This is a genomic window from Actinophytocola sp. KF-1 (assembly GCF_054661535.1).
This window is the reverse complement of sequence record NZ_BAAFVK010000008.1, coordinates 280537-336999: the sequence shown is the minus strand read 5'-3', so window position 1 is coordinate 336999 and position 56463 is coordinate 280537. Positions and strand designations below refer to the sequence as shown.

51 protein-coding genes and 1 pseudogene (2 of these 52 cut by a window edge) are annotated in these 56463 nt (G+C 72.6%); 24 read left to right on the top strand and 28 right to left on the bottom strand.

Annotated elements, in window-relative coordinates; all coding sequences use genetic code 11:
• Window positions 1-351: the 3' portion of a hypothetical protein gene (locus ACYQ77_RS25525; protein ID WP_459715520.1), read on the top strand. The gene continues 90 nt to the left of window position 1, outside the view; the window shows 351 of its 441 coding nt (coding positions 91-441); its start codon lies off the left edge, out of view; it ends in the stop codon at window positions 349-351.
• On the top strand, window positions 341-1573 hold the full coding sequence (locus tag ACYQ77_RS25520) for an NAD(P)/FAD-dependent oxidoreductase (protein ID WP_459715519.1): 1233 nt from the start codon (window positions 341-343) through the stop codon (window positions 1571-1573). Before ACYQ77_RS25525 ends, ACYQ77_RS25520 begins: the two co-directional genes overlap by 11 nt.
• Before the next feature lie 63 nt (window positions 1574-1636).
• Here ACYQ77_RS25520 and ACYQ77_RS25515 read toward each other — a convergent pair whose 3' ends face one another.
• A complete protein-coding gene (locus tag ACYQ77_RS25515) occupies window positions 1637-2581 on the bottom strand; it encodes an ATP-dependent DNA ligase (RefSeq protein WP_459715516.1) in 945 nt (314 codons plus the stop codon).
• Between the two features lie 295 nt (window positions 2582-2876).
• A complete protein-coding gene (locus tag ACYQ77_RS25510) occupies window positions 2877-3776 on the bottom strand; it encodes an SDR family NAD(P)-dependent oxidoreductase (RefSeq protein ID WP_459715514.1) in 900 nt (299 codons plus the stop codon).
• Between the two features lie 102 nt (window positions 3777-3878).
• On the opposite strand from ACYQ77_RS25510, the gene ACYQ77_RS25505 reads away from it, so the two are divergent.
• The 3 genes and pseudogenes from ACYQ77_RS25505 to ACYQ77_RS25495 form a co-directional block, all read left to right on the top strand.
• Window positions 3879-4541 (top strand): TetR family transcriptional regulator, encoded by a 663-nt coding sequence (locus ACYQ77_RS25505; protein ID WP_459715512.1) that lies wholly within the window; start codon window positions 3879-3881, stop codon window positions 4539-4541.
• A 753-nt stretch (window positions 4542-5294) separates the two neighbouring features.
• On the top strand, window positions 5295-6284 hold the full coding sequence (locus tag ACYQ77_RS25500; protein WP_459715511.1) for a Gfo/Idh/MocA family protein: 990 nt from the start codon (window positions 5295-5297) through the stop codon (window positions 6282-6284).
• Window positions 6271-7107: pseudogene (locus tag ACYQ77_RS25495) on the top strand (zinc-binding dehydrogenase); the annotation flags it as partial. The gene ACYQ77_RS25500 and the pseudogene ACYQ77_RS25495, both read left to right, overlap by 14 nt.
• A 210-nt stretch (window positions 7108-7317) precedes the next feature.
• Here ACYQ77_RS25495 and ACYQ77_RS25490 read toward each other — a convergent pair.
• Both ACYQ77_RS25490 and ACYQ77_RS25485 read right to left on the bottom strand, forming a co-directional pair.
• On the bottom strand, window positions 7318-8508 hold the full coding sequence (locus ACYQ77_RS25490) for a glycosyltransferase (protein ID WP_459715508.1): 1191 nt from the start codon (window positions 8506-8508) through the stop codon (window positions 7318-7320).
• A gap of 10 nt (window positions 8509-8518) precedes the next feature.
• Entirely contained in the window at window positions 8519-9514 is a 996-nt protein-coding gene (locus ACYQ77_RS25485) for a glucosyl-3-phosphoglycerate synthase (protein ID WP_459715506.1), read from the bottom strand.
• Between the two features lie 638 nt (window positions 9515-10152).
• Here ACYQ77_RS25485 and ACYQ77_RS25480 point away from each other — a divergent pair.
• Both ACYQ77_RS25480 and ACYQ77_RS25475 read left to right on the top strand, forming a co-directional pair.
• Complete coding sequence (locus ACYQ77_RS25480) at window positions 10153-11655, top strand: non-reducing end alpha-L-arabinofuranosidase family hydrolase (protein WP_459715504.1); 1503 nt, start codon at window positions 10153-10155, stop codon at window positions 11653-11655.
• A gap of 136 nt (window positions 11656-11791) precedes the next feature.
• Window positions 11792-12748, top strand: a complete 957-nt coding sequence (locus ACYQ77_RS25475) for an LLM class flavin-dependent oxidoreductase (protein WP_459715502.1) — start codon at window positions 11792-11794, stop codon at window positions 12746-12748.
• Here the strand turns inward: ACYQ77_RS25475 and ACYQ77_RS25470 are convergent.
• Together ACYQ77_RS25470 and ACYQ77_RS25465 are read right to left on the bottom strand one after the other, a co-directional pair.
• Window positions 12745-13728 carry an aldo/keto reductase gene (locus tag ACYQ77_RS25470; RefSeq protein ID WP_459715500.1) on the bottom strand — a complete coding sequence of 328 codons (984 nt, stop codon included), beginning with the start codon at window positions 13726-13728 and terminating at the stop codon, window positions 12745-12747. The genes ACYQ77_RS25475 and ACYQ77_RS25470 overlap by 4 nt on opposite strands.
• Window positions 13729-13828: 100 nt before the next feature.
• Entirely contained in the window at window positions 13829-15037 is a 1209-nt protein-coding gene (locus tag ACYQ77_RS25465) for a hypothetical protein (RefSeq protein WP_459715497.1), read from the bottom strand.
• Between the two features lie 150 nt (window positions 15038-15187).
• Between ACYQ77_RS25465 and ACYQ77_RS25460 the strand changes: the two genes are divergently transcribed.
• From ACYQ77_RS25460 to ACYQ77_RS25425, 8 genes are all read left to right on the top strand, one after another.
• Window positions 15188-16711, top strand: a complete 1524-nt coding sequence (locus ACYQ77_RS25460) for a serine/threonine-protein kinase (RefSeq protein WP_459715496.1) — start codon at window positions 15188-15190, stop codon at window positions 16709-16711.
• A 38-nt stretch (window positions 16712-16749) separates the two neighbouring features.
• A complete protein-coding gene (locus ACYQ77_RS25455; protein WP_459715494.1) occupies window positions 16750-17022 on the top strand; it encodes a hypothetical protein in 273 nt (90 codons plus the stop codon).
• 31 nt (window positions 17023-17053) lie between these two features.
• Window positions 17054-18517, top strand: a complete 1464-nt coding sequence (locus tag ACYQ77_RS25450) for a protein adenylyltransferase SelO (RefSeq protein ID WP_459715492.1) — start codon at window positions 17054-17056, stop codon at window positions 18515-18517.
• A gap of 151 nt (window positions 18518-18668) precedes the next feature.
• The gene (locus ACYQ77_RS25445) at window positions 18669-18827 is read left to right on the top strand and encodes a hypothetical protein (protein ID WP_459715491.1); all 159 of its coding nucleotides are present in this window, start codon (window positions 18669-18671) and stop codon (window positions 18825-18827) included.
• Between the two features lie 66 nt (window positions 18828-18893).
• Complete coding sequence (locus tag ACYQ77_RS25440) at window positions 18894-19415, top strand: MauE/DoxX family redox-associated membrane protein (protein ID WP_459715489.1); 522 nt, start codon at window positions 18894-18896, stop codon at window positions 19413-19415.
• On the top strand, window positions 19412-19939 hold the full coding sequence (locus ACYQ77_RS25435) for a TlpA family protein disulfide reductase (RefSeq protein ID WP_459715488.1): 528 nt from the start codon (window positions 19412-19414) through the stop codon (window positions 19937-19939). The genes ACYQ77_RS25440 and ACYQ77_RS25435 overlap by 4 nt, the downstream gene beginning before the upstream one ends.
• Complete coding sequence (locus ACYQ77_RS25430) at window positions 19936-21762, top strand: ABC transporter ATP-binding protein (protein ID WP_459715487.1); 1827 nt, start codon at window positions 19936-19938, stop codon at window positions 21760-21762. The genes ACYQ77_RS25435 and ACYQ77_RS25430 overlap by 4 nt, the downstream gene beginning before the upstream one ends.
• On the top strand, window positions 21759-22124 hold the full coding sequence (locus ACYQ77_RS25425; RefSeq protein WP_459715485.1) for a S26 family signal peptidase: 366 nt from the start codon (window positions 21759-21761) through the stop codon (window positions 22122-22124). Before ACYQ77_RS25430 ends, ACYQ77_RS25425 begins: the two co-directional genes overlap by 4 nt.
• Here ACYQ77_RS25425 and ACYQ77_RS25420 read toward each other — a convergent pair.
• Entirely contained in the window at window positions 22064-22492 is a 429-nt protein-coding gene (locus tag ACYQ77_RS25420; protein WP_459715483.1) for a helix-turn-helix domain-containing protein, read from the bottom strand. The two genes, ACYQ77_RS25425 and ACYQ77_RS25420, sit on opposite strands and share 61 nt — an antisense overlap.
• A 414-nt stretch (window positions 22493-22906) precedes the next feature.
• Between ACYQ77_RS25420 and ACYQ77_RS25415 the strand changes: the two genes are divergently transcribed.
• The 3 genes from ACYQ77_RS25415 to ACYQ77_RS25405 all read left to right on the top strand — a co-directional run bounded on the left by ACYQ77_RS25415 (window position 22907) and on the right by ACYQ77_RS25405 (window position 24323).
• Window positions 22907-23404: an ATP-binding protein gene (locus ACYQ77_RS25415; protein ID WP_459715481.1), complete on the top strand. Its 498-nt coding sequence runs from the start codon at window positions 22907-22909 to the stop codon at window positions 23402-23404.
• A gap of 11 nt (window positions 23405-23415) precedes the next feature.
• Complete coding sequence (locus ACYQ77_RS25410) at window positions 23416-23796, top strand: anti-sigma factor antagonist (RefSeq protein WP_459715479.1); 381 nt, start codon at window positions 23416-23418, stop codon at window positions 23794-23796.
• 164 nt (window positions 23797-23960) lie between these two features.
• Window positions 23961-24323: an STAS domain-containing protein gene (locus ACYQ77_RS25405; protein ID WP_459715477.1), complete on the top strand. Its 363-nt coding sequence runs from the start codon at window positions 23961-23963 to the stop codon at window positions 24321-24323.
• Window positions 24324-24348: 25 nt separating this feature from the next.
• Here the strand turns inward: ACYQ77_RS25405 and ACYQ77_RS25400 are convergent, their stop codons facing one another.
• From ACYQ77_RS25400 to ACYQ77_RS25390, 3 genes are all read right to left on the bottom strand, one after another.
• On the bottom strand, window positions 24349-24777 hold the full coding sequence (locus ACYQ77_RS25400; protein WP_459715475.1) for an ATP-binding protein: 429 nt from the start codon (window positions 24775-24777) through the stop codon (window positions 24349-24351).
• 130 nt (window positions 24778-24907) lie between these two features.
• Window positions 24908-25165 (bottom strand): hypothetical protein, encoded by a 258-nt coding sequence (locus tag ACYQ77_RS25395; RefSeq protein ID WP_459715473.1) that lies wholly within the window; start codon window positions 25163-25165, stop codon window positions 24908-24910.
• Window positions 25166-25205: 40 nt separating this feature from the next.
• Window positions 25206-26354, bottom strand: coding sequence for an amidohydrolase (locus ACYQ77_RS25390; protein WP_459715471.1), 1149 nt, complete (start codon window positions 26352-26354; stop codon window positions 25206-25208).
• Window positions 26355-26436: 82 nt separating this feature from the next.
• Here ACYQ77_RS25390 and ACYQ77_RS25385 point away from each other — a divergent pair, with 82 nt between their 5' ends.
• The 3 genes from ACYQ77_RS25385 (at window position 26437) to ACYQ77_RS25375 (ending at window position 28619) form a co-directional block, all read left to right on the top strand.
• Window positions 26437-26796 carry a VOC family protein gene (locus tag ACYQ77_RS25385; protein WP_459715469.1) on the top strand — a complete coding sequence of 120 codons (360 nt, stop codon included), beginning with the start codon at window positions 26437-26439 and terminating at the stop codon, window positions 26794-26796.
• Window positions 26797-26851: 55 nt separating this feature from the next.
• A complete protein-coding gene (locus ACYQ77_RS25380) occupies window positions 26852-27430 on the top strand; it encodes a hypothetical protein (RefSeq protein ID WP_459715467.1) in 579 nt (192 codons plus the stop codon).
• 97 nt (window positions 27431-27527) lie between these two features.
• A complete protein-coding gene (locus ACYQ77_RS25375) occupies window positions 27528-28619 on the top strand; it encodes a hypothetical protein (protein ID WP_459715465.1) in 1092 nt (363 codons plus the stop codon).
• Here ACYQ77_RS25375 and ACYQ77_RS25370 read toward each other — a convergent pair.
• The 3 genes from ACYQ77_RS25370 to ACYQ77_RS25360 are packed head-to-tail and all read right to left on the bottom strand — an operon-like array spanning window position 28591 to window position 31182.
• Window positions 28591-29631 (bottom strand): ABC transporter ATP-binding protein, encoded by a 1041-nt coding sequence (locus ACYQ77_RS25370; protein WP_459715463.1) that lies wholly within the window; start codon window positions 29629-29631, stop codon window positions 28591-28593. The genes ACYQ77_RS25375 and ACYQ77_RS25370 overlap by 29 nt on opposite strands.
• Entirely contained in the window at window positions 29628-30329 is a 702-nt protein-coding gene (locus ACYQ77_RS25365) for an ABC transporter permease (RefSeq protein WP_459715461.1), read from the bottom strand. Before ACYQ77_RS25365 ends, ACYQ77_RS25370 begins: the two co-directional genes overlap by 4 nt.
• A gap of 4 nt (window positions 30330-30333) precedes the next feature.
• Complete coding sequence (locus tag ACYQ77_RS25360) at window positions 30334-31182, bottom strand: ABC transporter substrate-binding protein (protein WP_459715458.1); 849 nt, start codon at window positions 31180-31182, stop codon at window positions 30334-30336.
• A 55-nt stretch (window positions 31183-31237) separates the two neighbouring features.
• Between ACYQ77_RS25360 and ACYQ77_RS25355 the strand changes: the two genes are divergently transcribed.
• Complete coding sequence (locus ACYQ77_RS25355) at window positions 31238-32158, top strand: substrate-binding domain-containing protein (protein ID WP_459715455.1); 921 nt, start codon at window positions 31238-31240, stop codon at window positions 32156-32158.
• A gap of 658 nt (window positions 32159-32816) precedes the next feature.
• Here the strand turns inward: ACYQ77_RS25355 and ACYQ77_RS25350 are convergent.
• From ACYQ77_RS25350 to mobA, 7 genes are all read right to left on the bottom strand, one after another.
• Window positions 32817-34715: a molybdopterin biosynthesis protein gene (locus ACYQ77_RS25350; protein ID WP_459715453.1), complete on the bottom strand. Its 1899-nt coding sequence runs from the start codon at window positions 34713-34715 to the stop codon at window positions 32817-32819.
• Window positions 34712-35932 carry a molybdopterin molybdotransferase MoeA gene (locus ACYQ77_RS25345; RefSeq protein WP_459715451.1) on the bottom strand — a complete coding sequence of 407 codons (1221 nt, stop codon included), beginning with the start codon at window positions 35930-35932 and terminating at the stop codon, window positions 34712-34714. The genes ACYQ77_RS25350 and ACYQ77_RS25345 overlap by 4 nt, the downstream gene beginning before the upstream one ends.
• Entirely contained in the window at window positions 35929-37668 is a 1740-nt protein-coding gene (locus ACYQ77_RS25340; protein WP_459715449.1) for an NAD(P)H-dependent oxidoreductase subunit E, read from the bottom strand. The genes ACYQ77_RS25345 and ACYQ77_RS25340 overlap by 4 nt, the downstream gene beginning before the upstream one ends.
• Window positions 37665-40595: a formate dehydrogenase subunit alpha gene (gene fdhF, locus ACYQ77_RS25335; RefSeq protein ID WP_459715447.1), complete on the bottom strand. Its 2931-nt coding sequence runs from the start codon at window positions 40593-40595 to the stop codon at window positions 37665-37667. The genes ACYQ77_RS25340 and fdhF overlap by 4 nt, the downstream gene beginning before the upstream one ends.
• Window positions 40596-40662: 67 nt before the next feature.
• Window positions 40663-41883: an RNA-guided endonuclease InsQ/TnpB family protein gene (locus ACYQ77_RS25330; RefSeq protein ID WP_459715445.1), complete on the bottom strand. Its 1221-nt coding sequence runs from the start codon at window positions 41881-41883 to the stop codon at window positions 40663-40665.
• A gap of 166 nt (window positions 41884-42049) precedes the next feature.
• On the bottom strand, window positions 42050-43846 hold the full coding sequence (locus tag ACYQ77_RS25325) for an aldehyde ferredoxin oxidoreductase family protein (protein ID WP_459715443.1): 1797 nt from the start codon (window positions 43844-43846) through the stop codon (window positions 42050-42052).
• 17 nt (window positions 43847-43863) lie between these two features.
• A complete protein-coding gene (mobA, locus tag ACYQ77_RS25320; protein ID WP_459715441.1) occupies window positions 43864-44709 on the bottom strand; it encodes a molybdenum cofactor guanylyltransferase in 846 nt (281 codons plus the stop codon).
• Between the two features lie 41 nt (window positions 44710-44750).
• Here mobA and ACYQ77_RS25315 point away from each other — a divergent pair, with 41 nt between their 5' ends.
• Entirely contained in the window at window positions 44751-45530 is a 780-nt protein-coding gene (locus ACYQ77_RS25315; protein ID WP_459715439.1) for a PIG-L deacetylase family protein, read from the top strand.
• Window positions 45531-45929: 399 nt separating this feature from the next.
• Here ACYQ77_RS25315 and ACYQ77_RS25310 read toward each other — a convergent pair whose 3' ends face one another.
• The 3 genes from ACYQ77_RS25310 to ACYQ77_RS25300 all read right to left on the bottom strand — a co-directional run bounded on the left by ACYQ77_RS25310 (window position 45930) and on the right by ACYQ77_RS25300 (window position 50839).
• The gene (locus ACYQ77_RS25310) at window positions 45930-47999 is read right to left on the bottom strand and encodes a spermine/spermidine synthase domain-containing protein (RefSeq protein WP_459715437.1); all 2070 of its coding nucleotides are present in this window, start codon (window positions 47997-47999) and stop codon (window positions 45930-45932) included.
• A gap of 88 nt (window positions 48000-48087) precedes the next feature.
• A complete protein-coding gene (locus ACYQ77_RS25305) occupies window positions 48088-49239 on the bottom strand; it encodes a M23 family metallopeptidase (RefSeq protein WP_459715435.1) in 1152 nt (383 codons plus the stop codon).
• A gap of 94 nt (window positions 49240-49333) precedes the next feature.
• Complete coding sequence (locus ACYQ77_RS25300; RefSeq protein ID WP_459715433.1) at window positions 49334-50839, bottom strand: helix-turn-helix domain-containing protein; 1506 nt, start codon at window positions 50837-50839, stop codon at window positions 49334-49336.
• 92 nt (window positions 50840-50931) lie between these two features.
• On the opposite strand from ACYQ77_RS25300, the gene ACYQ77_RS25295 reads away from it, so the two are divergent.
• On the top strand, window positions 50932-51945 hold the full coding sequence (locus ACYQ77_RS25295; protein WP_459715431.1) for a Gfo/Idh/MocA family protein: 1014 nt from the start codon (window positions 50932-50934) through the stop codon (window positions 51943-51945).
• Between the two features lie 3 nt (window positions 51946-51948).
• Here the strand turns inward: ACYQ77_RS25295 and ACYQ77_RS25290 are convergent, their stop codons facing one another.
• The 5 genes in view from ACYQ77_RS25290 to ACYQ77_RS25270 are tightly spaced (each overlapping or abutting the next) and all read right to left on the bottom strand, a layout consistent with a single transcriptional unit that may run on beyond the window.
• Window positions 51949-53856, bottom strand: a complete 1908-nt coding sequence (locus ACYQ77_RS25290) for a hypothetical protein (RefSeq protein ID WP_459715429.1) — start codon at window positions 53854-53856, stop codon at window positions 51949-51951.
• Window positions 53853-54116, bottom strand: a complete 264-nt coding sequence (locus ACYQ77_RS25285; protein ID WP_459715427.1) for a hypothetical protein — start codon at window positions 54114-54116, stop codon at window positions 53853-53855. Before ACYQ77_RS25285 ends, ACYQ77_RS25290 begins: the two co-directional genes overlap by 4 nt.
• The gene (locus ACYQ77_RS25280; protein ID WP_459715425.1) at window positions 54113-55114 is read right to left on the bottom strand and encodes a pyridoxal-phosphate dependent enzyme; all 1002 of its coding nucleotides are present in this window, start codon (window positions 55112-55114) and stop codon (window positions 54113-54115) included. The genes ACYQ77_RS25285 and ACYQ77_RS25280 overlap by 4 nt, the downstream gene beginning before the upstream one ends.
• Window positions 55035-56018, bottom strand: coding sequence for a GHMP family kinase ATP-binding protein (locus ACYQ77_RS25275; RefSeq protein WP_459715423.1), 984 nt, complete (start codon window positions 56016-56018; stop codon window positions 55035-55037). The genes ACYQ77_RS25280 and ACYQ77_RS25275 overlap by 80 nt, the downstream gene beginning before the upstream one ends.
• Window positions 56015-56463, bottom strand: partial view of a Rossmann-like domain-containing protein gene (locus ACYQ77_RS25270; protein WP_459715422.1) — the 3' portion only. It continues 358 nt past the right edge of the window; only the last 449 of its 807 coding nucleotides appear in the window; its start codon lies off the right edge, out of view; the stop codon is at window positions 56015-56017. The genes ACYQ77_RS25275 and ACYQ77_RS25270 overlap by 4 nt, the downstream gene beginning before the upstream one ends.

Sequence of the window (56463 nt, the reverse complement as noted above, 5' to 3'; positions counted from 1 at the left end):
TTCACCGTGGCGCCCGTGCTGTTCGGGCTGGACAAGTTCACCAACCTGCTCGTGGACTGGCCCGGCTACCTCGCGGGCTGGATCGACGACCTGGTCCCGGGCACCGCACAGCAGGCGATGTACGCCGTCGGCGTGGTCGAGATCGTGGCAGGGCTGGCGGTGGCGGTGGCACCACGGTTCGGTGGCCTCCTCGTGGCCGCCTGGCTGGCCGGGATCATCGTCAACCTGCTGACCATCCCCGACTTCTACGACGTCGCGCTGCGCGACTTCGGTCTGCTGGTCGCCGCGGTCGCGATGGCCCGCCTCGCGACGCGGTACACGCCTGCCCGGCGAGCGCACCATGAGCACTGACGAGACGTTCGTCATCGCCGGCGCGGGCCTCGCCGGCGCCAAGGCGGCGCAGGCCCTGCGGGAGGACGGCTTCGCCGGGCAGCTGCTGCTGCTCGGCGAGGAGCCGGAACGGCCGTACGAACGGCCGCCGCTGTCGAAGGGTTACCTGCTGGGCGACCAGGATCGCGCCGCGGTGTACGTGCACGACGACGAGTGGTACGCCAAGAACTCCGTGGACCTCCGGCTCGGTTGCCGGGTGACCGGCCTCGACCGCTCGGCGCACACGGTCGAACTGGCCGACGGGGAGCGCATCCACTACACGAAACTGTTGCTGGCCACGGGTTCCTCGCCGCGGCGGCTGCCCGTGCCGGGCGCCGACCTGCCCGGTGTGCACTACCTGCGCGGGCTCGCCGACTCCGACCGGCTCCGCGACGAACTCCGCGACGGCCGCAGGGTCGTCATCGCGGGCGCGGGCTGGATCGGGCTCGAGGTTGCCGCCGCCGCACGCACCCGCGGCTGCCTGGTCACGGTGGTCGAGCCCGCACCGACGCCGCTGCACGCCGTACTCGGACCGCGCATCGGCGAGTTCTTCGCCGGCCTGCACCGACGTCACGGGGTCGAGTTCCGCTTCGGCACCGGGGTCGGCCGGATCCTCGGCGCGGGCCAGGTGTCCACTGTGGTCACCGCAGATGGCGACGAGATCCCGGCCGACCTCGTGATCGTCGGGATCGGCGTGCGCCCGAACGTCGACCTGGCCGAGCGCGCCGGGCTCTCCGTCTGCCCGTCCCCGCCCGGGGGTGTCGCCGTCGACGCCGACATGAGAACCGATGATCCGGACATCTACGCGGCGGGCGACGTGGCCGCCGTGCCGAGTACCCGGTACGGCACGCGCCTGCGGGTGGAGCACTGGGCCAACGCCATCGCAGGCGGCCAGGCCGCGGCCCGGGCCATGCTCGGCCGCGATCGTCGTCACGACGGCACGGAGGAGGAGCTGCCGTACTTCTTCTCCGACCAGTACGACGCCGGGATGGAGTTCGCGGGCTGGCTCGCACCCGGGGGTCACCACGAGCTCGTGATCCGAGGCGACCTCGCGGAAGCCGCGTTCCACGCGTTCTGGCTCAACGACGGCCAGGTGGTGGCCGGCATGCACGTCAACCGCTGGGACGAGGGCATCGGCGTCGTCCAGGACCTGATCCGGGCACGCCACCCGGTCGACCCGGCCCGGCTTGCGGTCGAGGCGTGACGACGTGGTCGGGGGCCGGCCGCAGCCACCGCAGACCTCGGACGTCACGCCGCTCGGCCACGTTCACCGCGTGAGGCCCGGTCGGGCGAGGTCGGCGGCGGTGAGGTCGGTGCGGAAGCGGTGGATGCGCGGCCGCAGTCTGGCCGTGAACGTCGTCACCGTGGCCTCGGCTTCCGCCTCGACGACGAGGGTGGGGTGCACGGGCACGTATTCGCTGCCTTCGTGCCCGAGCACGGTGGTCGGCAGCCGCCTGCGTGGCTCGCCGGTCGGGGTGACCAGGCCGGCGGCCTCGTCGCGGAACGCCGGCGCCAACGGCAGGGACAGCCCGATCGGCAACAACTCGCCGTCGGCGTCGGGGCGCGCGAGCAGCAGCGCCTCCGGCCGGGTGAGCGGCCCCGCGACCCCGATGACCACGGCGTCGACCACGACCTTCTGCCGCACCTTCACCCAGTCACCGTTCCGCCCGGCCCGGTAACGGCTGTCGAGCTTCTTCGCGACCACGCCCTCGATCCCGACCCGCGCCGACTCCGCCCTCATCCACCGCCGCGTCGCGGCACGGTCCCGGGTGGACGGTGTCAGCTGCAGCGGCGGACTGACCCCGGCGAACACCTCCTCCAGCCGCACCCGCCGCGACGCGAACGGCATCGCACGCAGGTCCTCGTCACCGACAGCGAGCACGTCGAACCCGATGAAGTACACCTCCACACCCACCGCGGCACGAGCACGCGGCATCACCGCCAGCGACCCGAAATCCAGCCGCCCGTCCCGCAGCGCCACCAGCTCCCCATCCACCACCACGTCACCCAGCGCACGCGCCGCTGCCGCGATCCCGGGGAACCGGGCCGCCAGGTCGTTGTTCCGGCGCGACTGCACCACACCCGCCGCGGCGTGCACGACCGCCCGCCACCCGTCGAACTTCGGCTCGTACGCCCAGCCCGGACCCGGCCCGGGGAGCTCACGGGCATCCCGGGCCAGCACCAGCCCCACCGGCGGCACCAGCACCCCCACCACTACCGCCCCGCAGCACCAGACCAAGGGCCCGGCCACTCGATCCGCAACGCCCAGAACCCGTCACCCCGCGGCACCCACTCACCGACCCGGATCGAGTGCCCGTCATCGTCCTCGACCTCGACGAACCGAGGACCCTCGTGCGACGGAGGCCCGTCGAAAACGATGTTGATCGCACTTGGCTGCTTGGTCATGGCCGACCACCCGCTCACTGTCTCAACCAGACAGTGTGCGACCGGACGGCGAATCGCGCACCACCACCGCCGGCCACGACCGCCGCCCGCGCCGGCGCGCCTCAGACGGGGAACTTCACGCCCGTCAGGTCCTCGGAGACCGCCCACAGGCGTTGCTGGAGCGCCACGTCGTAGGACTGGGGGCTCGAGGTGACCAGCCGGGGGTGCCCGCGGGACTCGCCGAGACCGTCGGGACCGTAGTACTGCCCACCGAGCACGGCGGGGTCGGTGGCGGCCCGCAGGGTCGGCAGCGCGCCCATCGCCGCCTTCTGGGTGATCAGCGGCGCGAACGCGGTGAGGAGCGCCCGCGCGACCACCGGGGAGTTGCGTGCCAGCTCGGTGTCGGACACGCCGGGGTGCGCGGCCACCGCGGCGGTGGCGCCGTGCGCCGCGAGCCGGCGCTGCAGTTCGTAGGTGAACATGAGGTTGGCGAGCTTGGCCTGCCCGTAGGCGCCGACCCGGCTGTACGACCGCTCCCACTGCAGGTCGTCGAAGTGGATCGCGGCCCGGATGCGGTGGCCGACGCTGCTGACGGTCACCACGCGGGAACCCGGCACGGGCAGGAGCAGGTCCAGCAGCAGCCCGGTGAAGGCGAAGTGCCCCAGGTGGTTGGTGCCGAACTGCATCTCGAAGCCGTCCCGGGTGGTCTGCTTCGGGGTGTACATCACGCCCGCGTTGTTGATCAGCAGGTCGATGCGGGCGTGGTCGGCACGCAGGGCGTCCGCCGCGGCGCGGACGGATGCCAGTGACGCCAGGTCCAGCTCTCGCACGGTGACGTCGCCGCCGATGCGGGCAGCGGCCTGCCTGCCCTTCTCGACGTTCCGCACGGCCAGCACCACCGAGGCGCCGCGTGCCGCGAGCACCCGCGCGGTCTCGACACCCAGGCCGGTGTTGGCGCCGGTCACGACCGCCACCCGGCCCGTCTGGTCCGGCACGTCCTGCTCGGTCCACTTCGCACCCATGGTCACCCTCCTAAAGAACCGCTGGTCTCTTATCCCCGCCGACGTTAAGAGACCAGCGGTCTGTTGTCAAGAGACCGGCGGTCTGTAAGCTAGGCTGGCGCCATGACGTTCCAACGGGCGCGCAGTGCGGAACAGCGGGAGATCCGGCGCCGGGCGATCCTGGACACGGCGGCGGCGATGGTCGCCGAGATGCCGGTGGGCGAGGTGACCCTCAACGAGCTGAGCAGGCGCGTCGGCCTCGCCAAGTCGAACGTGCTGCGTTACTTCGAGTCGCGCGAAGCGGTGCTGCTCGAGCTGCTCGACGACTTCCTGCGCACCTGGCTGGCGGAACTGGCCGACGAACTGGCCGACGTCGACCCCCGCCGGCCCGCCGCCGAGCGGGCGGAACGACTGGCCGACACGCTCAGCCGGTCACTGGCCGACCGCAGAGCGCTGTGCGAACTCTTCGGCGCGCAGGGCGGCGTCCTGGAACACAACGTCTCCCTCGACGTCGTCATGCACCACAAGCGCGCCACCCTCGACAGCCTGCGGAACATGGTCGAACTCGTCCACCGGTACCTGCCGGAACTCGGCGACAACACCCGGACGGTCTGCCTGCTGACCATGATCATGGCCGGCGCGTTGTCGGGGTACTGCCCGCCACCGGCCGGCGTCCTCGCCGCCTACGAGGCCGACCCCGCGCTGGCGGAGCTCCCCACCGACCTGCACGAGTCCCTGCGGCTCGCCGTCATCACGTCGATCGTGGGCGCGCTGCCGAGGAGCTGAACCAATACCGGTCCGGCTATTTCGACAAGCGTGTCCGCTCGATCACACAATGACACCACCGGATTTCGGACATCATTAGTCCATGCGGGTGGATATTCTCCGCGCCGAGTGCGGTTCACCACCCTCCATGTTTTACTCGTTTGGCCCATCACGCGGCGACGTCCGGTTCAGGCACACGAATGAGGACGTCGGCGGAACGGTGGGCACCGGTCAGTTCGGTGCATGAGAAGATTGAAGGCGCGGGGAGCAACGGGAGTTACGCGCCGATATCTCTCCCCGAGTCGATCACCAGATCTGGCCACGGCCGGAGGCGGGTGAGACCGTGCGGAAACGGGGCTGCCGTCTCCCCGCCTCCGGCCACCCGGCATCCCGCGAAATACCACCCGGCGCCCGGTCGCGACGACCAGTGTCACGCCATTCATTCGACGTGGTCGCAGGCGGCTCTCCTCCCGCGCGCTCATCATTACGCGGCGGGCGACAACAAACTCGCACAGCCGGGAAATAGACGCGCCACAATCACCGGCGGGCGTCCGCGCGACGTCATTCCGAGCCCGGTAGGCGCGGGTCAGGGTGGGAGGCGCCCGCGCCTACCGAGGTATGCAAGGCACAACAACGTCTGACTTCCCATGAGCCTGTCGAAACCTGGATCCGCGGCCGGGTCGCCTCTGTCATGTTCGGCGTTCGCGGGCCGTCGGGTGTCACAGCGCCCGCGATCGCGTGCGTTGACGCGTGGCCACCGGGTATCCGGCGACCATGGGTGGTTGTCGGATCGGGTTCGTCGGCGCGGGCGGGGTGGCGGATCGGCACGCACGCACGCTGGCGGGGTTTCAGGACGTGTCGCTGGTGGCGGTGACGGACACGGACGGGTCGCGAGCCGGGGAGTTCGCCGCTCGGCACGGCATGACCGCGGTGGGCGACGTCCGTGGTGTGCTGGCGTGCGGAGTGGACGCGGTGTACGTGTGCGTGCCGCCCTTCGCGCACGGCGCCGTCGAGGAGGAGCTGGTGGCCGCGCGGGTGCCGATGTTCGTGGAGAAACCGGTCGGGGTGGACCTGGCGACACCCGAGCGGATCGCGGCGTCGGTCGCGGAGGCGGGGCTGCTCACGGCGGTCGGGCACCACTGGCGCTACTCGACGGCGGTGGAGCGGGCCAGGCAGGCGTTGCGGGACCGGCCCGCCCGGCTCGCGATCGGCGCCTGGTTGGACAAGGTGCCCCCGGTCGGCTGGTGGACGCGGCGCGCGAGCTCCGGTGGGCAGGTGGTCGAGCAGGCCATCCACGTGCTCGACCTGGCCCGGCTGCTGCTCGGGGAGGTGCGCGAGGTGCACGCCATGGCCGACGGTGTCCCGCCCGCGGTCGCGGACGCCGACGTCGACGGCGCGACGGTGGTCGCCCTGCGGTTCGCGAGCGGCGCGGTGGGCACGCTCGCCGCGACCTGTCTGCTCGGCTGGAAGCACCGGGCCGGTCTGGAGGTCTACGCCGACGGGCTGGCGATCTCCGTGGCCGAGGCCCTGGTCGAGTTCCGCGACCGCGACGGGAACGACGTGCGGCAGGTCGACCCGGACGCCGCCAAGACGGCCGCGGACCGCGCGTTCGTGCACGCCGTCCTCGGCCGCGACGACGGCGCCGGCATCCGGACGTCGTACGCCGACGCGCTCCGCACGCACCGGCTCGCGTGCGCGATCGCCTGGTCCGCCGTGCGCGGTGAACCCGTGCCCGTGGAGGAGGTCGTGGATGCCGGTCGATGAGCGGGTACTCGTCGTCGAGGCGCCCGGCCGGGTCGCCATCCGCACCGAGCAGCGGGACGGCGCACTGCCGGACGGCATGTTCGACGTGCGGACGCTCTACAGCGGACTGTCCGCGGGCACGGACCTGAGCTTCGTCAAGGGCACCCACCCGTGCTTCACCGCCACGTGGGACGGGGAGCTGGGGCTGTTCCGCCCCGGTCGCGAGAACGGCTACCCGGTCACTCGCTGGGGGTACATGCAGGTCGCCCGGATCGTCGCCAGCAACGCACCCGGCTTCGCCGAGGGCGCGCTCGTCGCGATGACCTACGGTCACCGCGGCGGCTACCGCGCCGATCCCCTGGTGGACCGGGTGGTGGCGCTGGCCGACGACATCGACCCGATCCTCGGCATCTATGTCGCGCACATGGGCCCGATCTGCGCCAACGGGTTGCTGCACGCCGCGGCCGATCTCCACGGCAGCGACGTCCGCTCGCTCGGCGACGGGGTGCGGGGCAGGCGGGTGGCGGTCGTCGGAGCCGGGGTGGTCGGGCTGCTCACCGCGTTGTTCGCCCGCCGCCACGGCGCCGAGGAGGTCGTGCTGGTCGACGAGACCCCGGAGCGGCGCTCGATCGCCGAGGCGCTCGGGTTCACCGCCGTCGATCCGGGTGCCGAGGACCCGGCCGTCTCGCTGAAGACGCGGTGGCGGCGCGGGCCGGGCGACCGCGGCGCGGACGTGGTGTTCCAGTGCCGCGGCCGTCCCGACGCGCTCGCGCTGGCGCTGCGCCTGCTGCGCCCGCAGGGAGCGGTGATCGACCTCGCGTTCTACCAGGACGGCGCGGCCGGGGTGCGGCTCGGCGAGGAGTTCCACCACAACGGCCTGACGATCCGCTGTGCCCAGATCGGCCGCGTGCCGCGGGGGCTCGCCCACCTGTGGGACCGCGAGCGGCTGTCCGCGGCGACGATCGCGTTGCTGCGCCAGGAAGGCGCGCTGATCGCCGAGCACGTCATCACGGACGTGGTCCCGGTCGAGGACGCCCCGTCCCTGCTCGCGGAACTAGCCGATCGACGCAGGCACGTGCTCCAGACCGTGTTCACCTTCGGCCCGTCCCAGCACGGTCCGGTACAGCCGCAGGTAGGCGCGAGCCATCACGGCGGGCGTGAACCGCGACTCGGCGGCACGGCGGCACGCGACCGGTGACAACGACGCCGACGACCGCATCGCCGCGGCGAGCGCGTCCTCGTCGCCGGGGCCGCCTTCCTCGTGGACGAGCAGTCCGGTGACACCGTCGTCGACCAGCTCGGGCAGGCAGCCTCGCGCGTACCCGACCACCGGTGTGCCGAGCGCCAACGACTCCACCACCGCGGTGCCGCCGGGTTCCTCCCACCGCAACGGGAACACCGTGGCGGTCGCCCGCGCCACCAACGGGTCCCGGTCGGCGGGCCGGAGCGAGCCGACCCAGCACACCCGTTGTCCGTCCACGTGCGACGCGACGTGGTCGCACCAGTAGCGCACGTCGGGGTTGCGGGGCGCGTCCGGATCGCTCGCCAGTGCGCCGGCCAGCTCGCGCGGGGTGCGGTACGGCCCGACCGGACCGGCCAGCACCACGTCGAGACCCGCGCGGTGCGCGAGCCGCGCCGCGACGTCCTGCCCCTTGCCCGGCGTGATCCGGCCCAGCACGACGAAGTACGGCGACTTGTCCACCTCGGACCAGGGCCGCTCGGCGAGTGGCGTCGCCAGGTGCACGTGCCCGAGGCTGTGCGCGCGCAGCGCGGCGGGCGCCCGCGCCAGCTGCGCGGCCGACACCCCGTTGACGAACATGCGGCCCGCCCCGTCGAACGCGCCGTACAGCGCCGGGTGCTTGGCCAGGTCCCAGTGCAACGTGTGCAGCACCGGCGGCGCGGCCGCACCCATCGCACCCAGCACGGCAGGCCCGACCGCCTCCAGGTGGTCGTGCACCACGTCGATGTCGTCGCGGTCGCGCAACTCCCGCACCACCCGGTGCATGTGCGCGGTCGCGCAGCCCATCACCTGGTTGTACGGCCGCAGCAACTGCCCGAACTGGGGCCGCTGGTGGACGTGCACCCGCTCGTCGGCCACGAGCCTGCTCTCCCCCACCGTCGCGAGCACGACCCGCACGCCGTGCCTGCGCAGCTCCGGGACCAACGTCGCGACCACGTTCTCGATCCCGCCGTAACCGTCGGGCGGGACCGGCAACCACGGCCCCGCGTTCATCAGCACCCGCATCACGGCCGCCTCACGACACCGGGCGCAGCGCCGACGCGACCGACGCCAGCGGTGGCCGCTCCGGGACCGCGATGTCGGTCACCACCGGGTGCCGTCCCCTGCCGTCACAACGGAACTGCAGGAACGGCAACGGCTCGGCCCCGTGCGGCAGGGCGCCCGGTAATCGGTGCCCGGTCCGCTCCAGGCGTGCCATGGCGGTCAGCATGATCTGCGTCGCCATCCGCCCCAGCGCCTCGTTGCTCTGGTGCCGGTGCTCGCGGTAGCCAAGGTCGACCTGGGCCAGCGCGTCCAGCCCGACGAGTTCCAGCAGGTCGATCAGCAAACCGATCTCCACGCCGTAGTGCGTCGCGAACGGCACCGCCTCCAGCACGGCGCGGCGCCCGGCGAACTCACCCGCGAGCGGCTGCGCGAACCCCGCCAGCCGCGGCCAGTACAGGTTCAGCAGCGGACGCGCGACCAGTTCGGTCACCCGTCCGCCACCGTCGGCCTCGACCCGTCCCGCGTCCACCAGCGCCCGGCGGTAACACCCCTTCACGTAGGCGATGTCCGGGTCGGTGAGCAACGGGCCCAGCAGCCCGGTCACGAAGCCGGGCGGGCAGCCGACCAGGTCCGCGTCGACGAACGCCACCACGTCACCCCGCGAACAGGCGAGCCCCTTCCACAGCGCCTCCCCCTTCCCGGACAGCGGTGGCAACTCGCCGAGCACGTCGTTCTGGTGCACGACACGCGCTCCCGCCGCCCCGGCCACCTCCGCCGTGCCGTCCGCCGAGCACGAGTCGACCACGATCAGTTCGTCGACCAGCGGCACCTGGCGCATCAACCGGTCACGCACCATCGACACGATCACACCGACCGTCCGCGCCTCGTCACGCGCGGGCAGCACCACGCTGACCGTCGTGTCCCCTTTGGCCTCGACCAGCACGTCGACCGGCCAGTCCCGCACGTCGCTGCTGTTGGTGCGCAACCAGCGCGCGACCTCGGTGGATAACGCCGCTTTCCCGCTCATGATGAAACGCCTCTGCTCGGAACAAACGAAAAGGTGTTCATTTGCTTCCCGCGCTGAACCGGTCCAAACGGGGTACGGGCACGATTCTTGGTCACGCAGCGTCGGCCGCCCGTCACCGGGACCACGTCCGCACCGAAGAACGATCGCGACGGCGCGTTCGACCGCAGCGACACCAGCGTCAGCACCACCCGCCGAGACAACCCGGCCGCCCCGACCCGGCGCGGCGCCGGCGAACCACCCCGGCGCGAAACTTTCGGTCGCCGCGCGCGCGGCGGTTACCTCTTGAAGGTTTGGAAACAATCTGGCAACCTACATGAAGCGGCGATGTCCGCCGTAACCTCCAATTCGATATTCCCGGCCACCCGTTCCGCGGACCTGAATGTTAACGCTAACATCGCTGCCGTCCCTGCTAACGCTGTCGCTCGCGGAAGGAGTTGTCCGAGGTCAGCACCACCGTCCAGAACGTGCTTGACGCGTCGCGGTCCGCACGATCAGCACCGTGCGCCACACCGCGGCGTGCACACCGGAGGACTGCGCGGTTGTGCTGGTTAACGCATGGCCGGCGAGCGCAATGGAAATGCCCTCGCCGCCCTGTTCTGGGAGCGCTCCATTTTTCGCGGCACCGAAGGAGAAACACCATGAGTTCGATGGGCCATGCCCCAACGACCCGAACGGGTCGCTTCCGTCGCGGCGGTCGAGCGCGCGCGTTGATCATCCTGCTCGCGGCGGTCCTCACGGCCGGCGGCGCGGTCGCGCTCAACACCAGCACGGCGTCGGCGGCGTCCGTCGACACGAGCGCGTGGTACGTGCTGATCAACCGCAACAGCGGCAAGGCCATGGACGTTTCCGGCGCGTCCACCGCCGACGGGGCGGTGATCCACCAGTGGTCCCGCCACGACGGGGCCAACCAGCAGTGGCAGTTCGTGGACTCCGGCGGCGGGTACTACCGGCTGAAGTCGAAGAACTCGGGCAAGGTTCTCGACGTCACCAACTGGTCGACCGCGGACGGCGGGCGGCTCCAGCAATGGCCGGACCTCAACGGGGCCAACCAGCAGTTCCGCCTCGCCGACTCCGACAGCGGCTTCGTCCGGCTGATCAACCGCAACAGCGGCAAGGCGGTGGAGGTCACCGGCGGGTCGACCGCGGACGGCGCGGCCGTCGTCCAGTACTCCGACTGGGGCGGGGCCAACCAGCAGTGGCAGCTCGTCCGCATGGGCGACAGCAACCCCGGTACGTGCTCCCTCCCGTCGACGTACCGCTGGTCGTCGACCGGCCCCCTCGCGAACCCGAGGCAGGGGTGGGTCTCGCTCAAGGACTTCACCCACGTCGTCCACAACGGCAAGCACCTGGTCTACGCGACGACGCACGACACGGGAACGAGCTGGGGCTCGATGAACTTCACCCCGTTCACGAACTGGTCCGACATGGGGTCGGCGAGCCAGAACGCGATGAACTCCGGCACCGTCGCACCCACGCTGTTCTACTTCGCGCCGAAGAACGTCTGGGTGCTCGCCTACCAGTGGGGCGGACCCGCGTTCAGCTACCGGACGTCGAGCGACCCCACCAACCCGAACGGCTGGTCGGCGCCGCAGACGCTCTTCACCGGGAGCATCACCGGCTCCGGCACGGGGCCGATCGACCAGACGCTCATCGGTGACGGCACGAACATGTACCTGTTCTTCGCCGGGGACAACGGCAAGATCTACCGCGCCAGCATGCCCATCGGGAACTTCCCGGGCAGCTTCGGCTCGTCCTACACGACGATCATGAGCGACTCGACGAACAACCTGTTCGAGGCGGTCGAGGTCTACAAGGTCAAGGACCAGAACCAGTACCTGATGATCGTCGAGGCGATCGGGAGCAACGGGCGCTACTTCCGCTCGTTCACCGCCAGCAGCCTCAGCGGTTCGTGGACCCCGCAGGCGGCGAGCGAGAGCAACCCGTTCGCGGGCAAGGCCAACAGCGGCGCCACGTGGACCAACGACATCAGCCACGGCGACCTGATCCGCACCAACCCCGACCAGACCAAGACCATCGACCCCTGCAACCTGCAGTTCCTGTACCAGGGACGCAACCCCAGTTCCGGCGGCGACTACGGCCTCCTCCCCTACCGGCCGGGCGTGCTGACCCTGCAGCGATGAAGCCCTGACGGAGCGACGCCGTCGGTGCTGCCGGATCCGGCGGCACCGACGGCGTCGTCATGTCGTCCGGCGCGGCGGAATAAGTGGACACCGCGACCGGTTAGCCCTGCCAAGTGCTCGAACGAGGAGGACGTGGATGGGCAGCAGGGTTGGGGTCGTCTTCGGCAGCTTGACGCCGCCGGAGCGGTTGACCGAGGGCGCGGCGCTCGCCGAACGGCTGGGGTTCGGGGAGCTGTGGTTCTCCGAGGACTGCTTCTTCACCGGCGGGCTGACCGGGTTGACGCAGTTGCTCGCGGCGACCACCACGGTGCCGGCGGGGCTCGGGCTGGCGAGCGTGATGACGCGGCACCCGGCGGTGCTGGCGATGGAGCTCGCCGGGCTGGCCAGGATGTACCCGGCGCGCAGCCGGGCGGCGATCGGTCTCGGGAACAGCCACTGGCTGCAGCAGATGGGGCTGCTGCCGGAGCGGCCGTTGACGGCGGTGACCGAGACCTTCGCGGTGCTGCGTGACCTGTTGAACGGCACCACCGTCGACCGCCGGACCACCACCCACGAGTTCGCCGGCATCCGGCTGGAGTTCCCGCCGGAACAGCCGCCGCCACTGTGGATCGGGGCGGTGAACGAGCGTGCGCTGAAGGCCGCCGGCGCGCTGGCCGACGGGGTGCTGCTGTCGGTCCTGGCCGGGCCGGCCTATGTGGCCTGGGCCCGCGAGCTCGTCGGCACGGCGCCGCTCACCGCCTTCGTGCTGGCGGCCGTGGACGACGACGAGCAGGTGGCGCGGGACGCGGTCCGCGAGGCCGTCGGCTTCTTCCTGCAGGCGGAGTCGCACACCGCGTTGGTCGGGCAGTCCCGGCACGGCGCCGAGATCCGCGAGCGCCTCGCCGCGGGCGGACCATTCGTCGTCGAGGACCGGTGGATCGACGAGTTCGCCGTGGCCGGGACCGCGGAACAGGTGCGGGCCAAACTCGACGGGTTGCTCGCGGCGGGCGCGGATTCCCTGGGGCTGTGGCTGTTCCCGCCCGAGCGGCTCACCGACCAGCTGCGGCGGATCGCGGCCGACGTCCTGCCCGCGCTCGCCGATCCGCGGCACTAGGCACCGGCGGCGTCGAGGCGTGCGCGTTGGCCGGTGGTCAGCTCGAGGTCGACGGCCGCGAGGCTCTCGTCGAGCTGGGCCACCGACGACGCGCCGACCAGTGGGATCACCGGCACCTCACCGCCGATGAGCCACGACAGGACGACCTGGTTGGGCGTCGCCCCGGTTTCCCTCGCCACCTCGCGGAGTGCGGCGAGCCGGGGCGGCGTGCCGGCGTGGTCGTGTTCGGGACCGAGGGGTTTGTCGGCACGGACGTAGGCACCCGACAGCAGCGGGCTGTACGCGACGAGCGTCAGCGCGGGCTCGTGGCGGACGTAGTCGAGGATGTCGCCCGCCGCGACGCCCAGCTGGCCGTCCTTCGAGTGACGGCTCGGCATGTCCGTGCGCTGCCGCAGGTACGTGTGGTGGTACTGGAGCACCTCGTAGCCGGGCAGCCCGGCCGACGCGGCCAGCCCGCGACACCGTTCCACCCGCCAGCTCCAGTGGTTGCTGACCCCCAGCAGGCCGACGCTGCCCTCGTTCACGAGGGCGCCGAACGCCTCGACGGTCTCCTCCAGCGGCACGCGCGGGTCCTGGCCGTGCGCGTAGAGCAGGTCCAGTGTGTCCACGCCGAGCCGTTCGCGGCTGCGGGCCGACGACTCGCGGATCACCGCCGCCGACAGGCCCTCGATGTTCGTCGTGAGCGTGGTGCTCGGCGCGAGCGGACGCCCGGCGAGCTTCGTCGCGATCACCACCTCCGAACCGACGCCGTTCGCGCGACGCCAGCGCCCGAGGAGGGACTCGCTCTCACCGCCCTGCGTTCCGTGCACCCAGTACGCGTAGTTGTTGGCGGTGTCGACGAACGTGCCACCGGCCTCGACGTACCGGTCGAGAATGGCGTACGAGGTGGCCTCGTCGGTGGCCGTGCCGAACAGCATGGCGCCCAGGCTCAACACGCTGACCTGCCGAGGGGAGCTCGTCCCCAGAGTGCGGTACTTCATGGCCGCGGAGTCTGGATGTTGGAGCGCGCTCCAGGTCAAGTCGTCAGAACCACGTGTGCTCCCCGATCCCGGGAGTCACCACCTTGGTGTGACCAGCTCGTCAAAGACCACCGTGACCAGGAGCGGAGGACTTTCCGCCCGGATCGATGGCAACGACGAAGTGGTTCTTCAACGCACGGTTCGCGCGTCGCGACTTTCGCGAGGCGGCCAAGTCACTACCGATGTCCGCGACCGCGGAGCCGATTCCGGTTGTGACGGCGGGAGCAAGGCGGTCCCAGCCGAACACGCCACCCGCGGCGGCGGCGCCGATCGCACCGAAGGTGAACGACTTGGAAACGCGTGCGAATATCGCGCTTTTCTCCTTCGCCGACTTGTTCAACGCCGCGAGATCGGCAGCGAGGCGGTGCCGAAAGGCCCTGCCCGGATCCCCGATACCATCCTGTTCCACCTCCTCGTACGTGGCGATCGCGGAGGAGAGCGAGCTGCGCCAGCTGGCGAAGGCTTCCTCGTTCGCCCTGATCGCGATGATGTCCCGGTCGGCGAGCTGATGAATCGACGGCAACTTCCACCGGTGGAGGCGGGTGAAAGTCCGCATGTCCCTTCCCGTGGCAACCGTCTTCGCCCCGGTCAGGCGCAGGTACTCGCGAAAGAACCGGATGTGCGTGTCGGACGGAAACCACATGTCGGACAACGTCCCGTACCTGTGTGCGGCGAGCAACGCGTCCTCGACGTCGGAAATCGCGTTCGACGCGGTATCCCAAGGGAACCTGGAATGCTTGCGATGCATCCTCTCCACCACCTCGTCCGCTTTCGACAGAAAGACGCTCGAGTCCGCCAGAGCGGGCCCGCCACGCCGGGTGAAACGCTCCTCCAGATCGAACACGAGTGGGACCATCACGTTCTCCGCGAGCAACTTCGCGTAAGACGAGTAGTAACCGAGCACATCACCGACACTGACCAGGTACGGCGCGTTCGACCCGGTGATCTCTCGCCAGAGTGCGTGCCCCAAGCGGTCCTCGAACCCCACGGAATGGCAGTACAGCAGCAGATGCCGGAACTCGCTGGGCTTCAAGGTGCCAGGCGGCTTGGGACCGATGAGCATCCCGTTGTCCGCCGCGGGCATGTACACATACGGGCGGACATGGGCTTCCGGCTTGTCCTGCACACCGCTCAGGTGGAACTCCGCGTAGGCTGCGTGCAGGTGCTCGACACGCGGTGTCGGCCGACCCTTGAGCCGGTCGGCGAGCTTGTCGCTCAGCTTCTCCCCGAAATGGTTGTGAATCACGTCTACCAGGCTGTTGACGGCCATGTCTCTTCCTCTGCGAGAGCCACGCGGTGGGCAATTCAGCATCGGCGCGACACGCCATCGTAGGCGAGACGCGGCTCGCCGACCGGCGTCTCGACGATCACGATCCGTGAACGTGAGTTTGGTTCGGGGACCACGGTGTAACCCGAACGTGTGCGCACTGACCAAGCCATGGGCAGTCACCGGGTCGTCGCGGGGCGCTACCGACTGGACGAGCGGCTCGGGAGTGGCGGCATGGGCGTCGTCTGGCGTGCGCACGACGTCCGGCTGCAGCGCACGGTGGCGGTGAAGGAAGTGCTGCTGCCGCCCGCGTTGGACGAGTCGCGGCTGGCGGAGATCAGGACGCGGACCATGCGCGAGGGGCGGATCGCGGCCAGGCTGGACCACCCGCAGCTCACCGCCGTGTACGACGTGCTCGAGGACGGTGGCCGGCCGTTCCTGGTGATGGAGTACCTGCCGTCGAAGAGCCTGTCCCGCGTGCTCGACGAGCGGGGTGCGCTGCCGTACCGGGAGGTCGCGCGGCTCGGGGCGCAGGCCGCGGCCGCGCTCGCCGCCGCGCACGCGGCCGGGGTCGTGCACCGCGACGTCAAACCGGCGAACCTGCTGGTGGGCGACGACGACACCGTCAAGATCACCGACTTCGGGGTGTCCCGGGTGGTCGAGGACGTCACGTGGACGACCACGGGCACGTTCGTCGGCACCCCCGCCTACCTGGCACCCGAGGTGGCGCAGGGCAAGGAGGTCACGTACGCCTCCGACGTCTACTCGCTCGGCGCCACCCTGTACACGGCGGTGGAGGGCACGCCGCCGACCGGCACGAGCAGCAACCCGATGCTGTTGCTGCACCGGATCGCCTCCGGGGACATCGTGCCGCCGAAACAGGCGGGCCCCCTCGGCGGCGTCCTCATGCGCCTCCTCAGCACCGATCCGGCGGACCGTCCCACGATGGCGCAGGCACACACCGCGCTGGCCGAGATCGCCGAGGACCGCGAGCCCACGGCGGTGCTCCCCGCGCCCGTGCCGGCGCCACCCCCGGCCGCACCCGCACCGCCGCCGCCCGCGCAGGGCGGGTCGCCCCGGCGTCGCCGCGCCGCGGCGATCCTCGCGCTGGCGGCGCTGTTCGTGGTGGTCGCCGTCGCGACGACGCTCCTCGTGCTCGACAGGGACGGCACGCCGCCGGACGACAAGGCGGGCGCGCCCGTGGCCGAGAAGACGACGACGACGTCCGCACGCGCGACCTCCGCGCGGCCCACGACCACCACGCGGGCACAGCCCACCGAGGAGACCGAGGAGCCGTCCGCGGCACCGCCCGCGCCGTCCTCGCCCGCGAACGAGCAGCCCCCGCCCGCCGCCGACCCGACGGCGTCCCCCGTGGCCGCGGTGACCGACTACTACGCGATCATGCCCGGCAACCCCGACGTCGGCTGGACGCGGCTGAGCTCGAAGTTCCAGCAGAGCCCGGCCAACGGCCGCGACTACTACAACTCGTACTGGAGCGGCATCACCGCCGTGCGCGCGTCGCAGGTGAGCGGCCAGGGCAGCACGGTCGAGGTGACGCTCGACATCGCCTTCAAGGACGGCCGCGACGCGCACGAACGCCACCGCTACGGGCTGGTCAACCAGAACGGCCGCTGGCTCATCGACACGGTCGACGTCCTCAGCAGCACGATCTCCTGACACGCGTGAAGGCGCGTCGCCAGGGGTACGTCTGCGGCATGAGCGAACCACTGGACCTGGGCGCGACGGACCTGGACGACGAGCGCGCCCGCGCGGAGCACGGACTCGACCGGCCCGAGGAGTTCGACCAGCGCACCGGTGTCGACGAGCGCGCGGAGACGCGGGCCACGCTGCTGCCCGAGGAGGAGGCGGCAGGCAGCGCCGACCCCGAGGCGCAGGCCCGGGAGGTGCTGCGGGACTCCGAGGTGCGCACCGAGGTCCCCGGAGCCGCGCCCGGCACCGTCGCCGAGCAGCGGCCGTCCGGACCGTGACCACCCGCCCGCGACACGTACGGTTGACGGTGTGAGCACCGCAGCGCCGTCCGCCGTCACCCTGAGCCACCACTTCGCCGACGCGCTCCCCGAGCTGGCCGTGCCGTGGCAGGCCGAGGAGGTTCCGGCGCCGCGGTTGCTGGTGCTCAACGAGCCGCTGGCGGTCGAGCTGGGCCTGGACCCCGACTGGCTGCGCAGCCCCGAGGGGGTGCGGCTGCTCGTCGGCAACCACGTCCCCGAGGGCGCGGCCCCGGTGGCGCAGGCCTACGCCGGGCACCAGTTCGGTCACTACTCACCGCGGCTGGGTGACGGCCGCGCGCTGCTGCTCGGCGAGCTCGGTCACGTCGACGGCCACCCGCGTGACCTGCACCTCAAGGGTTCCGGGCGCACCCCGTTCGCCCGCGGCGGCGACGGTCTCGCCGCGGTCGGCCCGATGCTGCGCGAGTTCGTCGTCAGCGAGGCGATGCACGCGCTCGGCATCCCCACGACCCGCGCCCTCGCCGTGGTGGCGACCGGGCGCCCGGTCCGCCGCGACACGCTGCTGCCGGGGGCGGTGCTGGCGCGGGTCGCGAGCAGCCACCTGCGCGTCGGCACCTTCCAGTACGCGCGGGCAGGCGGCGACCTCGACCTCCTGCGCCGCCTCGCCGACCACGCCATCGCGCGGCACCACCCGGCCGCCGCCGAGGCGGAACGCCCCCACCTGGCGCTGTTCGAGGCGGTGGTCGCCGCCCAGGCGTCGCTGGTGGCCCGGTGGATGCTCACCGGGTTCGTCCACGGGGTCATGAACACCGACAACATGACGATCTCGGGCGAGACCATCGACTACGGGCCCTGCGCGTTCATGGACGCGTTCGACCCCGCCACCGTCTACAGCTCCATCGACCGCGGCGGCCGCTACGCCTACGGCAACCAGCCACGCGTTGCGGAGTGGAACCTCGCACGGCTCGCCGAGGCCCTCCTCCCCCTGTTCGCCGACGACCAGGACGAGGCCATCGCACTGGCGACCGGGGCGCTCGACACGGTCCGCCCGCGCTACGACGCCGCCTGGTCCGCGGGCATGCACGCCAAGCTCGGCCTGCCCGGTGACCACGCCGACCGCGACGGCACGCTCGTCGCCGAGCTGGTCACCCTCCTCCAGGACAACCACGTCGACCACACGTCGTTCCACCGCCGCCTCGCCGGGGCCGCCCGCGGCGACACCGAGCCCGCGAGGGAACTGTTCCTCGACCTCGCCGCGATCGACGACTGGCTGGCCCGCTGGCGGTCGCTCGGCCCGGACGCCGACGCGATGGACCGCGTGAACCCGGTCCACATCCCCCGCAACCACCTCGTCGAGGAGGCGCTGGCCGCCGCGACGGCGGGCGACCTCGGCCCGCTCGAGCAGCTGCTGGCCGCGGTGACCGCCCCCTACGACGAACGCCCCGGCCGCGAGCGCTACGCGGCCCCGGCGCCCGTGGACTTCGGCGCCACGTACCAGACCTTCTGCGGAACCTGACCGAACCGACAGCCCCCCACAATCCGGACACCGGCTCCCGAGCGCGGTGGTGTCCGAGGTTGTCCGAGGTCGTCCGACTCCCCTTTCGTCCGCCGGGCTTTGCGGCGAGCGTTGCCTCGTCCTGCAAGTCGCTCGACGGAAGGGAATTCCCGTGAAGCGAGTTCTTCGCCGGGCCGGTGAACGGCTGGCCGCGCTGGTGGTGCCGAAGGTGGACGCCGGTGCGTGCGTGCCGGAGGCCGGCCAGTGCTGCACGCGGCGCAACTACCGGTTCAACTGCTACGGCGCGTGCAAGTACAGCCTCACCTGCTGAGTCGTGCGCCGGCGGGGGCACGAGCGCGCCCCCGCCGGCGCGGCCACCACCTGTCCGGGAGGTCCTGTGCTCGATCTCGTCGTCCGTGCGCTGCTGGTTGTCGTGTTCGCCGGGGCGGTCGCCGGGAAGCTGCGGTCGGTGCGCGCGTTCGCCGAGTTCGCCGGCTCGGTCGCGGTGCTGGCGCCGCGTGCGCTCCCCGCTCGCCCGGTGGCGGTGCTGGTGGTCGCCGCCGAGGCGCTGACCGCGGCGCTGCTCCTCGTGCCCGCCACCCGCCTCGCGGGGTATGCCCTGTCCGTCCTCATGCTCGCCGCGTTCGCCGCCGGCATCGCGCGCGTTGTCCACACAGGACAGCGGGTGCGCTGCCGCTGCTTCGGTGGCGGGGGTGGCGTGCTCGGGCCCGGTCACCTCGCGCGCAACGCGCTGCTCGTCGTGGCCGCCTGCGGAGCCGCGTTCGACAGCACCACCGTCACCGCACCGCGTGCGCTCGTCGCGCTGACCGCGGGCGCGGTGCTCGGCCTCGTCATCGTCCGGTGGGAGGACGTCACGTTCCTGACCCGCCGCTCCGCGCCCACCTGGAGGAACCGTTGACCGTGCTCACGACCGCCGTCGTCCTGCTCGCCGTGGTCACGGCGCTGCACCTGCTGCTGACGTTCGGCCTGGTGGCCAGGCTCCGCGAGCTCCAGCACGGGGCCGGCCTGCCCGCCAAGGACCCCGACCTGCCGCAACCGGGGCGGGTCGTGGCACCGTTCTCGGTCACCGACCTCGACGGCGCCGAGCTCACCGAGGCCGATCTCGCCGGACCGGTCCAGGTCGGGTTCTTCGCCGCCGGGTGCGCACCGTGCACGACACTGTCCGACTGGCTCGCCGCCGAACCGCCCGCGACGCGGTTCATCGCGCTGATCGACGGTGACCCGGCGGCGGACACCACGCAACGCCTGATCGAGAAGCTGTCCCGGCTGGGGCGCGTGGCGCTCATCGGTGTGGAGCACCCGGCGATCACCGCGTTCGCCGTCACGTCCTTCCCGACCCTGCTGCACCTCGAGTCCGGTGTCGTCACCGCGTCCGGTGCGCGGCGAAGCCACTTCACGAGCACACCGTCGCCGGTGGCATGACTCCCACCGGGCAACCCACCCACCGCGCGGCCGCCGTCGCGCTCGCACTGCCGTTCCGGGCGGCGCCGGTGGTGGCCACGGCGACGTTGCTGCTCACCGTCGTCGCCGGGACGGCCCCGGCGTGCGGCGCGTGGCTGACCATGCTGCTCGTCGACGAGCTCACCGCGGGCACCGCGAGCACGGGCCGCGCGGTGCTGCTGGCGCTCGCCGGGGCCGTGGCCGGCGGCCTCGCGATCGTGCTGCTGTACGTCGGGGGCCACCTCGGCGAGGTGTTGCAGCACCGCGTCACGCTCACCGTCGAGAGCACCTTGTTCCACCGCGTCTCGACGCTGCCGGGCATGCGCCACCTCGAGAACCCCGCCTTCCACGACCGGCTGCGGCTCGCCGAGCAGGCCGCGCAGGACGCCCCGGGCACGATCTCGCAGTTCGCGCAGGAGCTGATCCGGTCGGTCGTGCTGCTGACGAGCTTCGCCGGTGCGCTGTTCGTCGTGTGGCCGCCGATGGTCCTGCTGCTCGCCGCGTCGGTCGTCACCGCGGTGCTCGCGCGGCTCGCGACCGCGCGCCGGGAAACGGCCACGGAGGAGGCGTGGGTGGCGACCGACCGGCGGCGGCTGTTCTACCGCACGCTGCTCACGGACATCCGCGCGGCCAAGGAGATCCGCCTGTTCGGCCTCGGCCCGCTGCTGCACACGCGGATGGTCGACTCGCTCCGGCGGACCTCGCGCGCACGGCTCGTCGCGGCCCGCCGCGGCACGGCGGTGCAGAGCGTGCTGGCGCTGCTCGGCGCCGGGGTCACCGGCGTGGGCACCGTCGTGGTCGCGGCGGACGTGCGCCACGGCGGGTCCTCGGTGGGCGACCTCGTGCTGTTCCTCGGCGCGGTCGCGGGCGTGCAGACCGGGCTCTCCGGCGTGGTGCTCCAGCTGGGCGAGGCCAGCAGGGCGGTGCGGCTCTTCGGCCACTACCTCGACATCGTCCACACCGGCGACGACCTCACCGCGGGCACCACGCTCCCCGCCCGGGGCGCGACGATCGAGCTGCGGGACGTCTGGTTCCGCTACCGCGACGACGGGCCGTGGGTGCTGCGCGGGGTGGACCTGACCATCCCGGCGGGGGCGGCGGTCGGTGTCGTCGGCGTGAACGGGGCGGGGAAGAGCACGCTCGTGAAGCTGCTCTGCCGGTTCCACGACCCGGACCGGGGCACGATCACGTGGAACGGCACCGACCTGCGCGACCTCGACCTGGCCGCGCTGCGCGCCCGTGTCAGCGTCACCTTCCAGGACTTCATGACCTACGACCTCACCGCCGCCGAGAACGTGGGACTCGGCCGGGTCGACCGGATCGACGACCACGCGCGGATCGCGGCCGCCGCCCGGTCCGCGGGCATCGCGGACACGCTCGAGGCGCTGCCGGACGGCTACGACACGATGCTCTCCCGCACCCACGGTGACGACGACCACCCGGGGGTCGTGCTGTCGGGCGGGCAGTGGCAGCGCGTGGCGCTCGCGAGGTGCCTCATGCGCACCGACGCCGACCTGCTCGTGCTCGACGAGCCCACCGCGGGGCTCGACGCCGAGGGCGAGCACCGCGTGCACGCGACGCTGGCGCGGCACGCGGCGGGGCGCACCCGGCTGCTCGTGTCACACCGGATGTCGTCCCTGCGTGCCGCCGACCTCGTCGTCACGCTCGCGGGCGGGCGGATCGTCGAGCAGGGCAGTCACGACGAGCTGATGGACGCGGACGGTGAGTACGCGCGGCTGTTCCGCCTCCAGGCCGGTGGCTACCAGGACGCGCGGGTGACCGCGAGCGATGGGGGAACGACGTGACGCTGCTCGGCAGGTGGTGGACCCGGGTGACCGTGCGCGGGCACAGCATGGCGCCCACGCTGCACGACCGGCAGCGGTTGTTCGTGCGGCGGCTGCGCCGCCCACCACGACGCGGCGACGTCATCGTCTTCGCCGTGCCGCCGTCCGACCCGGCGGACCCGCCGTACCGGGTCAAACGAGTCGCCGCGATCGGCGGCGACCCGGTGCCCGGCTGGCTCGCGGACACCATGCCCGGCGTCGCGCGGGTGCCCGCCGGCCACGTCGTGGTCACCGGGGACAACCGGCGCTCGCAGGACTCCCGTCACCTCGGTCTCGTGGCCTGCGGCGACATCGTCGGCACCGTGCCGGTCTCGGTCACCTGAGTCAGCGCCCGCCACCGCACCAGCGCGCGAGCCACCTGGGCTTCGGGGATGTCGAGGAGTTCCAGCAGGTCCCGCAGGTCCGGCACCGGCGGGTGCACGGGCAGGCCGCGGCTGGCCGCGACCCAGCGTCTTCGCCAGGTGGCGGTGTCCCCGCCACAGGCCCGCACGATGGCGAGGACGGTTTCGAGACGCGGGAAGCGCCGACCGGTCAGGGCGTCGTTGAGGGTGCTCCGCGCGCAGCCGGTCCGGCACGCCAGCTGCCGGTAGGTCATGCCGACCAGCCGCCGCAGCTCATCGAGGTCCAGCGCCAGCCGCGCACGAACCCGGCCCGAGATCTCCCCGAACTGACAACTCCCCGCATCCGGCACAATGTGCCATTCTCACCCCGGCAGCGGCGACGCCCAAGGACGAATGCACACCGCAGCAAGCATTCTGCACAAACGCCTCGGAAATCCGGGGACGGTAATTCAGAAGCGCTGATCTTGTGGACGGCGCGACAGCCTTGTTTGCCTTGTGTGGGTTTCGCTGCTGGGTGGTCCCCGTCGTGGGCGGTGTCCTCGCCGGACGGGCGTCCTCGCCGGAGGGGCTGGTCTTCGGGATGGCAGCGGGTCCGGCACGGGGTTGGGTTGGCAAGGACTGGTGTCCGGGGTGGTGGGGCTTCGCCCGCTTCGCGGTGCCGGGCGCGCAGCGCCCGGCTCAGGTTTCCTTCCCGCGTACGCCGGGTATGTCGAAAGCTCGCACAGCCGGGTGCGACACGACGTTCACGACGTCAGGGGTGACCGATGCCAACGGAGGGCGCGCACAGCGACGATCCCGGGCTCAGCGGCGACAACTACATCAGCCGCACGTTGGACGGGGCGGCGACCAGCGAGGTGCGGCGACTGCTCCGCGACCTGCTGTCGGGTCACGGTGGCGTGATCGCCGACGACGCGGTCCTGGTGGCCGACGAGCTCGTCAGCAACGCACTCCAGCACGGCGGGGCGCCCCGGTCCTGCCGCATGTTCCTGACCGGCGACGGTGCGCGGTTGCGGATCGAGGTCGACGACTCCTCGCCGCGGGACCCGGAGATCCGGACCCCCGACCACACCGGCGGCCGCGGGCTGATCCTGGTGGACCGGCTCGCGTCCCGTTGGGGCTTCGACCGCCACGTCGACCACAAGACCGTGTGGGCCGAGCTCACCCTGAACACCCCGGGCAGCAGCGGGCACGCGCCCCACCTCAGCACCGCCCGGACCTGGTCCAGCCTCCGCACGCCCCATCAGCGCCCTGACAGGCGGTAACGTGCACAGCCGTGAGCGACAGCGTCGAGAGCGAAGCGGCCGGGCTGGAGATCGTCCACCGCGAGGTCGACGGCATCCTCGTCCTGACCGTCACGGGCGAGATCGACGTGGAGAACGCGCAGGCACTGTGCGCGGCGATCACCGCGGCCATCGACGAGCGGCGCGGTGAACCCTGCATCCTCGACCTGACCTCGGTCGCGTTCCTCGGCTCCGCCGGTCTCACCGCGCTGGTGCGGGCGACGAGCCACGCGCGCGAACGACGGGAGCCGCTGCGCATCGTCGTGGACTCCAACCGGCCCGTCATCAGGCCCATCCAGGTCACCGGCCTGGACGAGGTGCTGAGCCTCTACCACTCCGTCGAGGAAGCCACGCGCACCGGAACGCGACCGTGAGCACACCCGAGTTTCGCGGTCACCCGATCGGGGTACGAAGCCGCGATGCGAGCGAGACGATGTGACAAGCCCGCGGAAAGAACCGACCGGGGCCGCTCCCGTGACGAATCGCCGTACGCGTCCGCCAATTCCGGTGGAGAACCTTTCAGTCGGGAGGCCCTGGCGTGACCGAGTCCGATGAACCTGGGTTCCAGGTGAGCCACGAACAACACGACGACACGGTGATCGTGCGCGCCAGCGGAGAACTCGACGCCTTCTCGACCGACCGGCTGGTCAAGCACCTCGACGCCGCCGCGGAGGCCACGCCGCCGCCGTCGGCCGTGCTGGTGGACATGACCGGCATCACCTACCTCAGCTCGGCCGGCATCGCGACACTCATCCTCCACACCCAGCGCCACGCCGAACGCGGCAGGCGGCTGCGTGTCGTGGCGGACCACGCCGCCGTCCTGCGGACCATCACCCTGACCGGCGCGGACAACGCCATCGACATCGTCCCCACCCTGGAGGACGCCACCGAGACGGGCTGATCCGCCTCACCGGCCCGACCAGCGGTCAGGCGCTTGCCTCGCTCGGCACCGTCGTCCAGACCGTCTTGCAGCCGGTGCGTTCGTCGCCGTCGACGCCCCAGTCCGCCGACATGCGCCCGACGAGCACCAGCCCGTTGCCGCGGTGCGCGGCGACGCCGAAACGGGACGTGCCGGGTGTGAGCGGGGCGAGGTTGGAGTCCCGCACCTCGACCCGGACGAGCCCGGCCTCCTGCTCGCGCGACACCCGCATCCACTGCGGTCCGCCGCCGTGTTCGAGCGCGTTGGTCACGAGTTCGACGGCCACCACCAGGACGTCCGGGAAGTCACCCTCGTCGAGGTCGCTCAGGAACCGCCGGATCGACGTGCGTACCGCGGACACCGCCTCCGGACCAGCACCCGTCAGGTGCATGACCAGAGGCGGCGGTTGTCTGTCGTCCACTGCTGTGCCGCGCATGTGTTTCCTGTCGCCGGCCGTGCGTCATCGCCCGGGGTCACGTCGGCCTACCCGCTCCTTCAGCTCGGCAAACCTCACGATCGTGTGGTTGCCCGGCGCCGGACACACCCCGCGTGCGCGCACACGCCGGTCAGTCGTCGCGTCGGGAGCGTGCTTCCGCGCCCGTTTCGCCGACCGCGCCGACGTCGTCGTTGCCCGCCACGCGGCCGACGAACTCCTCGTTCTCGCCCGGGCCGGTCGTGGAGGAGTCGTCGCCGTGGTCGCGGCCGGGTTGGCCGCCGGTCGCGCGGGTGCGGGCCACCCCGTGGTCGTCGGGCACGTCGCCTTCCCGTTCCGGGCCCGTCCCGTTCGGCCGCCTGCCCAGCAGCGAGGCGATCCAGTCGCGCATCTGTGTCAGCATGACGCCCGGGTACCCGTCGATCGGGACGTCATGCCTCGTTTTGGCTGGTCGCGGCGAACTCCGCCCACGCCGTCGCACGCAGGGCCGGATCGGTCAGCAGGTCGAGGGCGGTGGCCGCCAGTGCGGTGGCGGCCGCGACCGTCACCGTCCTGGCGCGCGGGCTCGCGGCCGCCGCGGCGAACTCCGGGGTGTGGTCGGTCTGGTCCGGCGGCACGATCGCGACGAACGGGTGGATGGCCGGCGTCACCGCGCTGACGTTGCCGATGTCCGACGAGCCGAGGAACACCCCGGGCGCCGGTTCGGTGAGCGCGATGCCGGACGCCGCCAGGTGCTCGGCGAACCGGGCCGCGATCGTCGCGTTGTTGCGGAAGTGGTGGTACGGCTCGCGTTCCCGCGTGACCGTCGCCGTCGTGCCGGTCGCCGTCGCGATCGCGGTGGCCATCATCGTCACCTGGTCCACCAGGTCCGCCAGTGCCGCCGACGTCAGCGCACGCAGTCCGAACCGCCCCTCGGCGCGGTCCGGGACGATGTTCGTCGCCTCGCCGCCGTGGGTGATGATGCCCTGCACGTGGGACCCGGCGGGCAGCCTCGGGCGGACGGCGGCCACCGTGGTGAAGAGCTGGACCAGCGCGGCCAGCGCGTCGATGCCCTCGGTCGGGTTGCCCGTCGGGTGGGCGGTGCGGCCGTGGTAGGTCACCGTGAGCTCGACCTGCGCGGTCAGCGGCGCCCACATCCAGTCGTGCGCGCCGGGGTGGAACATCAGCGCCGCGTCGACGTCGTCGAACACGCCGTGCGCCACCTCGACGATCTTGCCGCCGCCGCCCTCCTCGGCCGGGGTGCCGACCACCAGCAGCGAACCGTCCGGGTCGGGCAGCGCGTCCCGCACGGCCAGCGCCGCGCCGAGCCCGGCAGCGGCGATCAGGTTGTGGCCGCACGCGTGCCCGAGGCCCGGCAGCGCATCGTACTCGAGCAACAGCGCCACCGTCGGCCTTCCGGCGCCGTGCCGCGCGGTGAACGCCGTCGGCATGCCGGCCACCCCGCGGGTCACCTCGAAGTCCGCCAGCTCCGCGCACAACCGGTCCGCCGCCCGGTGTTCCGCGAACGCCAGTTCCGGGTCGCCGTGCAGCGCGAGCGCCACCTCCCAGATCCGGTCGGCGTGCACGTCGAGTTCGCCCATCCCCGCCCCCTTCCGCCGCCATTCTGCCGCCCGCCGGGCCACCCCGCCGTTTCGCCGGAGTTCTCCGGGGAAACCGCCCCCCATGATCGGACAGCTGCAGACCGTAGTGCTCGACACCCGCGACCCGGCCAGGCTGGCGAGGTTCTACGCCGAACTTCTCGGCGCCGAGATCACCACGGAGGAACCGGACTGGGTGACCATTGTGGACAGTGCGGGGCGGAAGGTGTCGTTCCAGACCTCCCCCGAGCACCGGCCACCGGAGTTCCCCGACCCGGCGGGATCCCAGCAGCTGCACCTGGACGTGCGCGTCGCCGACCCGGAAGCGGCCGAGGCCAAGGTGCTCGCCCTCGGCGCCACCCGCGTGCGGGACGCGCACGAGGACAGCACCTTCCGGGTGTTCCGCGACCCGGACGGTCATCCGTTCTGCCTCGTCTGGGACTGATCGGCCCCGCCCGGCGCGACCGGGCCTGCTCGTACACTCCTCACGGGGTGGTGACGTGACGGAGCTGAGCAGGGCGGACGTGGTCGCCTGGGTCGCGGCGGTCTACCACACCCACGACGCCGAGCAGTGGGTGGAGGAAGGCCCGGCGGCTTTCCAGGTGCGCCTCGACGACGGGCGCGCGCTGCTGGTGCGCAAGCGGACCGGCGAGTACTGGGCGATGTCCGGTGCGACCGACCTGCACCGGGTGTCGAGCGACCGCCGGTTGCGCCGGGCGGTGAGCACGTCCTTCTTCGACACCGACAGCGCCACGGGTGTGGTCCACGACCCGGCGCACGACCTGTCCTGGGAGCAGGTGCACGCGTGGCTCGCCGCCCACCGCGGCGAGCGCGTCATCGGTCAGGTCATCGACCGGGGCTGGGCGTTCCTGGCGACCCAGGGCCCGATCCAGTACGGCGGCGTGACGGGCCACCCGGTGGCGACCTTCGTGGTGGTCAAGCGCACCGGCGAGGTGTGGGACCTGGCGGCGGGCCCGCAGGCGGAGGCCGCGTACCACGCCAGGACCGAGGCCGGGTTCCGCGCGCAGCTGGCCTACGTGACGGCGTACCGCGAGCCGATCGCGCGAATCCCGCGCTGACGACCGCACCCCGGGCGCGGCAACAAGGTGCCATCCCGGGACCGGTCCCGGCGTTCGCCGGTTGTACTGGCGGCCGGACCGCACGGGAGGTGCACGGGTGTCGAAGCGTTGGGCAGGGTTCGGTGTCGCGGTGGCGGGGGCGCTCGTCGTCGCGTGCGGGTCGTCGCCGTCCGGTCCGGACGCGCCGAAGCCGCCCAGGGTGTACGCGTACCAGACCATCCACTTCGGGCCGACGATCGTCGAGACGACCAGTGACCTCGTCGTCATGAACGGCACCGAGGAGATCGGCCGGGCGCAGCTCGGGCTCGGCACGGACCCGGCGTTCACCACCGACGGGCGGTACGCCTTCAGCCTGGCGGGCGACGGCGCGGTCAAGGCCGTCGCGGTGGCGACGGGCAAGGTCACGTCGGTGCCGTGCGATGGCTGCTTCGACCGCTACCTGGAGTGCCAGTGCCAGACGGTCGTGCCCTTCGGTGCGAGCACGATCGCCTGGCTCGACCGCGCGAACCGGTTGGTGCGGACCGATCTCGCGGCCGGATCGCCGGCCCCGGAGCCGACCGGGACCACGGCACCGGCCTGGCGGGACGACCTGGACAGGCAGTACGCGCCGCAGCTGCTCGCGGGCACGGCGGACACCGTGCTGGTCGGCTACTCGTATTCGATGTCGTCGACGCCGCGACCCCTGTACCTGGCCGGGCCGGCCGGCACGCCGCGCCTGCTCACGACGGGACGGCCGGGTCCTCTCGAGGCGGCGCAGTTCAGCCCGGACGGCGCCGAACTCGCGCTGTGGGACGCGCCGGAGGTGAACGAGTGCGCCACGGTGACACTGTTCGATCTCGCGGCGGGCACCGCCGAGACCACGCCGGTGGCGGCGGCGACCGCGCGGTGCGGCACCCGCGACGGGTTCGTCGGCGACCTGTGGTGGGACCACGACGGCACGCTGAACGTCTACTTCCAACCCGACGGCAGCGAGTCCCTCGTCGGGGCGACCCAGCGCAGTTTCACCGACGGCGCGTGGGCGGCCGCGGACGTCGACCGGGCCACTCAGTTGCACCGGCTGGCCGAGGACACCACCGCGGTGCTGAGCAACCCGCACGTCCGCGACAAGGACGTCCTCTACCTCGAGACCGCGGGCAAGCGGACCACGGTCGAACGCGAGGTCAGCCGCGTGGTGGCGCCGCCGCGCTGACCGGACCGTCCTCTTCGGACAGCATCGGTGCCGCGCACGCGCGCAGGTGCTCCCTGGCCGCGGCGACACGGATCGGGCTGCCCGGCGCCGTGCCGACGTCCTCGGTGGTCACGGCGGTGACGGTGGTGCCCGCGGTCGTGGTGACGTCGAGGCGGAACGCGCCGCCGAGCGGCACCACGCGGCGCAGGACACCCTCGACGACGATCGCGTCCGGTGGCGCCGGGGCGGCGTCGGCGAGGGGGCGGCAGCGCTCGGGCCGGGCGACGAGCGTCGTGTGGTGCCCGGTGAGCGCGGACGGCAGGTGGGTGGTGAACCCCAGCAGGGTCGCGCACTCCAGGTCGGCGGGCGCGTCGAAGACCTCGGCGGTGGCGCCGAGCTGCCGGATCTCGCCGCGCACGAGCAGGGCGGTGCGGCGTGCGAGCGCACGGGCTTCCTCGCGGTCGTGCGTGACGAGCACGACCGCGGCGTCCTGCTCGTCCAGCGCGGCGCGCAGGTCGGCGAGCAGGTCCGTGCGCGTGGTGGCGTCGAGGCCGCTGAACGGCTCGTCGAGCAGCAGCACGCGCGGCGCGACGGCGAGGGCACGGGCGATGGCGACCCGCTGCGCCTCGCCGCCGGAAAGCGTGTGGGCGTGGCGGCCCGCGAGGTGCGCGACGCCGAGCGCGGCCAGCCACGGCTCGGCGCGACGACGGGCCTCGTGCCGCCGGATCCCGCGCAACCGCAGGCCCGCGGCCGCGTTGTCGAGCACCGACTTCCGTTGCAGCACCGGGCGTTGCAGCACCGCGGCGACGGCGAGGCGGAGCTGGGCGGTGGTGGCGACCGCACCGTCGAGCAGCACCGTTCCGGACCGGGACGCGGTGCCCAGGTGCGCGAGCGCGCGGAGGAACGTCGACTTGCCCGCGCCGTTGGGGCCGAGGACCGCGAGCGTCTCCCCCGCCGGGACGTCCAGCGCGGGCACGGACACCAGTTCGCGCCCGTGCGCGGTGACGCGCAGATCGCGGCAGCCGATGCTCACCGGTGCACCTGCCTGCGGTGTTGCGCGAGCGTGCCGACGAGGTTGACGGCGAACGCGAGCACGAGCAGCACGAGCCCGAACGCGATGGCCAGCGCGAACTGGCCGCGGCTGGTGGCCAGCACGGCGGCGGTGGTGAGCACCCGGGTCTCCCCCGCCAGGTTGCCGCCGACCATCTGGGCGGCCCCGACTTCGCTGACCACGGCGCCGAACCCGGCCATCGCCGCGGCCAGCAGCGGCAGCTTCGCCTCCGCGAGCAGTGCGCCGATCGCCCGCGTGCGGGTGGCGCCCAGCCCGCGCATCTGCGGCAGGAAGTCCGGGTCGACCTGCTGCAGCGCGGTGGCGGTCAGGGCGGTCACGATCGGCGCGGCGATCGCGGCCTGCGCGATGACCATGGCGGCCGGGGTGTAGAGCAGGCCGAACGCGCCGAGCGGTCCGGACCGCCACAACAGCACGGTGACGAACAAGCCGACGACGACCGGCGGCAGCCCCATGCCGGTGTTGGCGATCGCCAGCAGCACCCGGCGGCCGCGGAACCGGCCGAGCGCCAGGACGGTGCCGACGGGGGCGCCGACGACGAAGGCGATGGCGGTGGCGCTGAGGGACACCTCGAGGGTGAGCGCGGTGATCGCCCACGTGTCCTCGTCGCCGGTCAGCAGCAACCGCAGCGCTTCGAGGAGGCCGTCGCCGAGCACGTCCACGCCGTCAGTTCCCCAGCGCCGACTCGTCCTTGCCGGCGTCCGGCACGAACAGGGGCTCGGCGTCACCGAACTCGCCGATCATCCGCTGTGCGCGCGGGCCGGTGATCCAGTCGGCGAACGCCTTCGCCCCGTCCGGCTGGACCCGGTCGCCCGCCCGCTTCGTCATCTCGATGACGTGGTAGATGTTGAGCAGCGCCTTGTCGCCCTCGTTGAGCACCGCGAGGTCGAGGTTTCCCCGCTGGGACAGGTAGGTCGCCCGGTCGGTCAGCGTGTAGGCCGACGTCTCGCTCGCGACGCGCAACGTGGCGCCCATGCCCTGCCCGGTCGAGCGGTACCACTGTCCGGCCGGGACGATGCCGTTCGCCTCCCACAGCTGCTTCTCGCGTGCGTGGGTGCCGGAGTCGTCGCCGCGCGAGACGAACCCCGCCCGCGCGTCCGCGATCCGCCGCATCGCGTCGGCGGCCGGGACACCGCGGATCCCGGCGGGGTCGGCCTCGGGTCCGACGAGCACGAAGTCGTTGTGCATCACCAGGCGCCGCGCCCCGGCCGTGCCCTCGGCGACGAACTCCTCCTCGGCCTTCGGGGAGTGCACCAGCAGGACGTCGGCCTCACCGCGGCGGCCGAGCTCGATGGCCTGCCCGCTGCCGACGGCCACCGGTTTGACGTGCCAGCCGGTGTCGGCGGTGAAGGCGGGCAGCAGTTCGTCGAGCAGACCGGAGTCCTGCGTGCTCGTGGTGGTGGCGAGGATCAGCGACTTCTCGCCCGACGGCCCGGCCGCCTTACTCGGCCCGCCGCACGCCGTGAGCGACACGAGAACGGCGATGAGGGCGGCCGCACAACGAACTCGTCGCATCCACTGTCTCCTTCTGTAGCATCACAGACCGGTACAAGGATACCGAGGCGGAGTGATGACGCGTTACCTGGAAATCGCCACCGAGCTGGCCCGCCGGATCCGCGCGGGCGACCTGGCGGCGGGCGCCGAACTACCCGCGGTCCGCTCCTACGCGAACGAGCTGGGCACGACGTCGTCGACGGTCGTCCGCGCCTACCGGCACCTCGCCGACGCGGCCGTGATCACGGTGGCGGACCGGCGCCGGGCACGCGTGGCAGGCGACGGACCACTCGCCGCGGCGAGGCTCCTGGACGCCGACCGGGTGTTCCGGCTGGCAGCGAGCGACGACCCGGCGATGCAGATCCTGCTCGACCGCACCGCGCCCGCGGTGGTCCCGGTCGGGAGCCGCGGCAGTTTCCATGCGCTGCGTGCCCTGGCACGCGGCGACGCGGACGGCGCGGCCATCCACCTCCGCCACCACACCGGCGGCTACAACGGTCCGTTCGCGACGGCGTTGTTGCGGGGCAAGGACCCGCACCTGCTCCACCTGTGGCGTCGCGAGCAGGGCCTGCTGGTGCGCACGGACATCCGGTCGGTCGCCGACCTGTCCGGCAGGCTGGTCGCCAGGCGCGAGCCGGGTGCGGGCACCCGCGTGCTGCTGGAGCAACTCCTCATCGAGGCGGGCATCGCACCACACACCGTGCACGGCCCGGAACTCGACTCGCACCTGGAGACCGGCCTCGCCGTCGCCGCGGGAATCGCCGACGCGGCACTGGGATTGCGCGCGACCGCGACCGACCTCGGTCTCCACTTCGTGCCCCTGACCTGGGAGTCCTACGACATCGTGCTCAGCGGCGCGGCCCTGGGCGCGGCACAGCCCCTCCTGTCCGCGCTGCGAGACCGGGAAACCCGCACGGCCATGGCAACGCTCGACGGCTACGACCTCACGAACACCGGCACCCTCGAACGGCTGGACGAAGCGGCGGTGTCTGCCTGACCGACACCGCGGTGCCCTGACAGCGCCGTTCAGCCCACCACACAAGGATTGCTGCTGCCATCCCGGAGATCAGCCCGTCCGGCGAGGCCCCGGAGGGAAAACCACAACAAGGCCAACCACCAAGCCCGGACACGGACCGCCACATCGACACTGTCCTGAACGCGCCTTTCAGGACACAAAAGCCAGGCGGAGCACCCGGCCCACAACAGCCCCAAGCCGCACCGACGGGCAAGCGCAACCCCACCCACACAAGGACTGCCTGCCTGCCATCCCGTCGACCTGGCGAAGCCCGATCACACCGGGTCAAGGGGGCCCGAAACACGAACCAACCACATGCCCAAAGCCGCCGGGCCCCCTTGACGCGGTGTGATAGCCCTCCGGGAGGTCGACGGGATGGCAGGCAGACAACGGACACCAGTCCCTGCCAACCCAACCCCGTGCAAGACCCGCTGCCATCCCGGAGACCAGCCCGTCCGGCGAGGACCCCCCGGAGGGAAACCCACAACAAGGCCAACCCACAAGCCCAGGAAAGACCCATCCGAACGTAGAACGGGCCCTGCCCCCACACCGAACGCGGAGGCTCCCGTCAAAGTCGGGTTAACCCTGGCAGGAGCCGATCCCAGCGGGTCGGCACCGCCGCGCACTCCCCGGGCAACGGTCAGCGAATTCTCCTACCGGTCTCCACGCACGAGTAGCCGCCCAGCGCCTCCACCCGTGCCCGGAAATCCGCGCGGTCGAGCAGGGCCCACAGCGGAGCGAGCCGGTCGTCGTCGAGAGAATCGGCGCGCAGCACGAGGTCGTACGGCTCCTGCGCGACGGGCACGAAGTCGAGGCCGAACGCGCGTGCCGCGGCGAGGATCCCGAGCCCCGCGTCGGCCCGGCCCGCCGACACCGCGGCGGCGACGGCCAGGTGCGTGTGCTCCTCCCGCGCATAACCGGGGATGTCCGCCGGATCCATGCCACGCCGGGCCAGCTCGTGGTCGAGCAACGCCCGCGTCCCGGCCCCGCGCTGCCGGTTGACGTACCGCAGCCCCGGCCGGGCGAGGTCGTCGATCTTCGCCAGTTCGAGCGGGTTGCCGGGTGCGACGATCAGGCCCTGGTCGCGGTGCACGAGGCGGATCACGGCGACGTCGCCGTCGAGCAGTCTGTCCACATAGGGCAGCGTGTACTCGCCGGTGGCCGGGTCGAGCAGGTGCGAGCCCGCGAGGTGGCACAGGCCGTCCCGCAACGCGACGAGCCCGCCGAGCGATCCCACGTTCGACGACGCGAGCGTGATCAGCGGGTCGTCGGCCCGCAGCGCCGACGCGGCGAGGTCGAGCACGAGGTCGTGGGACCCGATCGCGACGATGGTCCGGTCGATCTCCGACAGCCCGCGCAGCAGCTCGACCCGCACCTCCTCCCCCGCGTGGTGACCCTCCACTCCGGACGGCACGACCAGCAGCCCGTCCGCGCGCACCAGTGAGGTGAGCACCCCGGCGCCGCGTGGCAGCGGGGTCGCGACGACGCGGTCGCGGACCCGGCCGAGCCGGACGCGGACCCAGTCGTCCACACCGATCGCCGACGGCAGCTTCCGCGCCAGGCGGGCCGTGGTGGACGGGCGTTCGCGGGGCGCGGCGCCTTCCAGCTCGGCGAGCACCGGCGCGGCGAAGATGTCGAACGTGAGCGCGGCCGACACCGGGTAGCCCGGCACCCCGACCACCGGCGTCGCGTCGACGACGCCGAGCACGACCGGGTGCCCCGGCCGGACGGCGACGCCGTGGACCGCGAGCGTGCCCGCGCCCGCGACCACGCGGGACGTGTAGTCGTCGCGGCCCGCGCTGGAGCCCGCGACGAGCAGGACCAGGTCCGCGGTCGCGGCGGCCGACCGGAGCGCGGCGGTGATCGCGTCCGGGTCGTCCGGCACGATCTCGGCGACCCGTGCCTCGCAGCCGATCTCGCGGGCCTGCGCGGCGAGCATGAGCGAGTTCGTGTCGAGGATGTCGCCCGGTTCGAGCGCCGCGCCGAGGGGCCGGATCTCGTCGCCGGTCGGGATGACCGCCACGACCGGCGGCCTGCGCACGGCCAGCTCGGTCACGCCGGCGGCCGCGCACGCGGCCACGTCGACCGGCCGCAGCCGGTGCCCTTCCGGCAGCAGCAGCTCGGCAGCGCTGATGTCCTCGCCGATCGACCGGACGTGCTGGTACGGCGGGACCGCGGCGCGGATCTCGGCCTGGTCGCCGACCCGGTGCACGTGCTCGCGCATGATCACCGCGTCGTAGCCCGCGGGCAGCGGGTCGCCGGTGTCGACGACCTCGAAGTCGGTGAGCAGCACCGGCGTGGTCTCGGCGGCGCCGACCGTGTCGGCCGCGCGGACCGCGATCCCGTCCATGGCGGACGAGTCGAACGCGGGCGAGGACCGCCGCGCCCACACGGGTTCGGCGGTCACCCGGCCGACGGCCGCACCGACCGGCACCCGCGCGACCCCGGCGCGTGGCGGGCAGCCCGCGGCGGCACGGGCCTCGCGCCACGCGGTGTGGGCCGCGGCGGCGGGGACGTCGGAGACGAACGGGCTGTTCATCGGTACAGCACGACCTCCACCTCGGTGCCCGCGTCGAGCCCGGTCGCCGGTTCCGGCACGACCAGGTACCCGTCGGCGCGGGTGAGCACGGACAGCAGCGCGGACGGGCCGAACACCGGCTCGGCGATGCCGTCCCGCAGCCGGATCTGGACCACGTCGAGCCGTCCCGCCGCGGACGCGAGGTCCCGGGACAGCCGGGCCCGGGTGCTCGGTACGGGTGGCGGGGTCTCGCACCCGGACAGCCGCCACAGCAACGGGATCCCGACCTGGCCGAACACGACCAGCGCGGACAGCGGGTTGCCGGGCAGCCCGATCAGCGGGATGCCGCCGCAGTCCGCGAGCAGCGTCGGCTTGCCCGGTTTGATCGCGAGGCCGTGGCACCAGACGTCGCCCACGGCGGCGACCGCGCCCGCGGTCTCGTCCCGCGCGCCGACCGACGACCCGGCCGACACGACCACCAGGTCGGCGCCGGTCAGCACCTCGGTCAGCTTGTCCTTCAACGCACCCGGTTCGTCGCTGACGATCCCGGCGAGCACCGGCTCGCCACCCGCGTCGGCGACCAGCCCGGCCAGCGCGGAGGCGGTCGCGTCCCGCACCTGCCCGGCCGTGAGTTCCACCGTGGACGGCGGGACGACCTCGTCACCGGTGGAGATGATCGCGACGCGGGGCCGGGCGTGCACCGCGACCGACGTGACCCCGGCCGCCGCGAGCAACCCGAGGTCGGGCGCGCGCAGTGGCCGACCGCCGGGCACGAGCGGCGCTCCCGCCGCCACGTCCTCGTCCGCGCGCACCAGCCCGCCGCCGGGCGCGACCGGCCGGGTGACCTCGATCGTGCCGGGCATGGTCTCGGCCGTGTACTCGACCATCACCACGGCGTCCGCGCCCTCGGGCAGCACTCCTCCGGTCGGCATCGCGACCGCGCCACCGGGCCGCACCGCGACCTCGGGTGCCGCGCCCATCCGCACCGCGCCCAGCAGGTCCAGGTAGGACGGCAGGCCGTCGGACGCGCCGTAGGTGTCCGCCGCGCGCACCGCGTAGCCATCCACAGTGGACTTCACGAAGCCCGGGAGCGCGTGCGGTGACGGGATGTCGGCGGCGGGCACCCGGTGGAGCGCCTCGGCGAGCGGGACGGACTCGACCGGCGTCCGGTGGTCCGGACGAAAACCCGCGAGCGCCTCGGCGACCGTGCGGGCAGAGAAGAACTCCTTACCGGTCAACGATCCGGCTGCTCCTTCGCACCTTCGGGGCGGGGTTGCGGCCGGGCCGCTGCCCCGCCCTTGTCCAAGCCCAGCACCGACACCACCGGCCCGAGCGCGACCTGCCCGAGCCCGCAGATCGACGTCTTCCGCATCGCCTCCTCCAGCCGCAGCACGTGCGACCGCTCGTCGTCGTCCACAGCGGACTTGCCGGCCAGCAACGCGTGCGCCTTCGTGGACCCCACCCGGCAGGGCACGCACTTGCCGCACGACTCGTTGCGGAAGAACCGGAGCACGTTCGTGGCCGCGGCCAGCAGGTCGGTGCCCTCCGCCATCACGACGAGCGCACCCGAGCCGAGCATCGTCCCGGCCTGCGCGAGCGTGCCGAAGTCGAGCGCGAGGTCGAGCTGGTCGGGGCCGATGAAGTTCGACGACGCCCCACCAGGCTGCACCGCACCGACGGCCTTGCCGCCCTGCACACCGCCCGCGAGGTCGATGAGCGCGCGCACGGTGGTGCCCATCGGCACGCAGTACACGCCGGGGTTCGCGACGTGCCCGGACACGGCGAAGAACTTCCAGCCGACCGAGTCGCCGAGGCCCTGCGCACCCCACCACTCGGCGCCGCGCTGCAGGATCACCGGCACGTCCGCGAACGTCTCCACCGAGTTGATCAACGTCGGGCGGCCGTGCAGGCCGTAGTTGCCGGGGAACGGCGGCTTGTTGCGCGGCTCGCCGCGGTGCCCCTCCATGCACTCGAGCAGCGCGGTCTCCTCGCCGAGGATGTACCCGCCGGGCGAGACGAAGATCTCCAGCTCCAGCCGCCGCCCGCTGCCGCACGCGTCCGGGCCGATCACCCCGGCGGCACGCAGCGCGTCGATCTCCGCGCGCAGCACCCGTTCCTCGGGCCCGTACTCGTGGCGGATGAACACGTAACCCTGCTGCGCGCCGACCACGGCCATGCCGAGCAGCAGCCCCTCGAGCACCAGGTGCGGCTGGTCGGCGAGGATCTGGCGGTCCTTGAACGTGCCCGGCTCGGACTCGTCGGCGTTGCAGATCGCGTACTTGACCGGGTCGTCGGTGCCCGCGACCAGCTCCCACTTCTTGCCGGTGGGGAACCCGGCGCCGCCCATGCCGCGCAGCCCGGACGCCGACAGCGTGGCGACGACCTCGTCCGCGGTCAGCTCACCGGCGAGCAGCGCACGCAGCGACGCGTACCGGTCCCCGGCTCCCGAGCCACGCGGGTACGGGTCGTTGGGCCACGGCTCGGTCCGCGTCGCCGCCACCGCCGCCGCGACGCCGTCGCCACGCGCCGCCGCGACCACGGCGTCCACATCGGACATCGGGACGGGGTGCTCGTTCACGTCGGCGGCGGGTGCGGTGTCGCAGCGGCCGAGGCAGGAGACCTCGACCAGCTCGACGTCGGTGTCCGCGCCGTACTGTTCCTTGATCGCCGCGATCCGGTCCTCGCCGCCGCGCAGCCAGCACGACAGGTCGTGGCAGACGTGCAGCGCGACCTTCGGCGGCGGCGTGGTGCGGAAGTGCGGGTAGAACGAGACGATCCCCTCGATCTCGTACCTCGGCCGCTTGACCTCGCGGGCCAGCTCCTCCAGCTCCTCGCGGGGCAGCCAGCCCAGCCGCGCCTGGATCGCGTTGAGCGCGGGGATCAGCGACGGGCCGGGGAACTTCCCCGCGCGCGCCTCCACGCCGGGGACCCGACGAGCCCTGGTCTCCGCCGCGCGTTCGGGACTCAGTGTCATTCCGCCGCTCCCAGCGCCGCTGCCTCGGTGACGTGGTCCGCGCCCAGTGCCTCCACCTGCACCGCGCAGAACTTGAACTCGGGGATCTTGCCGTACGGGTCGATCTCGTCGATGGTCAGCAGGTTCGCCGCCGCCTCCCGGAAGTGGAACGGGATGAAGCAGTTGCCGAGCTGCTCGCGGTGGGAGATCCGGACCCGCAGCTCGATCACGCCGCGGCGGGACCGCACCCGCACCAGCTCACCGTGCGCGAGGCCGCGGTCGGCCGCGTCCTTCGGGTGCATGTACACCTCGGCGATCGGCGAGATCGTGTCCAGCGCGTACGAGCGCCGCGTCATCGACCCGGTGTGCCAGTGCTCCAGCAACCGGCCGGTGTTGAGCACCAGCGGGTACTCCGCGTCCGGCAGCTCCTTGGCGGGCAACCACTGCGCGGGCACGAGGTGCGCGAGCCCGTCGTCGGTGTTGAACCGCTCGTCGAACAACACGATCGTGCCGTCGGAGTGGTCCGGGTCCTCGTTCGGGTAGAGCTTCCCGGACAGCCCGAGGTTCTCGTGCCTGAGATTGGCGTACGACGGCATGAGCGCGACCATCTCGTCGAAGATCTCGCTCGGCGACTCGTAGTGCCAGTCCAGGCCGATGCGCTGCGCGATGTCCTGCACGATCTCCCAGTCCACCCGCGCATCGCCGGGCGGGTCCATCACCTTGCGGCCGAGCTGCACGCGCCGGTCGGTGTTGGTGTAGCTGCCCTCCTTCTCCAGGTACGAGGAGGCGGGCAGGATCACGTCGGCGAACTCCGCGGTCTCGGTGAGGAAGATGTCCTGCACCACCAGGAAGTCCAGCTGCGACAGCGCCTTGCGGACCTTGTTGATGTTCGGGTCGGACAGGAACGGGTTCTCGCCCAGCATGTACATGCCGCGCACCCCGTCCGGCTTGAGCACCGACCCGATGATCTCGGTGACCGTGAGGCCGCGCTTCGGGTCGAGCTTGGTGCCCCACGCCTCCTCGAACCGCAGCCGCGTCTTCTCCTGGTCGACGCCCTGGTAGTCCGGGTAGAACATCGGGATCAGGCCCGCGTCGGAGGCGCCCTGCACGTTGTTCTGGCCGCGCAACGGGTGCAGGCCCGCGCCGGGCTTGCCGACGTTGCCCGTGATCGAGCACAGCGCGATCAGGCAGCGTGCGTTGTCGGTGCCGGTGGTGTGCTGGGAGATGCCCATGCCCCAGTAGATGACGCCGGCCTTCGCCTCGCCCCACACCTTCGCGACCTCGCGGATCAGGTCCGCGTCCACACCGGTGATCTGCGCGGCCCGCTCCGGCGGGTAGTCCGCGACCGTGCGCGCCAGCTCGTCGTAGTTCGACGTGCGCTCGCGGATGAAGTCGCGGTCGATCAGCCCGAGCCGGATCACCTCGTGCATGATCGCGTTGTAGAACGCCACGTCCGTGCCGGGCTTGACCTGGCAGTGGTAGTCGGCGTGCTCGGACACCGTGCTGGCGCGCGGGTCCACGTAGATGATCTTCGTGCCGTTGCGGCGGGCCTGCTTGAAGAACGAGCTGGCCACCGGGTGGTTGGCGGTCGGGTTCGAGCCGGTGATGATCACGACCTCGGCGTTCGCGACGTCACCGTAGGTCGTGGACACCGCGCCGGAACCCACACCCTCGAACAGCGCCGCCACCGACGACGCGTGGCACAGGCGGGTGCAGTGGTCGACGTTGTTGGTGCCGAACCCGGTGCGGATCAGCTTCTGGAAGAGGTAGGCCTCCTCGTTGGAGCACTTCGCCGAGCCGAAGCCCGCGATCGCGCCGGGGCCACCCTTGGCGTGGATCTCCCTGAGCCGCCGGGCGACCAGGTCGAGCGCCTCGTCCCACGTCGCCTCGCGGAAGTACGGCATGACCTCGTCGTAGTCGACCAGCCCGCCCGGCTTGCGCCGGCCGTCGCGGCCCATCTTCTTGTCACCGCGGCCACCGCCGCTGCGCTCGCCGCCGTTCACCCGGCCCCGGTCATTGCCGTTGTTGCCGTCGCCCCGGACGTCCGCCGACAGCGGTCCCTTCGGGTAGGCCGAGTCGATGCGGATGAGCGGCTTGGTCAGGCGCTGCGGCGAGGCGGCGTAGTCCCAGCCGTACCGGCCCTTCACGCACAGCCGGCTCTGCGACCCCGGCTGGTCGCGGCCCTCGGCGAAGGAGATCGCGCCACGCTCGCGGTCCACGTAGTAGGTGAGCGCGCAGCCGACCCCGCAGTACGGGCAGACGCTGTCGACCGCGTCGAGCTGCTCACGCGGCTGGATCGGGATGTTGTTGATCGCCTTGTTCGTCAGCGCGCCGGTCGGGCACGCCTGCACGCACTCACCGCAGGTCACGCACGAGCTCTGGCCCATCGGGTCGTTGAAGTCGAACGCGATGAGCGTCTGGTAGCCCTTGCCGGACCGGCCGATCACGTCGTTGCCCTGCACGTCGTCGCAGGCACGCACGCAGCGGTCGCACAGGATGCAGGCGTCGTGGTTGACCTCGATGACCGGGTTCGACAGGTCGACGCCGCGGCCCGACCCGCACGGCAGCTCGGTCGTCTCCTTCGCCACGTCGAACCGGTCGGCCAGCTCCAGCAGCAGGTTGTCGCCGGTCTTGTTCGCCTTGGGGTCCTCGGCGCGCGGCGGCTGGTCGGAGATCAGCAGCTCGGTCAGCGTGGCCCGCTGGCGCTGGATCTCATCGGTGTCGGTCGTGACGGTCATGCCGTCCTCGCACGGCCGCACGCAGGCGGCGGCCAGCACGCGGCCGCCGGTGTCGACCACGCACATGCGGCACACGCCCACCGGGTCGTAGCGCTCGTTGTGGCACAGCACGGGGATGTCGACCCCGGCCTGCTTCGCCGCGTCGTAGATCGTCGTGCCCTCGGGCACCGTCACCGACCGGCCGTCGATCTCGGCCGTGACCGTCCGCACGGACGTCTCCGGCTCCTCGAGAGTCTTGACGTGCCCTCCTGCTGCAAGGCCGGAGGTTCCCACACGGCTACGCTGCGTCTGGGTTGCTTCCTGCTTCATTGCCCTGTGCCTTCCAGAAGGATGGACTCACCGAGGCTCCACAGGCGTTTCGCCTCTCCGCCCGCCCGGCGGCGAGGATGTTCAAGGCCGCGTTGTGGTCCCGGTCGTGCCGCGCCCCGCACCCGGGGCAAGTCCACAATCGGATCTTCAGCGGCATGACGTCCATGACGTGACCACATGCGGAGCACGTCCTGGAGCTGGGCAGCCAGCGGGACACCCTGTGCACCGTGCGTCCGTACCGCTCGGCCTTTTCTTCCAGGAGCCGAACGAGCTGCGCCCATCCGGCGTCCGAGATTGCTCGCGCCAACCGGTGGTTGCGGACCATGCCACCAATGTTCAGATCCTCCACATGGACCGCTTGGTTCTCGCGGATCAGGATGAGGGCCTGCTTGTGGTGGCAATCCCGCCGAGCACGAGCTATCTTGCCGTGCAGCACCGCGATCTTTCGACGTGTCTTCACCCGGTTCGCACTGCCCTTGGTACGACGGTGCTTTTCGCGTTCCAACCGAGCCAACTTGCGCTGGGCCCGTTGCTGGTGCTTCGGGTTCGCCACATCCACCCGTCGTCCCGCAGTGTCGGCGACGGTCATCAGGCGAGAGATCCCGAGATCGACTCCGGCCTCCTGCTGGACGCACGGGAGTGGTGTCGAATCGACCTCCACCACGAACGAGGCGTGGTAGTGGCCATCCGGTTCTCGTATGATCGTGACCGACGACGGCACAGATGGCAGATCCCGGGACCAGCGGACCCGCACATCCCCCACCTTCGCCAAGTACAGGCGCCCGTTGGGGCGGAGGCGGAATCCGTTTCGAGTGAATCGAACGGACTGCCGTGCGTCCTTGCGAGATTTGAACCGCGGACGACCAACCTTGCGGCCCCGCCGCTTGCCACTCACCGACTCGAAGAAATTCGAGAACGCCCGGTTCGCGTCCCGCACCGATTGCACCAGCGCGACCGACGCCACCTCGGACAGCCACACCCGCGCCGGGCTCATTTTGGCTTCGGTGATCACCCGCCGTTGCACCTCGGTCGAAGACACCAGCTCCCCGGAGCGGTGTGCCTCGTTCCGGCACAGAAGCGCGTCGTTGAACACGACCCGAGCACACCCGAACGTGCGCGCCAGCATTCCGCGTTGAACCTCGGTCGGTTCGAGCCGATAGCGGTACCTGGCCTGCACGTTGATCACCATAACCGGCGGCTACGACAACGTCGGACGACCATGCACCCATGGCAAGTACGTTCGCCCTGATTGATGAGGCGTGTACCAACAACTCCACGGTCATCGTCTCCTCGCTCGTCCGGCATTGCATACAGCATACCGTTACGGCTCTCGGCTGTTGAGCCCGACGCTAGGCCTACAGGTGAAGATCCGCCAGATCCGCCTGGGCGACCTTCCCGTCCTGGTCCAAACCCCGTGCTTCGTAGTAGCTCGCGACCATGGCACGGAGCCGGTCGGCGGTGAGCACGGCGGTCCGGCCGGAGCCGAGCTCCAGCGGCGTCTCGAGCATCCGGGCGGGCAGCGTGTCGTCGGCCGCGGTGGCGCCTTCGCGCAGGTTGAAGGCCCTCTTCGCGCGCACGATCCGGCGCGCGGCGGCCCGCAGCTCGTCCGCGTCGAGGTCCCAGCCGGTGACCAGCGCCAGCAGCCGCGCCCACTCGGTGAACGGGTCCTCGAACACCCCGCGCAGGAACTTGCACAGGATCATGGAGTCCATGACCGCGGCCTTGTCCTCGGTCTGGATGGCCGCCGCCACGTGGGCCTCGCCGCCGCGGAAGCGGTCCACGTCGCCGGACAGGTCCGCCTCGTACGCGCCGGAGCGGTTGTGGTCGGCGCCGCGGGCGTTGACGGCGAGGCCGAGCGCCATCGACTGGAGGCTGCGTGGTTCGTAGCCGGGCATCTCCAGGCCCTTGACCTGCGCGGCGAAGTCGATCGACCCGTGCCCGACCCGCCCGGCCGCGCGCCGCGAGCCCTCGGCGAGCAACTCCCCCAGCCCGGGCGCCCGCGTGCCGATCTCGTCCAGTGCCCGCAGCAGGGCCGCGCCGTCGCCGAACCGCAGCCACGGCGCGTCGATCAGGCCGCGCTCGGCGCACTCCATGGCCCACGCGACGGTGCCGCCCGCCGAGATGGTGTCGATGCCGAGCTCGTCGCAGCGGGCGCTGGCGGCGAACACGTCGTCCGGGTCGGACACCCCGCACAGCGGGCCGAGCGCGAAGACGTTCTCGTACTCCATGCGCTGGCTGCCGCCACCCTTGCGGGCGTAGATGTGCTCGCAGCCGATCGAGCAGGACGCGCAGCTGTTGCGGGCCACCCCGCGCAGCTCGTGCAGTTCCTCCGCGGCCAGCCGGGGCGCCTCGTCGAAGGTGGCGGCGGTGAAGTTGCGGGTCGGGAGGGTGCTGACCGCGTTGAACGCCAGCAGGTTCGCGAGCGTGCCCAGCTCCCGGTACTTGGCGGTGGCGGGCCCGAAGCTGCGGCCGCGCAGGTCCTTCGCGGCGGCGAGCACACCGGCCTGGTCGGCGGCCCCCACCTTCGTGGCCGCCTTGACCAGCACCGCCTTGATGTTCTTGGCGCCCAGCACGGCACCGAGACCACCACGGCCGGCGTGCCTGCCGTCGTGGCTGATGGTCGCGTAGCGGACACCGCGCTCCCCCGCCGGCCCGATCGCGGCGGTGCGCCAGCCGCGGCCGAACCGTTCCCTGGCCGTGGTCTCCGCGTCGGCGGCGGACAGCCCGGCGAGTTCGGGCGCCGGTTCGAGCCGCGGCCCGTCGCCGTCGATGAGCAGCACGGACAGCTCGTCCGCGCGGCCGCGGAGCACGATGGCGTCGTGCCCGGTGAGCTTGCCCGCGATGGCGAACTGGCTGGACGCGAGCGCGTCGGTGAGCAGGCCGGTGAGCGGCGACTTGGCGACCACGGCGAACTTGGCGCTCGTGGTCAGCGGGGTGCCGACGAGCGAGGAGAACACGAACGCGAGCGGCGCCTCGGCGGCGAGCGGGTCCACGCGGGGCGGGGCGAGCCGGTGCAGGAGCCACGTGCCGAGCCCGACCCCGCCGAGGTACGCGCGCAGCACCTGGTCGTCGAGGGTGAGCGGGCTGCCGGTCGCGGTCGCGCCGTGCACGTCCACGACGAGGGCCCGCCCGAAGAATCCACCTGCCGCCATGGTGTCGACTGTATGCCCTAGCCGCCCGCGTCCGCCGACAGGAAGGCCACGCTGTCCCCCGCGACCAGCGGCAACCGCGCGTCCCTGGTCACCTGGTCGCCGTTCAACGCGGCCACGACGTGCCGGTCCAGCGTCAGCCCGACGGCCTCGGCGGCGGCCCCGATCGTCGCGGCCCGCACGGTCCTCGGGCGGTGCCCGCCACCCTTGGCGAGCGCCCCGAACCGCTCGACGACCACCTCGGGTGGCTCGCGGTCGCGGGCGGCCCGGTAGTCCTCGGGGGTGTTGACGTTGAGCACCGACGCCAGGTCCGGGTCGTGTTTCGCCACGGCGGCGTCGGCCAGCAGCGCGTCGTCGTCGAGCTGGGTCACCGCGCAGTGCTTGAAGATCATCCCCGGGCGCTGGTTGCCCTCGGCGAGCAACTTCGCGACCAGCCCGGCGATCCTGGTCCGGTAGGCGGCGGCGAGTGGCTGGCGGAACCCGCGTGCCACCGGCAGCACCACGTCGACGTCGTCGGTGAGCGCCCGCAGCACCCGCCGGACGTACGCGGGGTGCAAGAACGGCAGGTCGGTGGAGCACACGAACGCGGCGTCGGCCCGGTCCTCGAGCGTGGCCAGCCCGGCGGCGAGCCCCTGCATGGGGCCGAGCCCCTCGACCGGGTCCTCGACGACCGTCACCCCGGCGGGCAGCTCTGGCAGCTCCTGCCCGGGCGCGGCGACGACCACCACCGGACCGTCGACCGACCGCGCGACGACCGCGGCGGCGCGGTGGAGCAACGTCGAACCGTGCCACTCCAGCCCGGCCTTCGCCGTCCCCATCCGGGTGGACCGGCCACCCGCGAGCACCACACCCGCCGCACCACGCACCCGTCCGAGAATAGCCACGTGTTTCCGGCAGGATGGCGAGCATGTCGTCATCACTGTTGCCAGCCCTGCCCGAGGAGACGTTCACCCGAGTGTTGTGCGTGGCCGCGCACCCGGACGACAACGAGTACAGCACGTCCGCGGCTGTCGCCCGGTGGACGGCGCGCGGCATCGAGGTCGGGTACCTGCTGCTCACCCGCGGTGAGGCGGGCATGCCGACGCCGCCGGAGGAGACCGCGCGGATCCGGCTCGCGGAGCAGCGGGCCGCGTGTGACGCCGTCGGTGTCCGGCACCTCACCGTGCTCGAACACCCCGACGGTGTGCTCGTCTACAACCTCGACCTGCGCCGCGACATCTGCCGGGAGATCCGCCGGTTCAAGCCCGACGTCGTGGTGCACGGCGGGCACGAGGTCGAGACGGCGGTGGGCTTCGACCAGGCCGACCACCGCGTGGCCGGCCTCGCGACGGCCGACGCGATCCGCGACGCGGGCAACCGGTGGGTGTTCCCGGAGCAGATCGACGACGAGGGCCTCGAACCACACGACGTGCGGTGGACCCTCGTCCCGGGACTGCCCGGCACGTTCGAGGCGACCCACGGCGTCGACGTCACCGGCGAACCGCTGCGGCGCGGCATCGCGTCGCTCGAGGCACACGCCGAGTACCTGGCCGCGCTCCCGGACCACCCCGCACCCGCGGACTTCATCCCCATGTTCACCGCGCTGGGCGGCAAGGCCATGGGTGTCGAACACGCCGTGCTGTTCCGTGCCAGGGACCTGCAGGCCCCACCGGACTTCTTCACGGACCTGTTCGGCGGCAACGCCTGAGGCCTGTGTCGAAGTCGGTCACAGCCATTCGTTGATCGGGGCGACGCGGACGGTGGCTTCGTAACGGACGACGAGTTCGTCGAACCGGGTAGCCGCCACAGCGACCTCCTGCGCACCCACCCCCGGATCCCGTCGATCAACTGCCACGTGCTCCACAACGGCGGCCGACCCGACCACGTGGTCAAGCAGGTGATGCGGTGGCCGGCCACCGACACCCGATCAACTGAGCGTCAGCCGATCCGAAGGTCGACGACCGGTAGGTATTCATGGCCGCGTGCGACCTCGAACCCCACCTGCTCCCCGACCGCCCAGGAGTCCTGATCATCGCAACCGCGCCACCGGCCAACCCGCCACCCGATCCCTGACGCCTACGACCACCGACCGGAGTCGCGGCAACGACTAGGCGGTCGCGGCGGCGGTGCGTGGGCGGAGCAGGAACGCGCCGACGTAGAGCAGTGCCGCCACCACGAGGAGGCCGTCGAAGCCGACGAGCATGCCGACGTACTCGAGGCAGCCGCCGACGAGGGCGCCGAGCAGGTTCGCGCCGAAGCTCGCGGTGGCGTCCGCGGTGTCGGTGAACCGTTTCGCGAACACCACGTTCGCGGCGAAGATCGGCAGGAACGCGATCGTCACGGCGACGACCGCGCGCAGCGGCACGGGCATCGACAGCAGCCAGCTGTCAGGGAACAGCCACGCGAGCAGCAACCCGGCGAACAGCACCGCGTACATGACCCGCAGCGGTGGGGTGCGGAACCGGCGCGTCACCTCCACCGCGGCGAGCACCGCGACCAGCACGCCCGCGAACACGATCGCGTTGACCACCCACGTGGTGCCGAACAGGAGCGCGAACCCGGTGACGCTCTTGGTTTCCAGCAGCATGAAGCCGGCGCCGAGCAGGAACAGGTCGGTGTACGGGCGCATCCTGCGGTACGACCCGCCACCTCCGAACAGGCCGACCGCGAGTACCCCGGCCGCGACGATCAACGCGACGGTGACCAGGTACATGGTGGGGATGCGGTCGGTGAACAGGTACAGGAACGGGCGGTCGTCGGTCGCGGGCGGTGGTGTGCCGGCCGCGGCGCCCTGCCAGTCCGAGGCGCAGCGCTGACCGGACGGTGCCAGGCCGACGGTGATCACGGCCTGGCGGAGTTCGTCGTCGAGTGCGTCCACGCACGGCTTGTGGCCGAACGCGGTCTCCGCGGTGCGGGCGAGCCGGTCGATCAGCCAGTCCTCGCGGTAGAAGTTGTACATCGCGAACGCGCCGCCGTCGGTGAGGTGCTCGCGTGCGCTGCGGAACGCCTCCTCGGTGAACAGGTAGCTCTCCAGCCGCAGCGAGCTGGCGCCCTGCACGAGGGTGAGCGAGTCGGGCAGCGCGAACAGGATGAGGTCGTACTTCTCGTCCGTGCGGGACAGGAAGGCACGGCCGTCGTCGACGTGGGTGGTGACGCGGGGGTCGGCGTAGGGCCGGTCCGGGTGCCGTTCGCGGCCGATCCGGAGCAGGCCGGGGTCGATCTCGACGGCGTCGACGTGCTCGGCGCCGTTGCGCAGCGCGATCGCGACGTCGGTGCCGCTGCCCGCGCCGACGATCAGCACGTTCCCCGGGCCGTTCGCGGCGCGTTCGTAGGGCAGGCCGTACTGCGGTGACCACCGGAGCCGGGTCTCCGCCGGGATGACGTTCTGGTGCGGCACCCCGTTGGCGGAGACGGTGGTGATCGGCACCCCCTGCCACTCCTGCTCGGCGGTTTCCACCTTGTAGTAGGGCGTCCACCGCAGGTTGTCCTGTGTGGACTCGGCGAAGAGCACGCCGAGCAGCACGAGCATCGGCACGCCGACGACGGCCGCGGCGACCGCGGTGGCGACGAGGCGGCGGCCCGGCACCAGCAGCACGCAGAACAGCACGGTGACGACGAGTCCCCACCAGATCGGCGGGGCGCCGAGGAACGAGAGCCCGGTGAACGCGGCGATCCCGGCGAGGCTGCCGACGAGGTCGTAGCGGTAGGCGGTGAGGCGGGGCAGCTCGCGGAAGCAGCGGCCGACGAGTTCCGCGGGCCCGGCCAGCACCACCGCGCTCGCGAGGAACACCACCGGCAGGATCACGATCGCGGACGGCCCGGTGGTGGCGAGGCTGGTGAAGTGCACCATGTCCGAGCCGCTCTGGTCCACGGTGACCGGCCGCCACGCGACGAGCCCGACGAGCGCGGCGAGCACCACCGGCGAGTAGAACGGCAGCCGCCGGGCCCGCCCGGACCGCAGGAACCCGATGCCGATACCGAGGAACGACCCCAGCAGCACGAAGTTCGAGAAGTAGCTCAGGTGGACCACGTTCGACCCGGTCCACCGGATCAGCGCCAGCTCGAGGAAGAGCATCAGCGCACTCGCCAGGACCAACCGGGGCCGCACCGCGAACGGCGACGCCCAGTCCCGGCCGGTCACGTCCTTAGCACCGGTGTCCGCGGTCGTCGATGACATGCGGGGCACCCTAGGGGATCACCGCGCCGCGCACACAGCGAACGGCCACCGCCCGGGGAGCAGGCGGTGGCCGTCGGTGGCACGCGGGTCAGCAGTAGCCGTTCACCGGGCCGGACAGGCCGGTCCACATGAACGCGTCCGTGACCCACGTGCCGTCCGTGAGGCGGTTCCACAGGCTGGTGGTGCCCCACCGCCCGGTGTGCGTGGTGCCGTTGGCCGAGCAGGAGATGGACACCGTGGCGCCGTCGGCCACCGTGCCCGCCAGGGCGTAACCGGTGCCGGGGCCGGTCCGCTTGTTGACCACGCCGCCGCCGTTGGTGTCGATGACGCCCTGCGTGAACCCGAGCGCGCCGTAGTTGTACAGCGAGCCACCCGGGTACACGCGCGTGCTGCCGTGCAGCGCCGAGCCCTGGTAGGCGGCGCCGCCGTTCTGCGGCACCCACTTGCCCACGTTGTGGTCGCCGATGCCGACGTAGGCGCTGTTCTGCCGCAGCGCGAAGTGCACGTGCCTGCCGGACGCGGCACCGCCGCACGTCACGTCCGTGCCCGTGTTGCCGAGGACCGTGCCCTGGCTGACCGCGGCGCCGTTGACGTTGATGTTGTTCCACAGGTGGTAATAGTCGGTGGCGTAGCCGCGGTCGTGGATGACGCGGATCCAGCCCGTGCACATCGTGTACGCGGTGCCCGCCCGCGCGGCACGCACCACCTGGTCGCCCCCGGCCAGGTCCAGCGAGCTCCACGGCGCCGCGGCACCGCTCCAGCCGTGCGGGCCGCCCGGCATGCCCCACGTCTGCCCGACCGCGAACGGCAGCGCCATGCCGGTGCGCCAGTCACCGCCCGCCTGGACACCGGGCTGGGCGCCGTCCTGCGCGGCGAGCAGCGGGCGTTCCTCGGCGGTCACCAGGGGCGCTTCGGCGGACAGGTCGGCGAACGCCTCCTCACCTTCCAGCGCGACCACCCAGCGGGCGCCTTCGCGGTGTGCCACGAACAACCAGCCCTCCGGCATGGCGTCGGCGCCGGGCGCGGTCGCCAGCACCGCGGTGCCGAACGCCCAGTGGTTGTCGTGTCTGCTGACGTTCACCCTCGGTGTCGTCGCCGCGGTCGCGGCGGCGGGTGCCGTGGCGTGCATCCTCGCGGTCACCTCGGCGACGAGGTCGGGCCGGGGCGCGGCGGTGGCCTGCACGGCCGGTGCGGCGAGGAGACCGGCGGCCAGCAGTCCGGTCAGGATCCGTGCTCTCATGTCGTACCTCCGGGTTCGGGGCGACGGCGAGTCGATTCCACCAGGACTCCCCTCGGCGGCGGGGTGTTGTTGCCGGAGCCGGGAGAGATCGCAATTAGTGCCGGGCGAGCCACCACCGCGCCGCCGCGCGGACCTCCGGCGGCAGGTCCGCCCGGTCGCGCACCTCCGACAGCACGGGCGTCGCGCGCTGCATCCCCGCCGCGTAGACCACGGCCCGCAGCACCTCCTCGCTGCCTGCGTGGTGGCGCACGGCGCCCGCGAGCACCGCGTTCCTGCTGCGGCCGGGCAGGTTGCCGAGCCCGAACGCCGCCTGCACGGACACCGCGCGGGGCGGCTGCGCGGCCAGCAGCGCCTCGAGCGCAGGCCGGTGCTCGGCGCCGCCGATCATGCCGAGCGCCGCGGTCCGTTCCCGGCGTGGCGCGCGGTCACGGGCCAGCGCGTCGGCGAGCGGTGTGCCGAACGGGCTCGCCGCGAGCACGGCCGCCGCGCCCATCCGGACGTCGACCTGCGGGGCGAACAACAGCTCGTCGACGAGCCGCGACAGCAGCCGGTTCTCGGTCACCGACGTCCCGCGCGTCGCGACGTCGAGCGCCGCCTCCGCCGCGCGCACCAGCCCGGCGACGGTCTCCGCGCGTTCCGGCGCGACCTTCCCCGTGCCGGGCCGTGTCCTGCCCGCCGGCGGCGTGAGCGCGCACAACAGGTCCGTCGCCGCGCGCCGCACGTCCCCGGGCAGGCCATCGTCCGCCGCGTGGGCGCGGGCGAGCACCGCCAGTGTCCTGGCCTCGGCGTGCGCGAACCGGGCCGCCGCGGCGGCCAGTTCGCACACCTCGAGCGCGGCACGCAGGGTCCGCTCGCTGGTCGGCGCGGCGACCTCGTCCACGAGCAGCTGGGTGGCGTGGCGGTCGTGCACCAGCAGCATGAGCGGGTCGACGACGATCTGGCTCGCCGGGTCGGCGATCATCTCCGCCACGGCGGCCGCGATGGCCTCGCGGGCCACGGGGTGGCCCTGCAGCCTGCGCAGCGCCTCCCACCGGTGGTGGTAGTCCCGCCCGCGTGCCACGGACATCTCGGCGAGCAGGCGGGTCACGAGCGTGGCCCACATCGGTCTCGGCAGGTAGACGTGCGGGATCGCGACGACCCGCGCGCTCATCCCGTCCCAGTCCACGGCCGGCATCGGCACGTCGCCGAGGCACCGGTCGAGCAGGTCGTCGAGTTCGCGGGCGAGCACGGCGTCGACGGTGAACCCGCGGTCGAGCCGCGGCGCGCCGGGACGCACCGATCGGACCTGGTGCACGGTGTCGACCGCGGCGGTGAGGTGCCCGGCAGGCAGGCCGAGCAGTTCCTCGTAGGCGCGGATCACGCGGTACGGCACCGGCAGGACACCGTTCTCCCACCGCGAGATCTGGCTGGGCGTCACCGGCCCGAGCCTGCCCGCGAACGCGTGCACGCACCGCCGCGCGACGGCCAGGTCGGGGTCCCGCCCGTACAACCGGTTCATCCGCAGCAGCCACGCGATCCGGGTGCGACTGTCGAAGCGACCGTCGTCGTCGGCGATCTTGTTCGGGCGCCCGCTGGTGACCCGGCCGGTCGACGTCGACACGCTCCGTAGTATCAGCGGTCGCCGGGAACACGCACAAGCCGCCGACCGGCCCCTTGTGCGCGCCGGCGCCGGGTCCGCCTAGGTTCGGGGACATGAGACCACTCAGGACGGCCGTCGTCGGGTTCGGCACCGCGGGACGGGTGTTCCACACGCCGTTCCTCGACGCGGACCCGGACTACGCCCTGACCGCGGTCGTGACGGGCAACGAGCAGCGCCGCGCCGAGGTGCTGGCCCGCTACCCCGGCACCGAGGTCGTCGACCGGGCCGGCGCGCTGCTGGACCGGGAGCTGGACCTCGTCGTGATCGGCACGCCGCCGGCCACCCACGCCGAGCTGGCGCACACCTTCCTCGACGCCGGGGTCGCGGTGGTGGTCGACAAGCCGTTCACCGTCACCGCCGCCGACGGCCGGGCACTCGTCGAGAAGGCCGGACGGCTCGGCGTGCCGCTGACCGTGTTCCAGAACCGCCGCTGGGACGGGGACTTCCGCACCGTGCGGCGGTTGCTGGCCGACGGGGAGCTGGGCGAGGTGTGGCGGTTCGAGTCGCGGTTCGAGTGGTGGAAACCCGACCGCGGCGCGTCGTGGAAGACCGCGACACCCGCCCGCGCGGGCGGCGGCATCCTGTACGACCTCGGCACCCACGTGATCGACCAGGCCCTGCGGCTGTTCGGCGACGCGGTCCCCGTCCACCACGAGCTGTTCACCCGCGCGCCGGGTGGCGCGGCGCCCGACGACGCGTTCGTGGTGCTGCGGCACGACTCGGGTGTCGTGTCGCACCTGTGGATGAACGGGCTCGCCGGTCAGGCCGGGCCGCGGTTCCGGGTGCTCGGGTCGGCGGGCGGGTTCACCAAGCACGGCCTCGACCCGCAGGAGGCCGCGCTCCGCGCGGGCGCGCGGCCCACCGGCCCGGACTTCGGGCGCGAACCGGAGACCGCGTGGGGCAGGGTCGGCCTCGACGGCGCCACCAGGGCCGTCGAGACGGAACCGGGCCGCTACGCGGAGTTCTACGCGTTGCTGGCGACAGCACTGCGGTCCGGCGGCCCGCTGCCGGTCGACCCGGTGGACGCGGTCCGCGTCATCGAGTTGATCGAGACGCTGCTGGCGTGACCGTCACGCGGACCCGCCCAGCGCGACGTCGTCCGCCCGGCCGGTGACCGGCCCGGCCACGCCGAGCGCGACGTCACCGCCGAACCGGTGCGCCAGGCACCGGTGCAGCAGGCCCAGGAACAGGGTGGCGGGCCCGCGCGCACGTACCGCGTGCAGGTCGGCCGGGGTGGCGGCGGCGAGCGGCCGGTCGGCGAGCGCGACCAGTGCCGCGTCGACGACCTCGACGAACTCGGGGTAGCCGACCGCGAGCAGGTCGCCGCCGGGTGCGGCGAACAGGTGGCGCGGCTCGCCGCGGTCGTGGAACTGGGCGGGGGTGGGGACGTCGGCGAGCGTCTCCCCGTCCAGGTAGCGCACCCGCTGCGGGACGCGGCTGCCGGGCCGCGGGAGCACGGCGACCACGCCGGCGCCGGGCACGTCGGCCACCTCGGCGACGGCGGTCCGCTGTGCCGCGACGCGGGGCGCGTCCCCGTCCAGCCGCCACAGCTGCACCGTGCCGTCCCAGGTCAGCCGGAGCAGCCGGTCCGGTCCGGTGAACCCGAGGTGCCGCAGGTAGCCGTCGCCGACCGGCGCGGTGGCCAGCGGGCGCAACCCGCCTGCCGTGATCTGCGCCAGGTACAGGGCGTCGTTCGCGGCGACGGCGACCCGGCCGCTGCCGGGGTCGATGGCGACGGTGCACGTCTCCACCCGGTGCCTGGCCGGGATCGCGAGTTCGGCGCGCACGTCGAGGACGCGGTGGCGGTAGCGGCGGAAGTCGCGGCCGCTGCCCGACATGAGGTGCAGGAGGGTCGTGTTCTTCTTCTCGTCGTACACCACTCCCGCGAACCCGTCGGCGGTGCGGAGGAGGGTGCCCCGCCAGGGGAACCGGCAGACCCCGTCGTCCTGGACGTCACCGCCGCTGACGACCAGCACGTCGGCGTCCAGCGCGAGGATCCTGGCGTGGGCGCCGACGGACACCCGCGTGTGCGCCCCGGCGTCGGGGAGTGTGTACACCGCCGCCTCGTTCGCGGCGACGACGGCGATCCGGCGTCCGTCGGGCGTGATCGAGCCGCGGAGGGGGTTCGCCGTCGGCAGCCGCACCGGCCGGAGCGTGGCGCGACGGGACTCGTCCAGTTCGGCCGGGTCCACGGCGGCGAGCGCGTCGAACAGCGGGGCGTCGTGATCCGCGGGCCGCCATCCGGCGCACCGCCGGGCGGCCGCGGCGGCGTCGACGACCGGCAGGTCCTTGGCCAGCCGCCACACACCGGCCCAGTCCCGCCGCTGCGCGAACTCGTCGACCAGGTACGCCGCTTCCCGTTTGCCCAGCCGGGTGCGCCCGCCGCGGCGGACGGTGTCAGCCAGCGCCCGCACCAGGTCGGGGTCGCCGGCGGCCCTGGCCCGGACGCGGGCACGCACGTCCTCGCCCGCGCCCTGGTACGCGACGGCGAGCAGCGAGTGGTCCGGGTCGGCCACCCGGTACTGCTCGTCCTGCCCGGTCAGCAGGAAGAACATGGCCGCCTGCCGGGGATCCGCCGGTGCGAGGTGGTGTTCGACGCAGAACGCGGTCAGCGCATGGTCCTGTGTGGACAGTGCGAGGGCGCAGGCGGCGGCCACCAGGTCCTGGTGCCCGGCGAGGATTCTCGTCCGCGCGGTGGCCGCGATGGGGTGGCCGGTCCGGCACGCGGCGGCGGCCACGTCCCCCGGGTCGGCCTCCGCGCCGAGCGCGACCAGGCTGAGCCCGCCGCCGCTCCTCGGCCTGCGCCAGCGCGCCAGCGCCGCCCACAGCCGGGGGTCCGGCTCCGCGAGCCACAGGTCCCACACGGCGTCGGTGGCGACGGGATCGCCGCGGTCACCGGCCATGACGAGCCAGCCCCGCGCCGGCCTGCCCAGCGGACCACGGGCGAGCGCGACCCACCGGTCGACCCTGGCCGTCACGACGGGCCGCCGGGCGCGCTGTCGTCGCGACGGTCCACACCGACAGCATCCCAGACGGGGCAGCCCGGGCGGGCCGTGGTCGACGCACTCTCCGGCGTGCTCTCGACCAGGGCGGCCACCTCGTCGGGCGGCAGCGATCTCGTGGTGCCGCTGCTGTCCGCCGCCGACGCGGCCACCGCGCACACGAGCTGCGGCGGACCGTCGGCGCGTTCGTCGTTGTACGCGCTGGGCGCGGCGATCACGCCCGCCACCAAGCTCATGGGGTGGGCGCGGGGGCGTGGTTCCACGCCATCCGCGACCACGGCAGCGCCAGGTCGTCGACAGTGGACACCGCGACCGGGGACAGCTCGCCGACGGGCGGGGCGTCGCGGTGGCGGGCGAACACGGTGCCCGCGTAGCGGTGGCCGGTGTCGGCGGCGACGAACAGCGTGGTGCGGCCGGGCTCCCGGGCGTGTTCCCAGCGGGCGGCGAGGTAGGCGGCGCCGGTGGACAGGCCCGCGAACACGGCGTGTGCCCGCAGCAGGTCGATGCTGCCCGCGAGCGCGGCGGTGAACCCCACCCAGTGGATCGTGTCGTAGAGCGTGTGGTCGACGTTGCCGAACGGGATGGAACTGCCGATGCCCGCGATGATGATGTCCGGATCGGCCACGTGCTGGCTGCCGAACGTGACGCTGCCGAACGGCTGCACCCCGGTGAGCACCACGTCCGGCGACCGTCTCCGCAGGTATCCGGCGAGTGCGCCGGTCGAGGCGCCGGACCCGACCCCGCCGACCACGGTCAGCGGTGCGCCGCCCAGCTCGTCGGCGATCCGGTCGGCCACCGCGCGGTAGCCGAGGTAGTGGATGTCGTCGTGGTACTGGCGCATCCAGTGGTACCCGGGGTTGTCGCGCAGGATCTCCCGGACACGGGCGACCCGGCGGCTCTGGTCGAGCTTGAGGCTCGTCGACGGCGCCATCTGTTCCAGGTGCGCGCCGAGGATCGCGAGCTGGGACCGCAGCGTGTCGTCGACGGTGGTGGAGCCGACGATGTGGCAGCCCATGCCGTACCGGTGGCAGGCGAGCGCGAGCGCGTACGCGTAGATGCCGCTGGAGGAGTCCAGCAGGGTGTCGCCGGGACGGACCACGCCGGTGTCGAGCAGGTGCCGGACGGCGGCGAGCGCGGACACCACCTTCATGGACTCAAACCGCAGGCAGACGAGCCCGGTCCCGAGCCGTACGAGGTCCGGTCTGCTGATCGCGTCGGCGATGTGACTGTCCATGCCTGCCCTCCGGTCGGCCGGTGCTGAAGATCCGGGTCACGGGGATGGCCCGGTCGTGCAGGGCTCGTACGCAGTGCCGCAGCCGTTCGTCGAGGTCGTCGGCGGCCGGGTCGAACAGCAGGCCCGCGACGTTCCCGCTGTGCGCGACCTGCACCCCGGCCGCGCCGGCGCGGCCCGCGATGGCCTCCAGTTCGGGGAGTTCCTCCTTCGGCAGCCTGCGCTGGTTGCGGCGGGCGCTCTCGGTGCTGACCCAGCCGAGCAGGCCGACGTCGGCCTCGGCGAGCGCGCGGCGCAGCAGGGCACGCAACCGTTCGAACTCCCGCACGTCGTCGTGCGCGTCGGCGGCGGGCAGGGCCAGCGTGTCCACCGGCCTGCCGCCCGCGGTGAGGCACCCGACCACGATCACGGGCGGGAGCGCGGCGCCGAGGTCCTCCAGGACGCGGCCTTCCCGCTGTGCGAACAACAACGGCCGGTCCTCGAGCATGAGCGGGTCGCTGGCGTCCTCCGCCTGGACGGCCAGCCGCGCGATCACCCCGGAGGGCAGCACGAGGCCGAAACTCGCCGCGACCGCGCGGACGGTGGCGATGACGTCGCCGGTCGAGGAGCCCATGCCCAGCCCCAACGGGATGTCGCTGTGGAGGCGCAGGTGCCCGCCGCACCGCGGGCGGCCCGTCCGGCGTGCGCACTCGGCGATGGCGAGGGAGGCGGCGCGAGCGGCCTTCACCCGGCCGGCCGGGCTGACCACGACCCGGCCGCGTGGCAGCGGCGTGAACTCGGCCCGCGCACCGGGGCCGGGCATCGGCAGCGTGACCAGGCCCCGGCACGGGCGTCCCGACGCGTCGAGGAACACCCCCTGCAGGATCTCGCCGTGGTGCGCGGAAGCGTGCCCGATGGCGACGGTCATGCCCGCGTCGCCGCGCGGTAGCGGTACAGCACCGTGGGGTCGGCGCTGAACTGCGAGAACGGGAAGGGTTCCGCCGACAGCGCGCGCACCCCGGCGCCGAGGAACGCCCGCGCGACCGCACTCCCGGTCTGCGCGTACACGACGAGCGGCACGGCCCGTTCCCGGCAGCGCCCGAGGATCGCGTCGAACGTGCCGTTGCTCAGGGTCATGCCGGTGGCGACGACGGCGTCGGCGGTGTCGAGCACCTCGGTCATCGACGTCGCCACGGTGTCGCCCCACTGCGTGGTGCGCAGGTTGTGGTCGCACGGCAGGCACACGCCGCCGCGCTCGCGGATCGCCGCCACGAGCGGGTTCACCACCCCGATGAGCGCCACGCGCGCGCCCGGCGCGATGTCGAGCAGCGCGGCGATGGCGGCGTCGCGGGCGCGGGCCCGTACCTCGGGGG

What these genes read in the sequence shown, in the direction of transcription:
- ACYQ77_RS25520 (WP_459715519.1), top strand. Translation starts at nt 341, where the DNA reads ATGAGCACTGACGAGACGTTCGTCATCGCCGGCGCGGGCCTCGCCGGC.
- ACYQ77_RS25510 (WP_459715514.1), bottom strand. Translation starts at nt 3,776, where the DNA reads ATGGGTGCGAAGTGGACCGAGCAGGACGTGCCGGACCAGACGGGCCGG.
- ACYQ77_RS25505 (WP_459715512.1), top strand. Translation starts at nt 3,879, where the DNA reads ATGACGTTCCAACGGGCGCGCAGTGCGGAACAGCGGGAGATCCGGCGC.
- ACYQ77_RS25500 (WP_459715511.1), top strand. Translation starts at nt 5,295, where the DNA reads ATGGGTGGTTGTCGGATCGGGTTCGTCGGCGCGGGCGGGGTGGCGGAT.
- ACYQ77_RS25490 (WP_459715508.1), bottom strand. Translation starts at nt 8,508, where the DNA reads ATGCGGGTGCTGATGAACGCGGGGCCGTGGTTGCCGGTCCCGCCCGAC.
- ACYQ77_RS25485 (WP_459715506.1), bottom strand. Translation starts at nt 9,514, where the DNA reads ATGAGCGGGAAAGCGGCGTTATCCACCGAGGTCGCGCGCTGGTTGCGC.
- ACYQ77_RS25480 (WP_459715504.1), top strand. Translation starts at nt 10,153, where the DNA reads ATGAGTTCGATGGGCCATGCCCCAACGACCCGAACGGGTCGCTTCCGT.
- ACYQ77_RS25475 (WP_459715502.1), top strand. Translation starts at nt 11,792, where the DNA reads ATGGGCAGCAGGGTTGGGGTCGTCTTCGGCAGCTTGACGCCGCCGGAG.
- ACYQ77_RS25470 (WP_459715500.1), bottom strand. Translation starts at nt 13,728, where the DNA reads ATGAAGTACCGCACTCTGGGGACGAGCTCCCCTCGGCAGGTCAGCGTG.
- ACYQ77_RS25465 (WP_459715497.1), bottom strand. Translation starts at nt 15,037, where the DNA reads ATGGCCGTCAACAGCCTGGTAGACGTGATTCACAACCATTTCGGGGAG.
- ACYQ77_RS25455 (WP_459715494.1), top strand. Translation starts at nt 16,750, where the DNA reads ATGAGCGAACCACTGGACCTGGGCGCGACGGACCTGGACGACGAGCGC.
- ACYQ77_RS25430 (WP_459715487.1), top strand. Translation starts at nt 19,936, where the DNA reads ATGACTCCCACCGGGCAACCCACCCACCGCGCGGCCGCCGTCGCGCTC.
- ACYQ77_RS25415 (WP_459715481.1), top strand. Translation starts at nt 22,907, where the DNA reads ATGCCAACGGAGGGCGCGCACAGCGACGATCCCGGGCTCAGCGGCGAC.
- ACYQ77_RS25400 (WP_459715475.1), bottom strand. Translation starts at nt 24,777, where the DNA reads ATGCGCGGCACAGCAGTGGACGACAGACAACCGCCGCCTCTGGTCATG.
- ACYQ77_RS25395 (WP_459715473.1), bottom strand. Translation starts at nt 25,165, where the DNA reads ATGCGCGACTGGATCGCCTCGCTGCTGGGCAGGCGGCCGAACGGGACG.
- ACYQ77_RS25390 (WP_459715471.1), bottom strand. Translation starts at nt 26,354, where the DNA reads ATGGGCGAACTCGACGTGCACGCCGACCGGATCTGGGAGGTGGCGCTC.
- ACYQ77_RS25385 (WP_459715469.1), top strand. Translation starts at nt 26,437, where the DNA reads ATGATCGGACAGCTGCAGACCGTAGTGCTCGACACCCGCGACCCGGCC.
- ACYQ77_RS25360 (WP_459715458.1), bottom strand. Translation starts at nt 31,182, where the DNA reads ATGCGACGAGTTCGTTGTGCGGCCGCCCTCATCGCCGTTCTCGTGTCG.
- ACYQ77_RS25355 (WP_459715455.1), top strand. Translation starts at nt 31,238, where the DNA reads ATGACGCGTTACCTGGAAATCGCCACCGAGCTGGCCCGCCGGATCCGC.
- ACYQ77_RS25350 (WP_459715453.1), bottom strand. Translation starts at nt 34,715, where the DNA reads ATGAACAGCCCGTTCGTCTCCGACGTCCCCGCCGCCGCGGCCCACACC.
- ACYQ77_RS25340 (WP_459715449.1), bottom strand. Translation starts at nt 37,668, where the DNA reads ATGACACTGAGTCCCGAACGCGCGGCGGAGACCAGGGCTCGTCGGGTC.
- ACYQ77_RS25330 (WP_459715445.1), bottom strand. Translation starts at nt 41,883, where the DNA reads ATGGTGATCAACGTGCAGGCCAGGTACCGCTATCGGCTCGAACCGACC.
- ACYQ77_RS25325 (WP_459715443.1), bottom strand. Translation starts at nt 43,846, where the DNA reads ATGGCGGCAGGTGGATTCTTCGGGCGGGCCCTCGTCGTGGACGTGCAC.
- ACYQ77_RS25315 (WP_459715439.1), top strand. Translation starts at nt 44,751, where the DNA reads ATGTCGTCATCACTGTTGCCAGCCCTGCCCGAGGAGACGTTCACCCGA.
- ACYQ77_RS25310 (WP_459715437.1), bottom strand. Translation starts at nt 47,999, where the DNA reads ATGTCATCGACGACCGCGGACACCGGTGCTAAGGACGTGACCGGCCGG.
- ACYQ77_RS25305 (WP_459715435.1), bottom strand. Translation starts at nt 49,239, where the DNA reads ATGAGAGCACGGATCCTGACCGGACTGCTGGCCGCCGGTCTCCTCGCC.
- ACYQ77_RS25295 (WP_459715431.1), top strand. Translation starts at nt 50,932, where the DNA reads ATGAGACCACTCAGGACGGCCGTCGTCGGGTTCGGCACCGCGGGACGG.
- ACYQ77_RS25285 (WP_459715427.1), bottom strand. Translation starts at nt 54,116, where the DNA reads ATGAGCTTGGTGGCGGGCGTGATCGCCGCGCCCAGCGCGTACAACGAC.
- ACYQ77_RS25280 (WP_459715425.1), bottom strand. Translation starts at nt 55,114, where the DNA reads ATGGACAGTCACATCGCCGACGCGATCAGCAGACCGGACCTCGTACGG.
- ACYQ77_RS25275 (WP_459715423.1), bottom strand. Translation starts at nt 56,018, where the DNA reads ATGACCGTCGCCATCGGGCACGCTTCCGCGCACCACGGCGAGATCCTG.